Source organism: Pseudonocardia ammonioxydans, assembly GCF_900115005.1.
Lineage (GTDB): Bacteria > Actinomycetota > Actinomycetes > Mycobacteriales > Pseudonocardiaceae > Pseudonocardia > Pseudonocardia ammonioxydans.
In genome coordinates this window covers 1-57671 of sequence record NZ_FOUY01000004.1, presented here as the reverse complement: position 1 = coordinate 57671, position 57671 = coordinate 1, and the positions used below count along the sequence as shown (strand labels likewise).

The 57671-nt window shown below is 73.9% G+C and carries 50 protein-coding genes and 1 pseudogene (1 of these 51 running past the window's edge); 28 read left to right on the top strand and 23 right to left on the bottom strand.

Features of this window, described 5'->3' with window-relative positions:
* From BM093_RS05735 to BM093_RS05725, 3 genes are all read right to left on the bottom strand, one after another.
* Nucleotides 1–137 carry the start of a vitamin K epoxide reductase family protein gene (locus BM093_RS05735; protein ID WP_093338293.1) on the bottom strand. It extends 508 nt beyond the left edge of the window, so only the first 137 of its 645 coding nucleotides appear in the window; its start codon is at nucleotides 135–137; its stop codon lies off the left edge, out of view.
* Nucleotides 134–787, bottom strand: a complete 654-nt coding sequence (locus BM093_RS05730; RefSeq protein ID WP_093338289.1) for a DsbA family protein — start codon at nucleotides 785–787, stop codon at nucleotides 134–136. The genes BM093_RS05735 and BM093_RS05730 overlap by 4 nt, the downstream gene beginning before the upstream one ends.
* Before the next feature lie 74 nt (nucleotides 788–861).
* A complete protein-coding gene (locus BM093_RS05725) occupies nucleotides 862–1182 on the bottom strand; it encodes a hypothetical protein (RefSeq protein ID WP_093338287.1) in 321 nt (106 codons plus the stop codon).
* A gap of 209 nt (nucleotides 1183–1391) precedes the next feature.
* Here BM093_RS05725 and BM093_RS05720 point away from each other — a divergent pair, with 209 nt between their 5' ends.
* Together BM093_RS05720 and BM093_RS05715 are read left to right on the top strand one after the other, a co-directional pair.
* Nucleotides 1392–1877: a cupin domain-containing protein gene (locus BM093_RS05720; RefSeq protein WP_093338284.1), complete on the top strand. Its 486-nt coding sequence runs from the start codon at nucleotides 1392–1394 to the stop codon at nucleotides 1875–1877.
* A 71-nt stretch (nucleotides 1878–1948) separates the two neighbouring features.
* Nucleotides 1949–2950, top strand: a complete 1002-nt coding sequence (locus BM093_RS05715; RefSeq protein WP_093338281.1) for a methyltransferase — start codon at nucleotides 1949–1951, stop codon at nucleotides 2948–2950.
* Nucleotides 2951–3143: 193 nt separating this feature from the next.
* On the opposite strand, the gene BM093_RS05710 is transcribed toward BM093_RS05715, so the two are convergent.
* The 4 genes from BM093_RS05710 to BM093_RS05695 all read right to left on the bottom strand — a co-directional run bounded on the left by BM093_RS05710 (nucleotide 3144) and on the right by BM093_RS05695 (nucleotide 7005).
* Entirely contained in the window at nucleotides 3144–3797 is a 654-nt protein-coding gene (locus BM093_RS05710; protein WP_093338676.1) for a response regulator transcription factor, read from the bottom strand.
* A 17-nt stretch (nucleotides 3798–3814) separates the two neighbouring features.
* Nucleotides 3815–5071 carry a sensor histidine kinase gene (locus BM093_RS05705; protein ID WP_093338278.1) on the bottom strand — a complete coding sequence of 419 codons (1257 nt, stop codon included), beginning with the start codon at nucleotides 5069–5071 and terminating at the stop codon, nucleotides 3815–3817.
* Nucleotides 5068–6402 carry a heparan-alpha-glucosaminide N-acetyltransferase domain-containing protein gene (locus BM093_RS05700; RefSeq protein WP_093338275.1) on the bottom strand — a complete coding sequence of 445 codons (1335 nt, stop codon included), beginning with the start codon at nucleotides 6400–6402 and terminating at the stop codon, nucleotides 5068–5070. Before BM093_RS05700 ends, BM093_RS05705 begins: the two co-directional genes overlap by 4 nt.
* Nucleotides 6403–6555: 153 nt before the next feature.
* Nucleotides 6556–7005 (bottom strand): RDD family protein, encoded by a 450-nt coding sequence (locus tag BM093_RS05695; protein WP_093338272.1) that lies wholly within the window; start codon nucleotides 7003–7005, stop codon nucleotides 6556–6558.
* Between the two features lie 102 nt (nucleotides 7006–7107).
* On the opposite strand from BM093_RS05695, the gene BM093_RS05690 reads away from it, so the two are divergent.
* Entirely contained in the window at nucleotides 7108–7590 is a 483-nt protein-coding gene (locus BM093_RS05690; protein ID WP_093338269.1) for a DinB family protein, read from the top strand.
* Between the two features lie 1824 nt (nucleotides 7591–9414).
* Here the strand turns inward: BM093_RS05690 and BM093_RS05685 are convergent.
* Entirely contained in the window at nucleotides 9415–11094 is a 1680-nt protein-coding gene (locus tag BM093_RS05685) for an APC family permease (RefSeq protein WP_093338267.1), read from the bottom strand.
* Between the two features lie 151 nt (nucleotides 11095–11245).
* Between BM093_RS05685 and BM093_RS05680 the strand changes: the two genes are divergently transcribed.
* The gene (locus BM093_RS05680) at nucleotides 11246–11899 is read left to right on the top strand and encodes a GOLPH3/VPS74 family protein (protein WP_177238287.1); all 654 of its coding nucleotides are present in this window, start codon (nucleotides 11246–11248) and stop codon (nucleotides 11897–11899) included.
* A gap of 150 nt (nucleotides 11900–12049) precedes the next feature.
* On the opposite strand, the gene BM093_RS05675 is transcribed toward BM093_RS05680, so the two are convergent.
* The gene (locus tag BM093_RS05675; protein WP_093338262.1) at nucleotides 12050–13912 is read right to left on the bottom strand and encodes a primary-amine oxidase; all 1863 of its coding nucleotides are present in this window, start codon (nucleotides 13910–13912) and stop codon (nucleotides 12050–12052) included.
* A 255-nt stretch (nucleotides 13913–14167) separates the two neighbouring features.
* Here BM093_RS05675 and BM093_RS05670 point away from each other — a divergent pair, with 255 nt between their 5' ends.
* Nucleotides 14168–14953, top strand: a complete 786-nt coding sequence (locus tag BM093_RS05670) for a tetratricopeptide repeat protein (RefSeq protein ID WP_093338259.1) — start codon at nucleotides 14168–14170, stop codon at nucleotides 14951–14953.
* Between the two features lie 16 nt (nucleotides 14954–14969).
* Here BM093_RS05670 and BM093_RS05665 read toward each other — a convergent pair whose 3' ends face one another.
* Nucleotides 14970–15593 carry a TetR/AcrR family transcriptional regulator gene (locus BM093_RS05665; RefSeq protein WP_093338257.1) on the bottom strand — a complete coding sequence of 208 codons (624 nt, stop codon included), beginning with the start codon at nucleotides 15591–15593 and terminating at the stop codon, nucleotides 14970–14972.
* A gap of 133 nt (nucleotides 15594–15726) precedes the next feature.
* Here BM093_RS05665 and BM093_RS05660 point away from each other — a divergent pair, with 133 nt between their 5' ends.
* From BM093_RS05660 to BM093_RS05605, 12 genes are all read left to right on the top strand, one after another.
* Complete coding sequence (locus BM093_RS05660; RefSeq protein ID WP_093338254.1) at nucleotides 15727–16887, top strand: acyl-CoA dehydrogenase family protein; 1161 nt, start codon at nucleotides 15727–15729, stop codon at nucleotides 16885–16887.
* A 76-nt stretch (nucleotides 16888–16963) separates the two neighbouring features.
* A complete protein-coding gene (locus BM093_RS05655) occupies nucleotides 16964–17701 on the top strand; it encodes an SDR family NAD(P)-dependent oxidoreductase (protein WP_093338251.1) in 738 nt (245 codons plus the stop codon).
* A 4-nt stretch (nucleotides 17702–17705) separates the two neighbouring features.
* On the top strand, nucleotides 17706–18890 hold the full coding sequence (locus BM093_RS05650; RefSeq protein WP_093338247.1) for an acyl-CoA dehydrogenase family protein: 1185 nt from the start codon (nucleotides 17706–17708) through the stop codon (nucleotides 18888–18890).
* Nucleotides 18891–18932: 42 nt separating this feature from the next.
* On the top strand, nucleotides 18933–20582 hold the full coding sequence (locus BM093_RS05645; protein ID WP_093338243.1) for a class I adenylate-forming enzyme family protein: 1650 nt from the start codon (nucleotides 18933–18935) through the stop codon (nucleotides 20580–20582).
* Nucleotides 20579–21400 carry an enoyl-CoA hydratase/isomerase family protein gene (locus tag BM093_RS05640; RefSeq protein WP_245773328.1) on the top strand — a complete coding sequence of 274 codons (822 nt, stop codon included), beginning with the start codon at nucleotides 20579–20581 and terminating at the stop codon, nucleotides 21398–21400. The genes BM093_RS05645 and BM093_RS05640 overlap by 4 nt, the downstream gene beginning before the upstream one ends.
* A 118-nt stretch (nucleotides 21401–21518) precedes the next feature.
* Entirely contained in the window at nucleotides 21519–23336 is a 1818-nt protein-coding gene (locus BM093_RS05635) for a C69 family dipeptidase (protein WP_093338240.1), read from the top strand.
* A gap of 92 nt (nucleotides 23337–23428) precedes the next feature.
* A complete protein-coding gene (locus BM093_RS05630) occupies nucleotides 23429–26308 on the top strand; it encodes an FAD-binding and (Fe-S)-binding domain-containing protein (protein WP_245773327.1) in 2880 nt (959 codons plus the stop codon).
* 184 nt (nucleotides 26309–26492) lie between these two features.
* Complete coding sequence (locus BM093_RS05625; RefSeq protein ID WP_143105269.1) at nucleotides 26493–26891, top strand: hypothetical protein; 399 nt, start codon at nucleotides 26493–26495, stop codon at nucleotides 26889–26891.
* A gap of 92 nt (nucleotides 26892–26983) precedes the next feature.
* Nucleotides 26984–28525 (top strand): CoA-acylating methylmalonate-semialdehyde dehydrogenase, encoded by a 1542-nt coding sequence (locus BM093_RS05620; protein WP_093338235.1) that lies wholly within the window; start codon nucleotides 26984–26986, stop codon nucleotides 28523–28525.
* A gap of 75 nt (nucleotides 28526–28600) precedes the next feature.
* A complete protein-coding gene (locus BM093_RS05615) occupies nucleotides 28601–29290 on the top strand; it encodes a response regulator transcription factor (protein ID WP_093338232.1) in 690 nt (229 codons plus the stop codon).
* Nucleotides 29287–30549 carry a sensor histidine kinase gene (locus BM093_RS05610; protein ID WP_093338229.1) on the top strand — a complete coding sequence of 421 codons (1263 nt, stop codon included), beginning with the start codon at nucleotides 29287–29289 and terminating at the stop codon, nucleotides 30547–30549. Before BM093_RS05615 ends, BM093_RS05610 begins: the two co-directional genes overlap by 4 nt.
* An 84-nt stretch (nucleotides 30550–30633) precedes the next feature.
* Complete coding sequence (locus BM093_RS05605) at nucleotides 30634–31053, top strand: hypothetical protein (RefSeq protein ID WP_093338226.1); 420 nt, start codon at nucleotides 30634–30636, stop codon at nucleotides 31051–31053.
* Here BM093_RS05605 and BM093_RS05600 read toward each other — a convergent pair.
* A complete protein-coding gene (locus BM093_RS05600) occupies nucleotides 31028–33082 on the bottom strand; it encodes a beta-galactosidase (protein ID WP_093338223.1) in 2055 nt (684 codons plus the stop codon). The two genes, BM093_RS05605 and BM093_RS05600, sit on opposite strands and share 26 nt — an antisense overlap.
* Before the next feature lie 183 nt (nucleotides 33083–33265).
* Between BM093_RS05600 and BM093_RS05595 the strand changes: the two genes are divergently transcribed.
* The gene (locus BM093_RS05595; protein ID WP_143105268.1) at nucleotides 33266–34054 is read left to right on the top strand and encodes a hypothetical protein; all 789 of its coding nucleotides are present in this window, start codon (nucleotides 33266–33268) and stop codon (nucleotides 34052–34054) included.
* Nucleotides 34055–34246: 192 nt separating this feature from the next.
* Here BM093_RS05595 and BM093_RS37070 read toward each other — a convergent pair whose 3' ends face one another.
* The gene (locus BM093_RS37070) at nucleotides 34247–35434 is read right to left on the bottom strand and encodes an MEDS domain-containing protein (RefSeq protein WP_245773326.1); all 1188 of its coding nucleotides are present in this window, start codon (nucleotides 35432–35434) and stop codon (nucleotides 34247–34249) included.
* A 197-nt stretch (nucleotides 35435–35631) separates the two neighbouring features.
* Between BM093_RS37070 and ku the strand changes: the two genes are divergently transcribed.
* The gene (gene ku / locus BM093_RS05585; RefSeq protein WP_093338217.1) at nucleotides 35632–36639 is read left to right on the top strand and encodes a non-homologous end joining protein Ku; all 1008 of its coding nucleotides are present in this window, start codon (nucleotides 35632–35634) and stop codon (nucleotides 36637–36639) included.
* A 38-nt stretch (nucleotides 36640–36677) separates the two neighbouring features.
* On the top strand, nucleotides 36678–39230 hold the full coding sequence (ligD, locus tag BM093_RS37065) for a non-homologous end-joining DNA ligase (RefSeq protein WP_245773325.1): 2553 nt from the start codon (nucleotides 36678–36680) through the stop codon (nucleotides 39228–39230).
* A 10-nt stretch (nucleotides 39231–39240) separates the two neighbouring features.
* Here ligD and BM093_RS36545 read toward each other — a convergent pair whose 3' ends face one another.
* Entirely contained in the window at nucleotides 39241–39561 is a 321-nt protein-coding gene (locus tag BM093_RS36545; RefSeq protein ID WP_218162676.1) for a hypothetical protein, read from the bottom strand.
* Between BM093_RS36545 and BM093_RS38320 the strand changes: the two are divergent.
* Nucleotides 39560–40426 (top strand): annotated as a pseudogene (locus BM093_RS38320) (TetR/AcrR family transcriptional regulator); the annotation flags it as partial. The gene BM093_RS36545 and the pseudogene BM093_RS38320 overlap by 2 nt on opposite strands.
* Nucleotides 40427–40588: 162 nt before the next feature.
* Here BM093_RS38320 and BM093_RS05560 read toward each other — a convergent pair.
* The 7 genes from BM093_RS05560 to BM093_RS05530 form a co-directional block, all read right to left on the bottom strand.
* Complete coding sequence (locus BM093_RS05560) at nucleotides 40589–42001, bottom strand: MFS transporter (protein ID WP_218162675.1); 1413 nt, start codon at nucleotides 41999–42001, stop codon at nucleotides 40589–40591.
* Between the two features lie 99 nt (nucleotides 42002–42100).
* Nucleotides 42101–43054, bottom strand: coding sequence for a 2Fe-2S iron-sulfur cluster-binding protein (locus BM093_RS05555; RefSeq protein ID WP_093338214.1), 954 nt, complete (start codon nucleotides 43052–43054; stop codon nucleotides 42101–42103).
* Between the two features lie 16 nt (nucleotides 43055–43070).
* Nucleotides 43071–43817: an SDR family NAD(P)-dependent oxidoreductase gene (locus tag BM093_RS05550; RefSeq protein ID WP_093338211.1), complete on the bottom strand. Its 747-nt coding sequence runs from the start codon at nucleotides 43815–43817 to the stop codon at nucleotides 43071–43073.
* Nucleotides 43814–44350, bottom strand: coding sequence for an aromatic-ring-hydroxylating dioxygenase subunit beta (locus tag BM093_RS05545; protein ID WP_093338208.1), 537 nt, complete (start codon nucleotides 44348–44350; stop codon nucleotides 43814–43816). Before BM093_RS05545 ends, BM093_RS05550 begins: the two co-directional genes overlap by 4 nt.
* On the bottom strand, nucleotides 44343–45620 hold the full coding sequence (locus tag BM093_RS05540; protein ID WP_093338205.1) for an aromatic ring-hydroxylating oxygenase subunit alpha: 1278 nt from the start codon (nucleotides 45618–45620) through the stop codon (nucleotides 44343–44345). Before BM093_RS05540 ends, BM093_RS05545 begins: the two co-directional genes overlap by 8 nt.
* The gene (locus BM093_RS05535; RefSeq protein ID WP_093338203.1) at nucleotides 45617–46015 is read right to left on the bottom strand and encodes a hypothetical protein; all 399 of its coding nucleotides are present in this window, start codon (nucleotides 46013–46015) and stop codon (nucleotides 45617–45619) included. The genes BM093_RS05540 and BM093_RS05535 overlap by 4 nt, the downstream gene beginning before the upstream one ends.
* 31 nt (nucleotides 46016–46046) lie before the next feature.
* Nucleotides 46047–47225 carry an acyl-CoA dehydrogenase family protein gene (locus BM093_RS05530; protein ID WP_093338200.1) on the bottom strand — a complete coding sequence of 393 codons (1179 nt, stop codon included), beginning with the start codon at nucleotides 47223–47225 and terminating at the stop codon, nucleotides 46047–46049.
* A 163-nt stretch (nucleotides 47226–47388) separates the two neighbouring features.
* Between BM093_RS05530 and BM093_RS05525 the strand changes: the two genes are divergently transcribed.
* The 4 genes from BM093_RS05525 (at nucleotide 47389) to BM093_RS05510 (ending at nucleotide 51066) form a co-directional block, all read left to right on the top strand.
* A complete protein-coding gene (locus BM093_RS05525) occupies nucleotides 47389–48927 on the top strand; it encodes a PAS domain-containing sensor histidine kinase (RefSeq protein ID WP_093338198.1) in 1539 nt (512 codons plus the stop codon).
* Between the two features lie 99 nt (nucleotides 48928–49026).
* Nucleotides 49027–49524: a flavin reductase gene (locus BM093_RS05520; RefSeq protein WP_245773323.1), complete on the top strand. Its 498-nt coding sequence runs from the start codon at nucleotides 49027–49029 to the stop codon at nucleotides 49522–49524.
* Between the two features lie 43 nt (nucleotides 49525–49567).
* Entirely contained in the window at nucleotides 49568–49816 is a 249-nt protein-coding gene (locus tag BM093_RS05515) for a hypothetical protein (protein WP_093338654.1), read from the top strand.
* Entirely contained in the window at nucleotides 49813–51066 is a 1254-nt protein-coding gene (locus tag BM093_RS05510) for an amidase family protein (protein WP_245773322.1), read from the top strand. Before BM093_RS05515 ends, BM093_RS05510 begins: the two co-directional genes overlap by 4 nt.
* A gap of 10 nt (nucleotides 51067–51076) precedes the next feature.
* On the opposite strand, the gene BM093_RS05505 is transcribed toward BM093_RS05510, so the two are convergent.
* The 3 genes from BM093_RS05505 to BM093_RS37840 all read right to left on the bottom strand — a co-directional run bounded on the left by BM093_RS05505 (nucleotide 51077) and on the right by BM093_RS37840 (nucleotide 53449).
* Entirely contained in the window at nucleotides 51077–51706 is a 630-nt protein-coding gene (locus BM093_RS05505; protein ID WP_093338193.1) for a response regulator transcription factor, read from the bottom strand.
* A 2-nt stretch (nucleotides 51707–51708) separates the two neighbouring features.
* Nucleotides 51709–52281, bottom strand: a complete 573-nt coding sequence (locus BM093_RS05500) for a nuclear transport factor 2 family protein (RefSeq protein ID WP_093338190.1) — start codon at nucleotides 52279–52281, stop codon at nucleotides 51709–51711.
* Nucleotides 52282–52510: 229 nt separating this feature from the next.
* A complete protein-coding gene (locus BM093_RS37840) occupies nucleotides 52511–53449 on the bottom strand; it encodes an AraC family transcriptional regulator (protein ID WP_093338188.1) in 939 nt (312 codons plus the stop codon).
* A 146-nt stretch (nucleotides 53450–53595) separates the two neighbouring features.
* On the opposite strand from BM093_RS37840, the gene BM093_RS05490 reads away from it, so the two are divergent.
* The 3 genes from BM093_RS05490 (at nucleotide 53596) to BM093_RS05480 (ending at nucleotide 57604) form a co-directional block, all read left to right on the top strand.
* Nucleotides 53596–54834, top strand: coding sequence for a cytochrome P450 (locus BM093_RS05490; RefSeq protein WP_093338652.1), 1239 nt, complete (start codon nucleotides 53596–53598; stop codon nucleotides 54832–54834).
* A 1-nt stretch (nucleotide 54835) separates the two neighbouring features.
* Nucleotides 54836–55861, top strand: coding sequence for a 2Fe-2S iron-sulfur cluster-binding protein (locus BM093_RS05485; protein WP_093338185.1), 1026 nt, complete (start codon nucleotides 54836–54838; stop codon nucleotides 55859–55861).
* Nucleotides 55862–56203: 342 nt separating this feature from the next.
* Nucleotides 56204–57604, top strand: coding sequence for an HNH endonuclease (locus tag BM093_RS05480; RefSeq protein WP_177238285.1), 1401 nt, complete (start codon nucleotides 56204–56206; stop codon nucleotides 57602–57604).
* Nucleotides 57605–57671 lie beyond the last annotated feature (67 nt).

Below are 57671 nucleotides of genomic sequence, written 5' to 3'. Positions count from 1 at the left end.
GCGGCCAGCAGGCCGAGCGCGCCGCCGAGGGTGAGCAGCCAGGGCAGGAACCGGGGCACCGGGCCGGGGACGCCGGCGGTGGGGGCGGGTTCGTCGGGCACGCGGGCGAACTCCTCGGTCGGGGCGGCGGCCGTCATCGGCCCACCGCCGCGTCCAGGGCGTCGGTGATGTCCTGCACCGAGCTGACCTGCACCTGCTCGCCGTTCACGAAGATCGTCGGGGTGCCCTGCACCCCGGCGGCCGCACCGGCCTCCTTGTCGGCGTTCACCGCGTCCAGTGTGGCCGGGTCGGCGACGGCCGCGTCGTAGCCGGCCATGTCGAGGCCGATCTCCTCGGCGTAGCCCCGGAAGATGCCGGTCGGGTCGGGCTGCTCGGCCCAGGCCTGCTGATTCTGGAACAACTGCTCGTACATGGGGACGAACTGCCCCTGCTGGTGCGCGGCCTCGGCCGCGACGGCGGCCGCCTCGGCGTTCGGGTGCATCGGCAGCGGGAAGTCGCGGATGACGAACTCCACCTGGTCGCCGTACTGCTGCGCGAGCTGCCCCATGATCGGCTGTAGCTGCGCGCAGCCGGGGCACTGGAAGTCGAGGAACTCGACCAGGGTCGCCGAGGCGTTCGGGGCCTCGTTGAGGCGGGGCGCGTCGGCGGGGGCGAGGGCGTCGGCCCGGGCGCCGCCCGCGGCGCCGTCGCTCGGCGGCGCGTCCGGGCGGGTGGCGAACAACAGGCCTGCCACGAGCAGCGCGAACGCGCCCACCACGAGCAGGGAGATCTTGACGTTGCGGGTCATCGGGAGGGTCCTCCACGGAGGTCGGCACGGGGCCGGTCACGGGTACGGGACGGGGTCGGCGACTTCCCTCCCGGTCAGTTCCGGTCCACGCAGAGCTGCTCGACCGGCGACGGCGCGAGCAGCGTCCGTTCCGGTGGGGGCCTCGGGGCCGTGTCGGCGTGCCCGGCGGGGACCACGGCGACCGGCGTCATCGGTACGGCGGCCGGGGCCGGGGCCTCGGTGCCCTCCCGGCGTGGGACCTGCTCCGAGTCGCCGGCGTGCAGCGTGCTCGGCGGCTCGTACGGGCACTCGGCCGAGCCGAGTGAGGTCACGTGGTGCCCGGGGGCGGCCGCGGCGGGCCCGGCACAGACGACCAGGGCCAGCAGCAGGAGCAGCAGCGAGGAGAGGACGCGCACGGACCTCACCTCGTTTCTCCCCGGGTTCCTTCCCCGGGTGACGAGACCACTCGCCGTTCCCGGGCGGACGTGCTCCGACCGCGCCGCCGACGATACCGAGGCCGCCGCCGTGGCCCCGCGCTCCCCCGGTCGGGTCGGGCCCGCCCCGCCGGGACCGACCGGTCGTCGTGGCATGACGCCCGGTCGTCGGGGCACTACCGTCGGTAGGTGTGAGCTTTCCCGAACCGTCCGCCGTCCTGCGCCCGGCCGCCGGCACCGAGCGGGTCGTCACCTCCCCGACCGGGTCGTGGACCCGGTTCGCCGCACCCGGGGACGACGTCGGTGGCGGCTTCGGGCTGTTCGAGTCGTGGATCCCGGAGGACTCCCCCGGCGCGCTGCCGCACTACCACTCCGGGTTCACCGAGAGCTTCTACGTGATCGACGGCCGTCTGCGGATCATGACCGGGACGGAGTGGACCGAGGCCGGGCCCGGTGACCTCGTGCACGTGCCGCCGCACGGGGTGCACGCCTTCCGCACCGGCCCCGGTTCCGACGCCCGGTTCCTCATCCTGTTCGTCCCGGGCGCCCCGCGGGAGCGCTACTTCCGCGGTCTCGCCGAGTTCGCGGCCCGGGCGCACCCGCCGACCCCGGACGAGGTCGACGCGTTCGCCCTGACCTGCGACCAGGTCAACCTGCGCGAGCACCCGGGGTTCTGACCGGATCCGAGCGCCGGCCGGTGTGAGCGGGGACACTGCTCCCGACCGTCCCCGCGTCGTGAGGAGCCCTGATGGACACCGCCACCGGCCGCCTGATCGGGATGGTCCAGGCCCACTGGATCACCGACGCGCTGTGCGCGACCGCCGAGCTGGGCGTCATGGACGTGCTCGCCCACGGGCCCGCCCACACCGACGTGCTCGCCGAGCAGACCGGCGCGCACCGGCCGACACTGGAGCGGCTGCTGCGCGCGCTGGCCACGCTCGGACTCTGCACCCGCGAACCCGGCGGCTGGGTGAGCACCGAGCTGGGCGACGCGCTGCGCCGGGACGCGCCCGGCGGCGCGCACGCCCGCGCCCTGCTCACCTCCCGGCTGTGGCGGCCGCTGTGGGACGACCTGACCGAGTCGGTCCGCACCGGCGAGCAGGCCTGCCGCCGGGTCAACGGACGCCCGATCTTCGACCACCTCGCCCGCCGGCCGGAGCTGGGCGCGCTCTACGACGTCACCCAACGCGGCCTGGTCCACGAGGCCGGCGCCGCGTTCGTCGCGGCCTACGACGTCCCGGACGGCAGCACGGTCGTCGACGTCGGCGGTGGGACGGGGGCGCTGCTGCGGCACGTGCTCGACGCCCGCCCGGCGTGCCGCGGGATCCTGCTCGACCTGCCGCACGTCGCGCAACGGGCGCACGACGAGCTCGTCGCGGCCGGGGTCGGGCACCGCTGCGACGTGATGCTGGGCGACTTCTTCGAGGCCGTCCCCGGCGGCGCGGACGTCTACCTGCTCTCGTTCGTCCTGCACGACTGGACCGACGACGAGTGCCGCGCGCTGCTGCAGACGGTCCGCGTCGCGACGCCCCCGGAGGCCCGTGTACTCGTGCTGGAGCAGGTGCTGCCCGACGGCACCCCCGGCGAACCCGGCCCGGCGCTCTACGACCTGCACATGCTGGTTGGCACCGGCGGGCGGGAACGCACCGCCGCCGAGTACACGGCGCTGCTCGCCGAGACCGGCTTCCGGGTCGAGGCGATCGTGCCCACCTCCGGCCCGCGCAGCGTGATCGACGCCCGCCCCCACTGACCCACTCACCCGCCGCACCCGCCGCACCCGCCGCACCCGCCGCCGAGTGTCACGCAGATGTCCGCCCCGGAACCCCTGCGTGACACTCGCGGTCCTCGGCCCGGGGCCGCGCCGCGCTGCCGACACCGGGTGTCACGCAGATGCTCGTCCCGGCGCACCTGCGTGACACTCGCCGTCCCGAGGCGGCGCCGGGTCAGCTCACCAGGCCGGCGCGGAAGGCCAGTGCAACCAGCTGGACGCGGTCGCGGCAGCGCGTCTTGGCCAGCAGGTGCCCGATGTGGGTCTTCACCGTGGCCTCGGAGACGAACAGCTCGCCCATGATCTCGGAGTTGGAGCGCCCGTCACCGACGAGCATCAGCACCTCGCGCTCTCGCGGGGTCAGCTCGGCGAGCACGGCCTGCGCCTCCGGGGCCGCGGCGACCGGCTCCGGCGCGGACAGCAGCGGTGCCGTGGCGCGCAGCAGCCGCCGGGTCGACACCGGATCGACCACCGATTCACCACTGTGGACCGTCCGCACGGCGTCGATCAGGCCCTCCGGCTTCACGTCCTTGAGCAGGAACCCACTGGCCCCGGCCCCGATCGCCGCGGTGACGGACTCGTCGAGGTCGAAGGTCGTCAGCACGAGCACCTTCACGCCGGGGTGCGCGGCGACGGCCCGCCGGGTGGCCTCGATGCCGTCCAGGCGCGGCATCCGGACGTCCATCAGCACGACGTCGATCGCGGTGCGCTCGAGCTCGGCGAGCGCCTGCTCGCCGTCCCCGGCCTGCGCGACGACCGTGAGGTCGTCACACGAGTCGAGCACCATCGCGAAGCCGGCACGGACGAGTTCCTGGTCGTCGACCAGCATCAGGCGGACGGGGTCGGTCACGGCTCTCCTCGGTGTGTCGCCAGTGGCAGCCGCAGCCGGACGGACCACCCGCCGTCCGGGTGCGGCCCGGTCTCGACCGAGCCGCCGTGCAGGGCGGCCCGCTCACGCATGCCGGTCAGGCCGTGCCCGCCGCGGGGCGGTCGCGGCACCGGGCCGCGGGCGCCCTCGTCACGGACCCGGACGATCAGCTCGTCGTCGGTCCATTCGAGACGGACGTGGGCCGGCGTGCCCGGCCCGGCATGCTTGATCACGTTGGTCAGCGCCTCCTGCACCACCCGGTAGGCGGTCAGGCCGGGCCCGGTGCCGGCCGGGCGGGGCGTACCGGTGACCACGAGGTCGACCGGCAGGCCGCCGGCCCGGACCTGCTCGACCAGTGCGGGGACGTCGTCGGTACCCGGCTGCGGGCGGCCCGCCGTGTCCGATGTGGCGTCCTTGTCAGCCACACCGTCCACACCGGAGTCGCGCAGCATCTCCAGCAGCCCGCGGACGTCGGCCAGTGCCTCACGTCCGGTGTCGGCGATCCCGGCGAGCACGTCGACCGCCTTGGCCGGGTCGCGCCGGGCGGCGAACTGCCCGCCGTCGGCCTGCGCGATGATCCCGGACAGCGAGTGCGCGACGACGTCGTGCACCTCGCGGGAGATCCGGGAGCGCTCGGCGAGCAGCTCGATCCGCACCTCCTGGCGTCGGCTCTCCTCCAGCAGCCGGGCCCGTTCGCGCAGGCCCTCGGTGTGCCGGAACGACGCGCGGCGCAGGGACCCGGCCAGCCACACGCCCGCGGCGACGCCCAGCGGGAAACCGAGCAGCCACAGGCTCACCCCCAGCGGTGGGTCTCCCGCGGGCCGGGTCAGCAGCCGCAGCAGTGACGGCATGGTCGCGCCGGCGACGAGCAGCAGGAACGCCACCGCGCCCGCCCAACGGGGGCCGTACGCGATCGCCGAGTACCCCATGACGAGTGCGGGCAGCAGCAGCGCCGCCACCAGTCCCGGGACCGCCAGTTGCGCCACCCCGGCGACGACGGCGGTGCCGACGGCGGCGGGGATCGGGTGCGTCCGGCGGAACACCACGGGCGCCGCCGCCAGCACCGCGACGACCAGCGCCGCCCCCTGCTCCGCCCGGGCGACCTTCCCCTCGAGCGTCCAGCTGATCGCGATCCACAGCAGGAGCGCGGCGAGCACGGCGTCGACGACGACCGGGTTGCGCCGGCACAGCGTGACGAACCGCTCGACCAGCGTCGGCTTCTCGGCGGCGCTCACCGCGCGCCCGCCGCGCGGGTCGAGACGGCGTGCACCGCGCCCTCGAGCGGGCCCCGGCCGACGAGCCCCCGCCAGCCGGTCGCCACGAGGATCGCGACGATGCAGAACACCGCCGTGATCGTCCACGGCTCCGTCGGCAGTGCGTCACCGATGAGCGCCAGCGCCACGATGTGTCCGGCGTAGAGGGTCAGGGCGAGCGCGCCGGTGGCCGCGAGCGGCCCGAGCAGCAGCGGGACGGCGCGGGCGACGAGCAGGCACAGGGCGAGCACGGCGACCGCGACGCCGGAGGCACCGACGACGTCGAACGGGCTCCCGCTGTGCGGGGTGGCGGCGAGCAGCCAGGCCGGCGTCGTGGTGGCGACGGTGCCGTACGAGGCGGTGCCGAGCAGGTCCAGTGCGGCCTCGGGCGGGAGGCCGAGCGCGTCGGACACCGGGGCGACGCTGCCGAGCAGCGCCTGGCGGCCACCGAGCACATCCACGGCGAGCCATGATCCCCCGTACCCGATCGTGGCCCCCACCAGACCCCCGGCCAGCAGCCGACCGGCGGCCGCACGCAGGTCGAGGCGGCCGATCGCCATGCCCAGCAACAGGAACGGCATCCAGGTCAGCACCGGGTAGGCGCCGGAGAGCAGCACCGTGTCGAGCGCGCGGACGAGCCCGGGGACCGAGAGCAGGTCGGACGGCTGCACGACGTTGCCGATGATCGTGTTCCCCGCGTCGTCGGTCGGCCCGGGGAGCACCGAGCGCAGCGCGAACGACAGCAGCGGACCGGCCACGGCCCACACCGCCGCGGTCACCGCGAGGGTCCGCGGGCCGGCGAACAGCAGCGGCAGGACCAGGAGGAACTCGACGCCGTAGACGGTGAGGATCACCATCGGCCCGGTGCTCACCGCGGCCAGGCCGAGCCCGAGCCCGATGAGGAGAAGGGCGCGGACGGCGACCCGGCGACGCAGCCGTGCGCGCCCGCTCGCGTCGCCCGAGCGCAGGACCGGTGCCGCCGACAGGGCCAGCGACACCCCACCGAGCACTCCGAACAGGACGGCGGCGCGCCCGTTCACCAGCTGCCACAACCCGGCGCCCGCGTCGGCGGCGGCGACGTGCGCGACGATCATGCCGAGCACCGCGAGACCGCGGGCGGCGTCGACCCCGACCAGCCGGCCCCGGCCGGCGCCGGACCCGCCGGTGCGGTGCCGGCCGGTCGCCCACGTCGTGCGGGACGCCACCGCACGCGAGCCGGGCGGCGCCTCACGGGTCCTGGTCACGGCCGGGAACAGCCCGGGCGTCGTGAGGGGAGCACGGCCGGCGGTACCGGCCGGGTCGGTCGTCGTCATGGTGTCGACGATCTCCGCCGGGCGCCTCGTCGCGCGTCGGAGCGGGGGCGGATCCCCGGCGTCCGACCACGGTCGGACGCCGGTCGGTCAGGGGGTGGCTCAGGACAGCAGTCGTTCGGGCAGCGGGCAGGTCGGGTCAGCGGGCAGGTCGGGTCAGCGGTCGAGTTCGACGACCGTGCCGGCGGCCAGGTCCCCGAGCCGCTGCACCCGCCGTCCGGTCGACAGCATCGTCACGATGCCGATCAGACCGAGGAACACCAGGTCGACCGGGAGCAGGAGCCCCCGCACGACGTGCCGCCAGAAGCCGGCGGGCTCGCGGTCGTCGGCACGGCGCACGCGCAGGCCGAGCAGCCGCATCCCGATCGTCCGGCCGGTGAGGGCGGGCAGGAGCACCAGCAGCACGAGGAACACCGCGCTGTGCCCGCCGCCCTGCCCGGTCGCGCCGGCCATCCACATCGGATCCGGCAGCAACCACCCCACGAGCTGGACGACGACGGCCACCCCGACCACGTCGAGCACGCCCTGGCCCAGCCGGTGGACGATCGGTGCGAGTTCCGCCCCGCCGTGCATCGAGCTGTCGGCGGCGGTCTCCGGGGCAGTCACGTGCGCTCTCCACGGGGTAGCGGGTCGGCGGTCCACTGTGGCACCCCGGCGGCGTCCGCGTCGTCACTCACCCGCGTGGTCGACGGACGTACGCTCGGCCACATGAGCGGACTGTTCGACGTCCAGGACGCTGACGAGCGCACGCAGCTGACCGCGTTCGTCGAGGAGTACCGCACCCGGCTCGACCGCAGCCTCGACGGCCTGACCGAGGAGCAGGCGCGGCGACGGCTGGTCCCGTCGGCGACGACGCTGCTCGGCCTGGTCAAGCACGCGATCCTGGTCGAGTCCGCGTGGTTCGGCGAAGCGGTGACCGGCGCGAGCCGGGCCGAGCTCGGGTCCCCGGAGACGGTCGACGAGTCCTTCGCCCTCACCGCCGACGACACCGTTGCCGTGGTCCGCGCGCGGTACCGCGAGGTGTGCGACCGGTCGCGGGCCACCATGGCCGGTCTGGACCTGGACCGGATCGTGACCGGACGCGGGCGTCCGATCACCGTGCGCTGGCTGCACCTGCAGGTGGCGCGGGAGCTCGCGCACCACTGCGGCCACGCCGACATCCTGCGCGAACAGATCCTCGCCGCCGGCTGACCGCGGACCACGGGGAACATCCGGGCACCGCTGCTCGATCGCGCACCCTCCTGCACCCCTCGTGGCCGGCCGCTGCTCCTCGGGACCCGCCCGCGACACCGACCGCCGTTCCCGTTCAGTCCGGTGTCGGGCCGACACCGCCGGGAGCCGCGCCTGTTCCACCCGGTGCGGGGCCGGCACCGCCTGGGTCGGACGCACCCCCACCGGGAGCCGGTGCACCCCCGCCGGGGCCAGTGCCGTCGACGCCGGGAGCCGCGCCATCCCCACCAGGAGCGGGGCCGCTCCCACCGGGGGCGGGGCCGCCCCCACCGGGCGCGGGGCCGCCCCCACCGGGCGCGGGGCTGCTTCCACCCGGGGCAGAGCCGTTCCCGCCGGGCGCGGCGCCGTCCCCGCCGGGGGTAGAGCCGTCCCCACCGGGAGCAGGACCACCCCCACCCGGCGCGGGGCCGCTCCCACCCGGGGCAGGGCCATCCCCAGCGGGCGCGGTGCCATCCCCACCGGGAGCAGGACCGCCCCCACCGGGAGCGGTGCCGCTCCCACCCGGGGCAGGGCCGCCCCCGCCGGGCGCGGTGCCGTTCCCGCCCGGAGTCGTGCCGTCCCCGCCGGAGCCGGGGGCACCGGCGTCCGGCGCAGGCTCGGCGCTCCCGGGGCCGGGCGCCCCACCTCCCGGCACCGGGGCCGTCCCGGCGGTGCCGGGCCCGGCACCGGCCGGTCCCGGACCGTCACCAGAGCCGGCTCCTGCGCTCCCGGGAACCGCCGCGCCGGCGCGGCCCGGGTCCACGCCGGGCGCCGGCGCGGGTCTCGTGTCCGGTGTGGACGAGTTCGGACCGGACACCGCCCTGGAGGAGCTCTCCCCCGCCTCGGCGCCGGCGTTCTCCTCGGAGGGATCGGATCGGCCGGGATGTGATCCGCGGGCGTCGTCCGCCCCACCGGAGGCCGGCGCACCACCTGGCCCCGGCAGGCCGGCGCCCGGGACGGATCCCGCACCGGGCCCGGGGCCGCGTGGGTCCGTGACCGCTGCCGGGTCCCCGAGTTCGGGCCAGCCACCGTCGTGCCGGGACGCCGCGACCGTCGCGGCACCGGCCGCTGCGGCACCCGCGACGGCCAACACGGCCCCCACGACGCCGAGCACCGCCATCCGCGACGTCGACCGCACCGCCGACCCGCGGACCGGCTCGGCGTGCAGTGTGGACGTCGGCCCGGCGTCCCCGCCGCCCCACGCAAGGGTGTCCGGGGTGGACTCTGTCGCTGACTCTGTCGCTGTCGACTGTGTATCGACAGTGGATGCCGCACCGATGGCGGTGGCCTGCGGCCCGGTGTGCAGTGGTGGCGCGGGATACAGCGGCGGGCGCGGCGGCGGCCCGCCGGCCGAGGCGCGCCGGTGACCACCCGATCCCTGGGGGGCCGCGGTCGGGCCGATCACGGCCGTCGCAGCGGTCGAGATGATCGTTCCGGTGGTACCCGTCGCGCTGTCCGCGGAGGAAGCCACCACGGACGGTCCGGTTCCGCTGTCCTCGACCGGCGGTGGCGCGGCACCGGTGGTCTCCGCGGCACCGGCCCCCTCGTTCCGCGTACCGGCGGCTGCGTCACCGTCCGGGACGTCGAGCTGCTCCCCTGCGGTCCCGGACCCACCGGCACCGTCCCCCTCGCGGAACCCGCCCGTCACGACACTGCGCCCCCTCCACACTCGGCGAGCCCGCGATCGTTCACCGCTCGACGGGCACGGAGCCAGGGCCGGCCGCGGATTCCACCCGCGTGGACCCGGGTTCCGCACTGTCGAGTGACCCCGGAACGGGTGATGCCCGTGGACTCAGGGGTGCCGTCCTAGTCGCGCAGGTCGGGCCGCCGGAACTCGGTGGTCTCCTCGTCCTCGCCACGGCCGGGCATCGTGAACACCGTCGTCGCCCGCTCGTCGAGCGGATCCGACACCGGCGCCGCGGCACCGTCGAGCGGGTCCGCGGTTCCGGCACCGGCCCAGTCGGACGGCCCCGTCTCACCGGCCCGGCGCCGGTAGACCGCGGGGGCACCGGCGTCGGGCGCGACACCGTCCGGCGCGGGCTCACCGCCGCCGATCCCGGCGTAGATCTCGGGCCGGTCGCGCCGCAGCCGCAGCGCCCAGCCGGCGCCGCCGACGGCCGCGAGCAGCACGACGGCGGGCAGGATCCAGCGCACCGGCGAGGACGGGTCGGTCCCGAGCAGTGCGTCGAAGTTGCCGACCAGCACCACCAGGATCGCAGCGAGCAGCACCGCCGCCAGCGCCGGCGCGATCAGCCGCGCCCACACCGACGCCGGAGCGGACCGGTTGCGCCGGAAGAAGCCGATCACGGCGACGGACGTGCCGGTCATCAGCAGCACGACACCGATCGCGGACAGCCCGGAGAACCAGCTGAACAGCGCGAGCATGGGGTCGGCCGCGCTCACCGCGAACCCGATCACGACGACGAGCGCCAGTGCGGACTGGGCCAGCGACCCGGCCAGCGGGCCGCCGGAGCGCGCCCCCACGGTGGCCAGCACACCGGGCAGCACCCGCTCGCGGCCGAGCGCGAACAGGTAGCGGGCGACGCTGTTGTGGAAGCTCAGCAACGCGGCGAACACGCTGGTGAGCATCAGCAGCGTGGCGACGTCGGCGACGACTGGACCGAACGTCTCGGCCAGCGGCGCGAAGACCAGGCCCGGCCCCTCCTCCGCGGCCCGCGCCTGCAGCTGCGACGGCCCGGTCGAGGCGACCATCGCCCAGGCCGACAACGCGTAGAACAGGCCGGTGAAGGAGACCGCGATGAACGTCGCGCGGGCGACCGTGCTGCGCGGGTTGCGCGCCTCCTCCGAGTAGATCGCGCCGGACTCGAACCCGGTGAACGACGCGACGGTGAACGCGACCACCGCCCCGATCCCGCTCGCGAACAGGGTGCTCGGCAGCAGGGGGTCGAGCGTCACCGCACCCTCGGCGGGCCGGGTGAACCCGGCGACGTCGAACCCGATGACGACCAGGACCTCGACGACGAGCAGCACCGCGAGCACCCGGGCGTTGAGGTCCACCCGCAGCAGGCCGAGCCAGCCGACGGCGAGCAGCGCCAGCAGTGCCCAGGTCCACCACGGCAGCCGCAGCCCGGCGATCTCGGCGACGAAGTCGGACATCGCCGAGCCGAACAGGCCGTAGAGCGCGATCTGGATGGCGTTGTAGCCGACCAGCGCGACGAACGACCCGGCGACGCCGGCCGGGCGGCCGAGTCCCCTGGCCAGATACGAGTAGAAGGCACCGGCGTTGGCGACGTGACGGCTCATCGCGGCATAGCCGACCGCGAAGAGCACCAGCACCGCGGCGACGCCGAGGAACGCCAGCGGGACACCCTGGTTACCACTCACCGCGTAGGCGGTGGTGACCCCGCCGGCGAGCACGGTGAGCGGGGCGGACGCGGCGACGGTGAAGAACACCAGATGCACCACGCCGAGGCGGCGCCGCCGCAGACCGGGCACCTGCCGGTCGGTGGTCGCGAGTGCCGGCATGCGCGACTCCAGATCTCGAGAAAGTCGTTAGTCGAGGCAAGATGCTAACGTCACGTCACAAGTTCCGAGCATTCGGAGTAATTCTTATCCGTTATGCGCTTAATCAATTACTCAGAGTCAGCACTGGGACTCGATGCCTGGGGGTAGTCGCGTGGAGCAGGGCGCACTCGCGAACGGCTTGTTCCTGATCGCCTACGACGAGGCGGCCGGCCGATCCGGCCTGGCACCCGACCTGCTCGCGTGCGGCCTGGTCGGCGCCCAGATCGCCGATCTCGCGGTTTCGGGGGCGCTGCGCATCGACCCGGAGCACCGGGTCGTGGCCACCCGGTCGGGCACACCCGGGCCCGGCTGCGGTGAGGCCGCGACGCTCGTCCTCGACAGCGTCGCGCACGAGTCCCGGGCACACCCGGTCCGCGCGTGGATCGACGCGCTCGGCGGGCCGCTGCTGGAGGCGGTCCGGAACGATCTCGTACAGCGCGGAGTCCTGGCGGTGACGACCGAGCGGGGACTGCTCGGCCGTCGCCGGACGAAGCTGGCCGTCACGGACTCCGCCGCCGCGCACGCCCCGGGACTCACGCTCCGCAGCATGATCCGGCACCCCGCCACGTTCACCCTGCACGGCGCGGTCACCCTCGTGGTGCTCTCCGCGCTCGGGGTGGAGCGGCTGCTCGAGCCCGAGATCGACCGGGCGACCGCGCGCGAGCTGGCACGCGACGCCGTCGACCACCTCCCCGAGTCGATCGCCCGGCTCCGCGCGGGACTGGCCGAGACCGCCGCGGCCACGAGCGTCGCCGTCCGGCGCTGACCTGCCGCCACGGCCCGCAGCACGGCGCCCGTGCCGCCGAGAGCGCCGCACCGCCCGGCACCGCGACCCCGACGCCGCCCCCAGGGGCACCCTCGGGGCACCCGGCGCCACCAGGGTGCCCCTCGGGGCACGACGCAGTGCGGTGCGGACTCAGTGCCCGGGTGGCACGTCCAGGGTCGGGTTCCGGTCGAAGAACCCCGAGGGCGCGAGTCGGAACCCGCAGGACGCGGTGGGCATCACGGGCCAGTCCTCGGGGCGCGGGAAGTGGGTCACCCCGAAGGTGTGCCACAGGGTGATCTCGGTGCCGTCCAGATCGCGGTCCTCCGCGACCCACTCGGGTAGCCCGGCGTGCCCCGCGTGCTGGTTGACCAGCTCCCCCGCCGGGTAGCGCCGGGCGGGGTCGTAGGCGGTGACCCACAGGTGCCGGGTCGCGAACGCGGCCCGGGCGGTGATCGAGGCGGAGTCGTCGGCGAGCAGCGTCGGGCCGTCCTCGGGCTCCAGGACGTACGCGGTCGGCTCACCCAGCCGGTTGCGCCGTTGCGCCGACGACACCCGCCACACCCGGCCGTCCTTCATGGACGCCATCCGCCCACCATCACGTTCGGACCCGATCCGGGTGACGGAGCGTTCGAAGGCGTTGCCGTACGGGTTCTCCGCCGAGACCGGCAGCCGGCGCACGTCGAGCTCGTCGACCCGCCCCTCGGCGCCGTCGACGGTGAGGTCGAGCCGGGCGCAGAACAGGTGCTGGTGGTACGGAGCGCCGAGCCCGGGCGCGACCTGGCTCGCCCAGCGGGAGCCGCGTTCGTCGTAGGCGCCGGTGAACACGACGCCGGTCGAGCGCACGTCGAGCTCGACCGCACCGTCCTGGTGCAGGTGCCAGTAGAAGCCGTAGTCGTAGTTCCCGATCGTCGCGAAGAACGAGACCACCAGGCGACGGCGGCGGCGCACGGCCTGCTTGCCGGTGAAGACGTCGGTGTGCTTCCAGAGGACGCCGTCGTCCTCCTCGTGCAGGCAGATCGCGTTGCGGATGGTGCGCGGCCGGGCGTCCGGGTCGGCGACGACGGCGTCGAAGTAGTGGATCTCGCCGACGCAGTCGCAGCCGAGCTCGAGCGAGTTGGCCTGCTGGCCGAGCAGGTACTCGCCGGCGTCGAAGTAGTTCTGCCAGAACCGCACCGGCCCGGGGTCGGCGTAGGGCACGACCATCTCCGCGACCGACACCCGGTGCGCGACCGGACGATCCATGATGGACAGCTGGTGCAGGACGAGCCCCTCCCGCGGGTCGAACCCGACCCGGAACCGCCAGCCCTCCCACTCGACGACGTCGTCGCCGGACACGGTGAAGCTCGGCCCCTCGGGCTGGGTGACGTGCAGCGGCGTGCGGCTCTGCCGGTACGGCCCCTCGCCGAAGTTGCCCTCCTCCTCGGGCACCGGCACGACGCCGGTGTCGATCAGCTCGACGACCGTGCGCTCCAGCAGGTCCACATAGGCCACGACACCGTCGACCGGGTGCGCCCACGGGCTGTCGTCCGGGCGGTGCTGCAGGAACGACAACACCCGCAACATCCGGCGGCCCTTCTCCCCCGGCAGATCGAACGAGCCGGCCGAGAGCGGGCAGGCGGCGACGAGCGAGACGTCGTCGATCCCGCGCCGCGCCATCGCCTCCCGCCATCCGGGGTCGGCCTTGACGATGGCGTCGACGCCCTCCATCTCCTCACCGGTGATCGGCGGCTGACCGTCGGCGGCCGGGTCGTGCTCGATCCGCTCGTCGATCGCGGCCCGGCTGAGCGAGGCGAGCACGGTCCGCGAGGTGCCGGTCGCCGGGTCCAGCAGGACCGCACGGACCCTGCGGTCCACCGAGTCACCGTCGCGGTGCGCCGCGACCTCGGCGCGCCGCGGCTCCTCGAGTGCCAGCACGGGCACGCGCACGCCGGGGCCGAGCAGGTCGTGCTCGGCCAGCAGGGCGCGCGCGGCGTCGATCTCGTCGGCGGTCAGCCGGGACAGCGGGTGGGTCATCGGGCCTCTCCTGACGTACCGGTGGGGCGCCGACGATGCCACGGTGTGCCCGCACCGCCCGCGCACCCCGGCCGATCTCGACAGGCTGTCCCCATTCGGCGACACTGCGTAACGAGTTAGGGTGGCCTACGCCTCGAAAGCCGATCAGGGTCTCCCCCAATGGACCCGGTCCGAGTACGTTGAGTGGCAGTTCACTGGGCTGACCGGGTGATTACAGAGCGTGTGGACACCCGCGTGACGAGACACGGAGTGACCATGAGTGACAGCGTCTTCGCCGGCTCGCCGTTCCTCCGGGAGAGCGCGGCAGTCGATCACCGCGCCGCCGGGGCGCGGGCGGGTCTGCGTGCCCGTCACGACCGTGCCGCGACCGACGTCCGGGCGGCCGGCCGCTCGGACGACGACGACGCGCTGCTCGACGCGACCCGGCGCCTCGAACGCGTGCTGGCCGCCGCCCGCCGCGACCTCGGTCCGGCCGACCCCGACACGCTCGTCGTCGAGGGCAGCCTGGCCGTGGCCTATCTCCTCGGCGACGACGAGACCCGCGGCCTCGGCCTGGCCGCCCGCAACCACGCCGCCCGTGAGCGGGCGTTCGGCCCCGACCACCCGGTCACCCTGGCCGCCGCCGACGCCCTCGCCGCCGCCCACCGGATCACCGGACGGCCGGAGGAGGCCGTCACCCGGCACGAGGACGTGCTCCCGCGGCGCCGCCGGGTGCTCGGCGACGTGCACCCCTGCACCGTCGCCTCCCGGGCCGCGCTCGCGATGGCCCGGGCCGAGACCGGCGACCTGAACGGTGCCGCCCGCCTGCTGACGTCCACCTTGGACAGTGCCGACCGGCACCTCGGCGCGACGCACCCGGTCACGGCGGACGTGCGGGAGCTGGTCGCCGAGTGCCTGGACGCGCAGCGCCGTGAGGAGCTGGCCGCCCAGGCCGAGGCGCAGGCCGACGAGACGACCCTGCTGCCCCGGATCCCGGGCCGGCGCGAGGCCGCCCGGACGTTCTTCGACCGCCCGTCCGGGCCCCTGCCGCTCGTCTCCTGAACCCCGCCCCGGGCGGTCAACCGGGTGCGACCAGCTTCATCAGCGTGTCGGTGAGCTCGTCGAGCGCGCGCTCCCGCGCCCGGCCCCGCAGGGCCCCGCACCACTCCGGTGCCTGGCTCATCGAGGCGTGCATGCACTGCAACGTCGCGTCCGCGCTCAGCACCGCGAAGTCCCCGGCCGCCAGACCCTCCTCCAGCACGGCGCGGAACACCCGGTCGTGCCGCCGGCGCAGCTCCTTGATCCTCGTGCGCTGCGCGTCGGGCCAGGTACTGGGGACCAGGAACAGCCGTAGCGCGGCCGGGTACTCCCGCACCGCGATCGCCACGTGCTCGCGGACAAGGGCCCGCAGCCGCTGCCCCGGCGTGCCCTCCTGCCCGGCCGGGAGCCGCTCGAGCCGCGAGCTCCAGTCGTCACCGAGGGTCTCGATCGCCGCGGTGATCAGTTCGTCCTTGCCGGGGAAGTAGTAGTACAGCGACCCCTTGGTGACGTCGAGGCGCTCCGCGACGTCCTCCAGGCTCACCGCCTCGTACCCGCGCTCGCCGACCAGCTCGGCCGCGGTCGTGAGGATCTGCCGGATCCGCTTGTCCCGCTTGCGTTGAACCCGCCCCACCGGCTCGGTCCCCGCGTCTGTCCAGGTCACCGGAGCACCTCCTCCGCACAGTGTCGCACCACCGTGGCCGACGTCGACCCCACGGTGAAGTATTGACTACGAAGTCAAACTTTGCCAACGTGGTCAGCATCGACACGGCGACCGGGACAGGAAGGAGGGCGACGTGGACCTCGCCCCCAGCGACGCCCAGCGCGAGTACCGCGACCGGGCGAGCAGGTTCGCCGCGACGGAGCTGCTGCCCGGCTACCGGCAGCGGGAGGCGGCGGGCCGGATCGAGCCCGACCTCCGCCGTGAGATGGGCCGGCTGGGCCTGATCGCCCCGCAGCTGCCCGCGGACCTCGGTGGCGGCGGGACCGACCGCCTCACCACCGGGCTGGTCGTCGAGGAGATCGGCCGCGGCGACATCAACGTCGGCTACCTCGTCGTCGTCGGCGCGCTGACCGGGCAGATCCTGGCCGCGAACGCGGTCCCCGAGCTCGCCCGGCACTGGGTGCCGCGGATCTGCTCCGGCGAGGAGATCGTCGGGATCGGGCTCACCGAACCGCACGCCGGGTCCGACGCCGGCGTGCCGCGCCTGACCGCGACCCGCGACGGCTCCTCCGAGGACGCCGACTGGGTCCTCGACGGGGTCAAGTCGCTCTCGTTCGCCGCCGACGCCTCGGCGGTCGTCGTTTTCGCCCGCACCGGCGGGTCCACCGAGCGCGGCCGCGGCATCAGCGCCTTCCTCGTCCCGCTCGACCGCCCTGGCGTCACCATCGAGTCCTATCCGGACATGGGGACCCGCGCGGTCGGCCGGGGGGCGGCCCACCTCGACGGGGTCCGGATCCCGGCCGACCACCTGCTCGGCCCGGAGGGACAGGGATTCGGCCAGGTCATGGCCGGGTTCGACTTCTCCCGCGCGCTGATCGGGCTGCAGTGCATCGGGTGTGCACAGCAGACCGTCGACGAGACGTGGGACCACGTGTCCACACGGGAGGCCTTCGACCGGCCGCTCTCGGTCAACCAGGGCGTCTCGTTCCCGCTCGCGGAGGCCGACACGCTGCTCGCCGCCGCCCGCGCGCTCTGCCACCGGGCGCTGTGGCTCGCCGACGCCGGTGAGCCGCACACGAGCGAGGCGGCGATGTGCAAGTGGTTCGCCCCGAAGACCGCCTACGACCAGATCAACCAGTGCCTGCTGCTGCACGGCCAGTACGGCTACCGTGCCGAGCTCCCGATCGAGCAGCGCCTGCGCGACGTGCTCGGCCTGCAGATCGGCGACGGAACCGCCCAGATCATGAAGCTCGTCATCGCCCGCCGCCGGCTGGGCCGCGAGCTCGCCCCGTGAGAGCAGGGCCCGAGCAGGCCCTGCGCCGGCCATGAGCACCGCCGACCCCCGACCGAAGGAGAACCCCGTGGGCAGGATGGACGACAGGACCGTGATCGTGACCGGCGCCGGGCGCGGCATCGGCCGGGCGATCGCCGAGCGGCTGGCCGCGGAGGGCGCCTCGGTCGCGGTCACCGACGTCGACGGCTCGACCGCGTCGAGCACCGCGGCCGAGATCGGCGGCACGGCCGTCGGGATCGAGGCCGACGTCACCGACCCGGCATCGGTGCGGGCCATGGTGGACCGGGTCCGCGAGACGTTCGGCCGGATCGACGTGCTGGTGAACAACGCCGGCTGGGACAAGGTCGGCCCGTTCGTCGACTCCGACCCGGCCGACTGGGACCGGATCATCCAGATCAACCTCTACGGCGTCCTGCACACCTCGCAGGCCGTGGTGCCGGTGATGATCGAGCAGGGCGGGGGCACCGTGGTGAACCTCGCCTCGGACGCCGGCCGGGTCGGATCGTCGGGCGAGGCCGTCTACTCCGCCGCCAAGGGCGGGATCATCTCGTTCACCAAGACCCTGGCCCGCGAGGTCGCCCGCAACGGGATCAACGCCAACTGCGTGTGCCCCGGCCCCACCGACACCGCGCTGTTCGCCTCGGTCGTCGAGGGCAACGACAAGCTGCGCGACGCGCTGGTCAAGGCCATCCCGTTCCGCCGGCTCGCGCAGCCGGAGGACCTGGCGTCCACCGTCGCGTTCTTCGCCTCGCCCGACGCCTCCTACCTCACCGGGCAGACCGTCAGCGTCAGCGGCGGCCTGTCGATGGTCTGATCCCGTGACCACCGACGACACCGACTACTACCTGATCGACGCCGACCTGTCGGCCGGGGTGCGCGCGCTGCGCGACCGCGTCCGCGGGTTCGTCGACACCGAGGTCCTGCCGGTGATCGACGACTACTGGGACCGGGCGGACTTCCCGTTCGCTCTGATCCCGGGGCTGGCCGAGCTGGGCGTCGCGGGGTACTCGGCGAAGGGCCCCGGCTGCCCGGAGCTGAGCCCGCTCGAGACCGGCATCGTGATCCGCGAGCTGGCCCGCGGCGACGGCAGCGTCACCACGTTCATGGGTGTCCAGTCCGGACTGGCGATGGGCACGATCGCGCTGCTCGGCGACGACGAGCAGAAGCAACGCTGGCTGCCCTCGATGGCGGCACTCGAGCGGATCGGCGCGTTCGCGCTCACCGAGCCCGAGCACGGGTCCGACGCGGTGCGGCTCGAGACCACCGCCCGCCGCGACGGCGGGGACTGGGTGCTCGACGGTGCCAAGCGCTGGATCGGCAACGCGAGCTTCGCCGACGTCGTCGTGGTGTGGGCCCGCGACACCGCCGACGGGCGGGTGGGCGCGTTCGTCGTCGAGAAGGACCCCGAGCACGGCCACCCGGAGGGCTACTCCGCCGAGCTGATCACCGGCAAGATCGGCAAGCGGGCGGTGTGGCAGCCCGACGTCACGCTCGACGGGGTGCGGGTGCCCGCGGCGAACCGGCTGCCCGGCGCGCGCTCGTTCCACGACGCCTCCCGGGTGCTGGCCACCACCCGCGGCGGTGCCGCGTGGGAGTCGCTCGGGCACGCGATGGCCGCGTTCGAGACCGCGCTGGCCTACACCGCACGCCGGGAACAGTTCGGCCGCCCGATCGCCGGATACCAGCTCGTCCAGCGCACGCTGGCCGGGATGCTCGCCGAGGTCGTCACCATGCAGCTGTGGTGCGTCCGCATGGCGGAGCTCCAGGAGCGCGGCGAGTGGACCGGCCCGATGGCGTCGCTGGCGAAGATGCACCACGCCCGCCGGGCCCGGCAGGTCTGCCTGGACGCGCGGGACCTGCTCGGCGGCAACGGTCTGCTGATCGAGCACCAGGTGGCGCGCCACCTCACCGACATGGAGGTGGTGCACACCTACGAGGGCACCGACCATGTCCAGTCCCTGATCGTCGGCCGGGACCTCACCGGCCTGTCGGCGTTTTCCTGAGCCGTTTCACCCCAGCCGAGCTGCCTCGACGAGGAGGAGCCGATGTACACCTACGACCCCACACCGTTCCGGGAGTGGTTCGAGCGGGACTTCACCTACCTGGCCGGGTTCCGGCGCACGGTGCGCCGCTTCGGCCGCCGGACCGCGCTGATCGACCCGGTCACCGGCACCCACGAGACCTACGCCGAGCTGGCGGACCGGGTCGACGCGCTGGCCCGCGGGCTCGCGGGGGCGGGCGTCGGCGCCGGTGACGTGGTCACCTACCAGCTGTTCAACTCCCCCGACTTCGCCCGGCTCTACCTGGCCACCCAGGCCGTCGGTGCGGTCGGCTCACCGATCAACTTCCGGCTGGCCGCCGGGGAGATCGCGCACGTGCTCGACGACAGCGTCCCGCGGGTGTTCGTCTACGACACCGAGCTGACCGGGGCCGTGCGCGACGCGCTGGAGCTCGCGACGCACCGGCCGTCGCTGCTGGTGGCCTGCGGTGACGGCGATCCGCTGCCCGGCGCGGTCCGGATCGCCGAGCTGGAGCAGGCCGGTGACCCGCTGCCGGCGCCGGGCCGGACCACCTACGACGAGACGACCCGGCTCTACACCTCCGGCACCACCGGCATGCCCAAGGGCGTCCCGCTGAACAGCCTGGTCGAGGTGTTCAGCGCGCACGACGTGATCATGCACTTCCCGCTCGGGCCGGAGGACCGGACGCTGAACATGACGCCGTGGTTCCACCGCGGCGGGCTCTACTCCGCCGGCCCGAACCCCGTGTTCTACGTCGGTGCGGGCCTGGTCCCGCTGCGGGCGTTCGACCCGCACCGGGTGCTGGACCTGGTCGGCGAGCACGGCCTGACCTACCTGATCGGCGCACCGACCAACCTCGAGATGCTGGCCCGCGCCCAGGCCGACCGGCCGCGGGACCTGTCGTCGCTGCGCGGCATCGTGACCATGGGTGCCCCGCTGGAACGCGAGGCCTGCCTGCGCTACCAGGAGATCCTCACCCCGCGGATCTTCAACGGCTACGGCACCACCGAGACGTTCTGGAACACGTTCCTGCGCCCCGACGACCTGCCCGCCCACGCCGGGACGACCGGCCGGGCCTGCACCGACGACGACGTCCGGGTGGTGCGCATCGACGACACCGGGCACGCCGATCCGGAGGCGATGGTGGACCGGGACGGCCACGAGGTCGGCGAGGTCGTGGTCCGCTCACCCAAGGGCGGCTACGCCTACGTCGGCGACGTGTACCCCGGCAAGTTCGCCGGCGGCTGGGTCCGGCTCGGTGACCTCGCGACCTGGGACGCCGACGAGTTCGTCACGATCGTCGGCCGCAAGGACGACATGCTCGTCACCGGCGGGGAGAACGTGCACCCGGTGCAGGTCGAGGAAGCGCTCAACCAGCACCCGGGCGTCGCGGACTCGCTCGTCGTCGGCGTCCCGGACGAGCGGTGGGGGCGGCGCGTGGTGGCCTACGTCGTGCCTGCCGACCCGGCCCTGACCGCCGCCGACTGCGACGCGCACTGCCGCGCGCACCCGATGCTCGCTGACTTCAAGCGGCCCCGCGGCTACCGGTTCGTCGACTCCCTGCCCCTCACCGCCACCGGTAAGAAGATCCACTACAAGGCGGCCGCCCAGGCGGAGGACGACGACGCCCGCGGCCTGTTCGAACCCGCGACCTCCGAAGGAGCCCAGCGATGACCAGCACCACGACGACCCTGAACCCGGACGACTACTCCCAGCTGCTGTTCGAGCGCCGCGACGACGGCGTCCTGCTGATCACGATCAACAACCCGGACAAGTACAACGCCACCGACGAGCAGCTGCACGGCGAGCTGGCCCGGGTGTGGAACGACGTGTCGCGGGACGAGCAGACCCGGGTCGCGGTGATCACCGGCGCCGGGAAGGCGTTCTCGGCGGGTGGCGACCTCGGCATGGTCGAGCGGCTGGCCGGCGACCACGAGCGCGTCTCGCACATGCTCACCGAGATGTCGGACCTGGTCTACAACATCATCAACTGCGAGAAGCCGGTCGTCTCCGCGATCAACGGCGTGGCCGTCGGGGCCGGTGTGGTGGTCGCGCTGCTGGCCGACATCGCGATCTGCGCCGAGGACGCGAAGCTCGGCGACGGGCACGTCAAGCTCGGGGTCTCCGCGGGCGACCACGCCGCGATCATCTGGCCGCTGCTGGCCGGGATGGCCAAGGCCCGCTACTACCTGCTCACCGGTGAGATGGTCACCGGCGCCGAGGCCGAGCGCCTCGGCATGGTCGCCAAGGCGCTGCCCCGCGACCAGGTCCTCGACGAGTCGCTGCGGGTGGCGCAGGTGCTGGCCACCGGCTCACAGCAGGCCATCCGGCTCACCAAGCGCTCGCTGAACAACTGGCTGCGCAGCGCCGGACCGACCTTCGACGCCTCCGCGGCCTACGAGATGCTCTGCTTCATGGGGCCCGACGTCGTCGAGGGCGCCGCCGCCCTGCGCGAGAAGCGGGCACCGAAGTTCCCCTCCGCACAGAGCTGATCCCTGATCGCCGGTGGTGGAGCGCCGCGCACGGCAGGCAGGCGTGCGCAGCGCTCCACGAGGCGTGATCACCGCCCGGGCGCTACGGTCCGGCCCCGGGCGACGGGACGGGGGCGGTATGCGGCGGAGGACGGCGACGGCCGGGGTGCTGGGTCTGTTGCTGGCACTGGTCTCGGTGGCCCCGGCACAGGCCGCCGAGGCGCCGCGGCCGCCCGGCCCCACGCCGCCCGACAAGAGTTTCGCCGTCTACATCGGAGCGAACCACACCGCCGACGGCCACCCGTTCCTCGGCGGGTTCGGGCACGAGCCGTCCAGCCACTGGGTCGACGTCGTCCCCCGCAGGCAGCACCCGCCCGGGGCGACGATGCCGGTCGGCGCGACCGCGGAGGCGGAGCTCCCGGGCGAGCTGACCCGGATCCCGCAGGCGCCCGAGACGGCCCGCTACCTCACCTCGCACTACTCCGAGTTCGTCGGGTTCCCGGCCCCGCTGACCAACGGCGGCCTCAACGAGCACGGCGTCGCCGCCCGCGACGTCTGGTCGGACTCGCGGCCCGAGCTGGTCGAACAGACCCCGGCCCCGCAGCGCGGCCCGACCTACAGCGACCTGTCCCGGATCGCGATGGAACGCGCCCACACCGCCCGGGAGGCGGTCGAGATCGTCGGCGGCCTCATCGACCGGTACGGCTACACCACCTACGGCGGCAACTCGCACCTGTTCGCCGACGCGCACGAGGGCTGGGTCCTGGTCGAGATGGCCGGCGGCCAGGGCCTGTGGGCCGCCGAACGTCTCGGGCCCGACGACGTCCGCGTGTCCTACCCCGGCTACATCGGCGAGTTCCCCACCACCCCGGACGCCGACCACCTCTCCTCGCCGAACCTGGTGAGCTACGCGGCCGAGCGCGGCTGGTGGCGGCCCGGCACCCCGTTCGACGTGCAGCAGGTCTACGGCACGCCGTTCCCCGGCCGTCCGGTGCCGGTGGGTGGCGTCGCCGACCCGGCGGACCCCTCGCCCTACCGGCACCCGCCGTCGCTGGAGGAGGAGTTCCGCCGGCTGGCGCCGGTCACCCTGCAGGACGTGCAGCGGATCGTGCGCGACCCGCGCTGGTCCGACGACCGCAGCGGCTACGGGCAGGTCGCCGAGCTGGCCGACGACGTCCCCGACCCGGGCCTGCGCACTCTGTGGCTGGCCGTGACCGCGGCCGCCACGGCGCCGTACGTCCCGTTCCACATCGGCACCACCGAGGTGCCCGTGGAGTACCGCCAGCACCGCTACCTCACCCACGACTCCGCGGCCGAGTACCTGGACCCGCAGTTCGCCGAGCAGGAGGCCACCGAGTACGCGACGCAGACGTTCAAGCGCCTGATGTACGCCACGTGCGCGCGGCCCGAGCAGTACCTGGGCACGGTGACCGCGGCGTTCGAGGGGTTCGAGGCCGCGGCGGTGCAGGAACTGCCGGACGTGCAGCGCCGGGCCGCCGAGCGCTACGCCGCGGGCGACCCGGCCGGAGCGGAGCGGGAGCTCACCGCGGCGACGGCCCGCTGGGCCACCGACGGGCTCGCGCTCGGCAACCACCTGCTCGACGACGTGCTCGCCCGCAGCCGGGCCGACGGCGGCCTGCGCGAGCCGGAGGTGGCGGTCCCGCCCGGGGAGACCGTGGGCGCGCAGAGCCGGAGCATGACGCTGCGCAGCGAGGAGTCCGCCCGCGACCGGGTCAACTGTGACCTCGGCGGTGGCTGGGCCGACGGCGGCACCCTGGCGCGCAAGGGCGACTACGGCGACCCGGCCGACGTGCCCGACCACCGCGGCGGCACCGGCGGGCTCCCGGCCTGGGCGGTGGTCGCGGCCGCGGCCGGTGGCCTGGTCGTCGGCGGTGCGGTCGTCGGGGGTGCGGTCGGGTGGACCGCCCGGCGGCGGGGTGGCAAGTCCGGCAGCTGAATCGGGCGCCTCAACCTGACACACCCGGTCGGCAGCGCCCGGGGTGCCCGGCATGGTGGGATCGGGTCGAACCACATGCGAGGAGCCCGGTCGTGAGCAGCACCCTGAACATCAGCACCGTGAGCAGCAGTGCCGGCGACGGCCGGCCGGTCCCCGACCTGGGTGCGACGCTGGCGGCGGCGGTGCGCCCGGAGGCGGTGCGGACCCGGGCGATCGACCGGTTGGGGATGGCGCACGACGCGTCGCACTTCGCCCGGACGCCGCAGGCGGTGGTGACCGCGGCCGGTGGTGCGGACGTCGCCCGGCTGTTCGCGGCCTCGGCCGCGGCCGGTGTGCCGCTGACGTTCCGGTCCGGGGGCACGAGCCTGTCCGGGCAGGCGGTGACCGACGGGATCCTGGTCGATGTCCGGCGTCACTTCCGCGGCATCGAGATCCTCGACGACGGCGCGCGGGTGCGGGTCGGGCCGGGTGCGACGGTGCGGGCGGTGAACGCCCGCTTGGCCCGGCACGGCCGGATGCTGGGCCCGGACCCGGCCAGCGAGGTCGCCTGCACCCTCGGCGGGGTGGTGGCCAACAACTCCTCCGGCATGGCCTGCGGCACCGCCGCGAACAGCTACGCCCTGCTCGACTCCCTCGAGCTCGTCCTGCCCTCGGGCACCACACTCGACACCGGCCGCCCGGGCGCCGACGACGAGCTGCGGGCCCGCGAACCCGCACTGTGGGCCGGGCTGGCCCGCATCCGGGACCGGCTGCGCACCGACCCGGCCCTGCGCGCGAGCATCGAACGGCAGTTCTCGCTGAAGAACACGATGGGTTACGGGCTCAACTCGTTCCTCGACCACGACCGCCCCGCCGACATCCTCGCCCGCCTGCTGGTCGGTTCCGAGGGCACGCTGGCGTTCATCACCTCGATCACGATGCGCACCGTGCCGGTCCTGGCCCACACCCGTACCGGCCTGCTGATCTTCGACAGCCTCGCCGCGGCCAACCGCGCGCTGCCCGAGCTCGTCGACTCCGACCCGGCCACGATCGAGCTGCTCGACGCCACCTCGCTGCGGGTCGGGCAGGCCGACGCCGACGCCGACCCGCGGCTGCGCGCCCTGAGCGTCGACGCCCACGCCGCGCTGCTGGTGGAGTACCGCGGCCACACCGCCGCCGAGGCCGACGAACGGGCCGGGGCCGCGTCCGGGCTGCTGGCCCGCCTACCCCTGCAGGGCCCGCGCGAGCTCTCCGCGGACCCGGTGGCCAAGGCCGGGCTGTGGAAGCTGCGCAAGGGCCTCTACGCCAAGGTCGCCGAGGCCCGCCCGTCGGGCACCGCGGCACTGCTGGAGGACATCGCGGTCCCGGTGCCGGACCTGCTGGCCACCTGCGAGGGCCTGATCGGCCTGTTCGACCGGCACGGCTACGACCACGCCGTGATCTTCGGCCACGCCAAGGACGGCAACGTCCACTTCATGCTCACCGAGCACCTCGGCGACACCGGCGGCGACACCAGCGGCCGGGACCGCTTCGGCCGGTTCACCGACGACATGGTCGACCTCGTCCTGCGCCACGGCGGCACGCTCAAGGCCGAGCACGGCACCGGCCGGATGATGACCCCGTTCGTGCGCCGCCAGTACGGCGACGACCTCTACCAGGTCATGACCGAGATCAAACACCTGTGCGACCCGCACGGGCTGCTCTCGCCCGGGGTGATCCTCGACGACGACCCGGGCGCGCACCTGTCCGACCTCAAGTCCGCCCCCACCGTCGAGTCCGAGGTGGACCGCTGCGTCGAGTGCGGGTTCTGCGAACCGGTCTGCCCCAGCCGCGACCTGACCACCACCCCACGCCAGCGCATCGTGCTGCGCCGCGAACTGGAGAAAGCCCGCGCCGCGGGCGACCACGCCCTGGTCGCCGAGCTCGAGGCCGACTACACCTACGACGGCGTCGACACCTGCGCCGTCGACGGCATGTGCGGCACCGCCTGCCCGGTCACGATCAACACCGGCGACCTGATCCGGCGGCTGCGCGCCGAACACCCGCAACCGGCCGCCGCGAAGGGCTGGACCTTCGCCGCGAAGCACTGGAACGCCACCACCCGCCTGGCCGGCACCGCCCTGACCGTGGCCCGCAAGGTCCCCGGTGCCGCGCCCGCCTCCACGGCGCTGCGCAGGATCGTCGGCGCCGAACAGGTACCGCAGTGGTCGCCCGACCTGCCCCCCGGCGGCACCCACCGCGTCCCCGCCGGGCTGGTCTCCGAACGCGGCGCGGACGCCGAGCTGGTGCTGTTCTCCTCCTGCACCGGCACCATGTTCGGCACCACCGGCGAACCCGGCCCGGGCGCGGCGCAGGCGTTCGTGCGGCTCTGCCACCGCGCCGGCGTCCGCGCCACCGCCCCCACCGACCTGCCCGCACTGTGCTGCGGCACACCCTGGAAATCCAAGGGTTACGCCGACGGCGCCACCACCATGGCCCACCAGGTACTGCCCGCGCTCTGGACCGCCACCCGGCACGGCACGATCCCGGTCGTCACCGACGCCTCCTCCTGCACCGAGGGCCTACGCGTGATGATCGCCGCCGGCCCCGCGCAGTACCACGACATCGAGGTCCTCGACGCCGTGTCCTACACCGCCGACCACCTCCTGCCCGAGATCACCGTCCACCAGCGACTCGACCGGCTCGTGCTCCACCCCACCTGCTCGGCCACCCAACTCGGCCTCACCGAACCCCTGCACCGCCTCGCCGCCGCCGTCGCCACCGACGTCGTCGTCCCCGACTCCTGGAACTGCTGCGGCTTCGCCGGCGACCGCGGCCTGCTCCACCCCGAACTCACCGCCTCGGCCACCGCACTCCAGGCCTGGGAGATCGCCGGCATCGACGCCGACGCCCACGCCTCCTGCAACCGCACCTGCGAGATCGGCATGACCCGCGCCACCGGCCGCGACTACGTCCACGTGCTGGAACTGCTCGAGCGCGCCACCCGCGCCTGACCGTCACCGACCCGGCGTCACGAGCCACCCGATGCGGTGACGCAATCCGGCAGACTTCACGCTCCGACGCGATTCACAGGGTGCTTTTTCGATTCAGCACTTGTTTCGACCGCCGTCCTCCGGGAAAGAATGTCCCGGACGCGCACTTCCGAGGGGGTGGTGCGCCGCGGAAGGAGCCGGGGACGTGACCGTTGTGAGCACCGGGACGCCGACGAGCACCGTGATGGCCGTCGTCCGCGTCGAGGCCCCGGCCGGGGTCGACGCACCCACGGTGGAGGCCGAACTGACCCGGGCCCTGCACGAGCACCAGAAGCGGCCGATGAGCGTCGAGCTGTCGCTGGCCGACGGCACCGGACCGTGGCCGCGCCGGGGCCCGGCCCGCTACGCGTTCGTCGCCGTGCTCACCCTCGCCGGGCGCACCGTGCCGGAGCGGCTGGCCCGCAAGGTCGAGAAGACCGCCCGGAAGGCGATCGAGCGCCGGTTCGGCCGGCCCGCCGGCGCCCAGGTGCGCACCGACATGACCGACGCCGAGGCGGGCGCCTACTGGTACAGCCTGCGCGGCACCCCGCACCGCCAGGCCTGACCGCCGCGGCCGGGCTCCGGTGCGACGAAGACCGCACCGTGCCGCGGGCCACGACCCTCCTCCCGGCGCGGACGAGCTGGTAGGACGGCGACATGACCAGCACGCTCCGCACCCCGGCCGCCGCGGGCGACGGCACCGTCCCGACCCTGCACCACTGGGCGGGCGGTGCGCCCCTCGAGGGCACCTCGGGACGCTTCTCCGACGTCACCGACCCGGCCACCGGCGCCGTCACCGCACGCCTGCCACTGGCCGCCGACGACGAGGCCGCCACGGTCGTCGCCGCCGCGCAGGCCGCCTTCCCCGGCTGGCGCGACACCAGCCTGAGCCGGCGCACCCAGGTCCTGTTCGCGTTCCGGGAGCTGCTCAACGCCCGCGCCGGCGAGCTCGCGGAACTCATCACCGCCGAGCACGGCAAGGTGACATCCGACGCCGCCGGCGAGGTCGCCCGCGGCCAGGAGGTCGTCGAGTTCGCCTGCGGCATGCCGCACCTGCTCAAGGGCTCGGCCACCGAGAACGCCTCCACCGGCGTCGACGTCCACTCCGTGCGCCAGCCCCTCGGCGTCACCGGCATCATCAGCCCGTTCAACTTCCCGGCGATGGTGCCGATGTGGTTCTTCCCGATCGCGATCGCCGCCGGCAACACCGTCGTGCTCAAGCCCTCGGAGAAGGTCCCCTCCGCCGCCCTGTGGATCGCCGAGCTCTGGCGCGAGGCCGGCCTGCCCGACGGCGTGTTCAACGTCCTGCACGGCGACCGGACCGCCGTCGACCACCTGCTGACCAGTCCCGACGTGGCCTCGATCAGCTTCGTCGGCTCCACCCCGATCGCCCGGTACGTCTACGAGACCGCCACCGCGCACGGCAAGCGCGTGCAGGCACTCGGCGGCGCGAAGAACCACATGGTCGTCCTGCCCGACGCCGACCTCGACCTCGCCGCCGACCAGGCGGTCAACGCCGGCTTCGGCTCCGCCGGCGAACGCTGCATGGCCGTCTCGGCGCTGGTGGCCGTCGGCGACATCGCCGACACCCTCGTCGACAAGATCGCCGAACGCGCCCGCGGGCTGCGCACCGGCGACGGCCGCCGCTCCTGCGACATGGGCCCCCTGGTCACCGCGGCCGCCCGGGACCGCGTCACCGGCTACATCGACGCCGGCGAGGCCGAGGGCGCCACCGTCGTCGTCGACGGCCGCACCGCCACCTACGACGCCGCCCCCGCCCCGGACACCGACGGCGGCTTCTTCGTCGGCCCCACCCTGCTCGACCACGTCCGCACCGACCAGACCGTCTACACCGACGAGATCTTCGGCCCGGTCCTCTCGGTGCTCCGCGTCGACACCTACGAGCAGGCCGTCGAGCTGGTCAACGCCAACCCCTACGGCAACGGCACCGCGCTGTTCACCAACGACGGCGGCGCCGCCCGCCGGTTCCAGAACGAGGTCGAGGTCGGCATGATCGGCATCAACGTGCCCGTCCCCGTGCCCATGGCCTACTACAGCTTCGGCGGCTGGAAGAACTCGCTGTTCGGCGACACCCACGCCCACGGCACCGAGGGCGTCCACTTCTTCACCCGCGCCAAGGTCGTCACCACCCGCTGGCTCGACCCCAGCCACGGCGGCCTCGATCTCAGTCGCCTGTGAGTGGAAACCGCGGCCCGGACCGCGGTTTCCACTCACGGGGCCGGAGGCCCATACTGCCGCCGGGGGGCCACACCGATGAACGCACGGATCCTGCTGGTCGAGGACGACCACACGATCGGTGACGTCCTGCTGGGCAGCCTCACCGGCCACGGCTACACCGCGACCTGGGAACGCAGCGGTGACGCCGCGCTCGCCGCGGCCGGGCACACCGCGTTCGACCTGGTGCTGCTCGACCTGGGCCTGCCCGACCTCGACGGGGTCGAGGTCTGCCGTCGGCTGCGGGTGCTGCGCCCAGACGCGGTCGTCGTCATCCTCACCGCCCGGACCGCGGAGATGGACGTCGTGCTGGGCCTCGAGGCGGGCGCCGACGACTACCTCACCAAGCCGGTGCGGCTCGCCGAGCTGCTCGCCCGGGTCCGCGCGCACCTGCGCCGGGCCGGCGGCGAGCGCCCGGACGACGTGTTCGAGATCGGCGACCTGCGCGTGGACACCGGCGCGCGGCGCGCGTCGGTGTCCGGCCACGAGGTGGAGCTGCGCGCCCGGGAGTTCGAGCTGCTCGCCCGGCTGGCCCGCGAACCCGGCACGGCGCTGAGCCGCGAGGTGCTGATGGCCGACGTGTGGGACGAGCACTGGTTCGGCTCGACGAAGACCCTCGACGTGCACGTGGCCGCCGTCCGCAGGCGCCTGGCCGGGCACCCGGCCGGCCGGGTCCCGGTGATCACGACCCTGCGCGGGCACGGCTACCGGCTCGAGCTGCCGCCGTGAGGGTCCGGATCATCCGGCTCGCGTTGGTCGCCGCGTCGGTCGCGCTGGTGCTGTTCGGCGGGCCGCTCGCCGTCGCTCTGGGCCAGTACGCGTTCACCGAGGAGCGCACCGCGATGCAGCGGATCGCCGACTTCGCCGCCCGCTCGGTCTACGAGGACCTCGACCACGACCACGTGCCCCGGCGGCTGCCTGCCGGGCGGGACCGCACGACCACGGTCGCCGTCTACGACGAGGACGCCGAGCTGCTCGCCGGGGACGGCCCCCCGATCGGCGACACCGAGGTCGAGCGGGTGCTGCAACGCGGACTCGGCCACGCGCCCTCGGGTGAGCTCGTCGTCGTGGCCCCGGTCCGGGACGGGACCGACGTCATCGGCGTGATCCGGGTGGCGAGCTCGCCCACCACCGTGCTCGCCGGGCTCCTGCCGCTGTGGCTGGGGATGCTGGCGCTGGCCGGGCTGGTGCTGCTCGCGGTGTGGTTCCTCGCCCGGCGGCTGGCCGAGCGGCTGTCGCGCCCGCTTCAGGAGCTGGCCCACGACGCCGGCCGGCTCGGCGAGGGCGACTTCGGGGTGCGGCCGGCACCGACCGGGATGCACGAGGTCGACCGGGTCGGGGCCGCGCTCGGCGGCACGGCGGAACGGCTGGACGACCTGCTGGCCCGCGAGCGGGCCTTCTCGGCGGAGGCCTCGCACCAGCTGCGGACCCCGCTCGCCGGGCTGCGGCTGCGGCTGGAGTTCGCACTGGACACCCCCGGCGGACCGGGCCGGACGACCGTCACCGACGGGCTCGCCTCGATCGACCGGCTGGAACGCACGATCGACGAGCTGCTCCTGCTCGCCCGCGAGCGGCGGCGCGGCGCGGTCCCGGTCGACGTCGGCCGGCTGCTCGCCGAGGCCGAGGCCGAGTGGACCGAACGCCTCGCCCGCGACGACCGCCGCTTCCACACCTCCCGCCAGCCGGACCTGCCCGACCCGCCGGCCTCGGCCGCGGCCGTGCGCCAGATCGTCGGGGTGCTGCTGGACAACGCGTGGCAGCACGGCGCGGGGACGGTGACGCTCGCGGCCCGCGAGGCCGGGCCGGACGCCGTCGCGCTCGACGTCACCGACGAGGGCGGCGGTCTCGCCCCCGAGGACCTCGCCGGGTCCCGGGACGGGCTCGGCGTCGCACTGGCCCGCCGGCTCGCCGAGGCCGAGGGCGGGCGTTTGACCGCCGGCCGGGCGCCATCGGTGGTGACGCTGCTGCTGCCGCTGGACCCGGCGTGAGCGTTTACCGAACGCTTACCTTCGTCTGGGTCCGCGCTGGGCCGCGCTCCCCTACCGTTCCCGGTGAGGGAACGGAGGCGCACCATGACCGCTGCGGCACACGACACCACGTCCGAGCTGGCCCGCGACCTGGTCTTCCTCGCCGTCGCCGGTGACGACGAGCTGGCCGCGCTCGGCTTCGGCTACGCCACCGTCCGGGTGACCGCCGGGGACGCACCGGACCCGCTGCCCACCGGCACGCTCGAGCTGCACTGGTCCACACCGGAGCCCACGACCTGGGGCCGGCGTCGCCAGCGGGTCTGCCTGTCCGTGACCGGGCACCGCCCGGCCGATCTCGTCACGGCCGCGCTCGGGCGGGCGGGCGCCGTCCTGCGCTCGCTCCCGCTCCCCTGCGTGCCGATCGTGGCGATCACCCCGTCGGACCCGCTGGTACAGCTCCGGGTGGGCGGACGGGTGATCACGACCGGCTTCGAGGTGCTCACCCGCGCCGACCCGCGCGGCTGACACCGTCCTCGGCGAGGACGGTCACCCCGCGTCCGGGCAGGACCTCCGACGGCAGCCCGGCGAGTGCGTCGACCGCGCCGAGCGAGGCCAGGTCGACCGGCGCGTCACCGCGGTTGACCAGGAACCGGTACCCGTCCCGGCGGACCAGCTCGACCCGACCGGCCAGCTCGCCGGGAAGTTCGGGCACGACCCCGGCCGCGTCGAGCAGCCGGCGCAGCAGCGGGCCGCGTCCCGCGATCCGGGTGGACACATAGGACGCCGATCCGGTCCCGACCGGGCGGCGGGTGACGGCCGGGAGTCCGGTCAGGTCGGCGGCAGCGGCGGCGGACCCCTCGCCGGTGTAGCGGACGAGCACCTCCACCGACGGGTCGACCAGGTCGACCGGCTCGGTCCACACGTCGGCGACGGAGCCGTCGTCGAGGGTGACGGTGCCGCCCGGCTCCAGCGGCGCGAACTCCTCCACCCGGACCCCGAGCAGCTCCCGCAACGCACCGGGATGGCCGCCGAGGACGGCGTGCGCGTGCTCGTCGACGATCCCGGACCACCAGGTCGTGATCAGGTGGCCGCCCGCGTCGACGAACGCGGCCAGCTCCGCGGCCCGGTCCGGGCCGACGACGTGCAGCATCGGGGCGACGACGACCTCGTAGCCGGCAAGATCGGCCCCGGCCGGGATCACGTCGGCCCGGACCCCCACGTCGAGGAACGCGCGGTACCAGCCGAGCGCCTCGTCGCGGTAGCGCACCTGGTCGCTCGGGGTGAACGGCTGCTCGGCGGCCCACCAGGACGGCCAGTCGAACAGCACCGCGGCGCGCGCCGGGACCCGCCGTGAGCCCGCGACCGCGGCCAGGTCGTGCAGCCGCTGCCCGAGCGCGACCACGTCACGGAACGTCCGCGAGTCCGGGCCGGCGTGCGGCACCATCGCCGAGTGGAACTTCTCCGCGCCCGCCGCGGACTGGCGCCACTGGAAGTAGCAGATCGCGTCGGCGCCGTGGGCGAGGTGGGTGAGGGCGTCGCGGTGCGTCTCCCCCGCCCGCTTCGGCCGGTTGACGGCCTGCCAGTTCACCGCCGACGTCGAGTGCTCCATCAGCCACCAGGGCTCGCCCCCGGCGAGGTTCCCGGTGAGGTTCGCCGAGAACGACAGTTCGTCGCGGGCCTGCGGGCCGGGCACGACGTAGTGGTCGGTGGCGACGATGTCGATCTCCGCGGCCCAGGAGGCGTAGTCCATCCCCTTCGTCTCGTTCATGACCATGAAGTTCGTGGTCACCGGGACGTCCGGGGTCAGCTCGCGCAGCACCGCGACCTCGGCACGCAGGTGCTCGCGCAGGGCGTCGGAGCAGAACCGGTCGAAGTCGAGCCGCTGCCCGGGGTTCGGGTGCGTCCCCGGCGGGACCCGCCGCGGCGTGCGGATCTCGTCCCAGTCGCCGTGGTACTGGGACCAGAACGACGTGCCCCAGGCCCGGTTCAGCGCATCGAGGTCACCGCCGTAGCGCTCGCGCAGCCAGTCGCGGAACGCGGCCTCGGCGCCGGGCGAGTGGTCCTCGGCGTTGTGGCAGCCGAGCTCGTTGGACACGTGCCAGGCCGCCAGCGCGGGGTGCTCGCCGTAGCGGCCGGCCATCGTCCGGACCAGCTCCAGCGCGTGGCGGCGGAAGACCGGGGAGGTCGGACGCCAGTGCTGCCGCCCGCCCGGACCGAGCGTCCGGCCGTCGGCGTCGACCGGGAGGATCTCCGGGTGCCGGTGGTGCAGCCACGGCGGCGGGGAGGCCGTCGCGGTGGCGAGGTCGACGGCGATCCCGCCGTCGTGCAGCAGGTCCAGCACCTCGTCGAGCCAGCCGAACTCCCACCGGTCCGGGGCGGGCTGCAGCCGTGCCCAGGAGAAGACCCCGACGGTCGCGACCGTCACGCCCGCCTCGCGCATCAGCGCGATGTCGGCGGCCCGGACCTCGGGCTCCCACTGCTCGGGGTTGTAGTCGGCCCCGAACTCGATCCGGGGGTGCGCAGCGCCGGGCGTGCGGCGGAGCCAGCGGGCCATCGGCGATCCTCTCGTTCGGTTGTGTTCGATGATGCGCGAACGTGTGCGCCGGGTCGAGCGACGCCCAGGTGGGGTCACGTCCGGCGCCGATGTCCCGCGATGCCCGGAACCCGCCGGATGTCCGGACGTTCGCCCAGGTAGGGGGCCCGAGGTGACGCGGATCAACTGACGTACGGTGCGGCCATGGCTACCGAGACGACCCGAGAGACGGACACCACCCCGGACGGGACGGAGGCGGCCGGCGACGGTCGCACGGACACGGGTTCGACCACGACGGCCACCGCTGGTACAGCCACCACCGAGACAGCCACCACCGGGACAGCCGGCACCGAGACGGGGACCGCGACCACCGGGTCGACAGCCGCCACCGACAGCACCGACTCCGCTGACTCCACCGGGTCGACCGACCCGGCCACCACCGCCCCCGCCACCACGGACTCGGCTGCCACCGACGCGTCGGGCACCGGCACGACCGCCGACCGGGACACCGCCGGCACGGTCGCGAGCGAGCAGGGCACCGGCGACCGTGCGGCCGCGGCCGGACAGGCCGCCCGCCCCTCGACCGGCGCGCTGGCCGGCGGCGGCGCCGTCGTCAGCGCCGGGCTCGGCCTGGCCTCGCTCACCGGCACCTCGCTCACCGACATGCTGCGCGACCGCCAGCAGCTGATCGGCCAGATCGAGGCCGCCACCGGGATGCCCGGTGACCAGATCCAGTCCTTCTACGGCGCCCCGTGGCACACCGCGGCCATGGTCAACGGCGTGGTCGCGCTGATCGCCGTCGTCGTCGGCGCCGTGCTGATGCTCGGTGCGGCGCGCAAGCCCGGTGCACCCGCGTGGGCCCGGCCGGTCGCCCTCGGCGGCGTCGTGCTCGGGGTGCTCGGGCTGCTCGTCTCCGGCGGGATGTACCTCGACCTGTTCGCGGCGCAGCCGGCGCTGCCCGCCATGCCGGCGTTCCCGGGCATGGGCGGCTGACACCGTCCGCAGCTCCCGGTCCGCCCCGGCACGCATCGGGGCGGCCCGGGTCGGCTGGTGTGTCAACCGGCCCGGGCCTCGGCCGGGAGCGCTCCCGGGCGCGCCCGCACCGGCCTGCCGCCTCCGTAGGGCCCGGCCGGGTACGACGATCCCACCGGCCCACCGGCGGCCCGCAGCGCGCCGGAGACCGGCTCACCGGTCCGTGCGGCCCCCGAGCCGGCCCCGGGTCCGGGCGACGGCGTCGAGCACGAGGCGCCGGGCCGGTCCGTCCGCCGCACCGGCGAGCTCGGCGACCAGCTCGCGCGCCACCTCGCGCAGCTTGACGTTGGTGTCCTGGGAGACCGAGACCAGCAGCGCGAACGCCTCGTCGTCGTCGACACCCAGCATCGCGACCAGCACGCCCTTGGCCTGCTCGATCGCCGGCAGGCTCGCGAGCTGCCGTTCCCGGTGGTGCAGCCGCCGCGCCAGCCCGGGACCGTCCATCATGGACCCGTTTCCGGCGGCGGTGGCCGAGGCCGGTGGTGCGCCGCCGTCCGCGGTGATCACCTCGACGTGTGTCAGGGCACCACGCGCCCACCCGGTCACCGGTGCGCCCGGGTCCAGGCGCAACCGCGTCGGGCCCGGCCGGCCGGCGTGACCGACGTAGGCGTCGAGGTCGGCCAGCACCTGCGGCTCGCGCACCTCCAGCCGGCCGGCGTCGACGGTCACCGGACCCTGCGGCGCCCACGGCCACGCCCGCGCCAGCACCGTGGACCACCGCTCCCGCTCCTCGGCACCGACCGTCCCGGCGAGCATCACGGTCGCCGGATCGGTACCCGCGAACAGCCGGAACCCGCCGATGCCGGGCCCGGTCCACGGGTGCAGGCACGCCAGCTCGTCGGCCCCGGCCCCGGCGGCGTCCCGGTCGAACGCACACAGTGCCGAGACCGGCAGCACGGCCATCTTCCGGTCGATGAGGAGCTCGAACTCGGCGAACGCGGCCCGCTGCCGCGGAGTCCGGCTCACCGCACCGGCGTCGACGACGGCGCGGAACCCGCTGTAGCCCGCCTCCAGCGCGTGCTCGGTGGCCCGGACCCGGGTGTCGACCGAGGCCACGGCGTCCACGGTCATGCCGTCGTCGAGGAACTCGTAGAACTCCCACACCGGGGTCACCGTGACGCGTGCGGCGCGTTCGGGCTCCAGGCCCCAGGCCGCCAGGTCCGCCCGCAGCGCGGCACGGTCACCGTCGCCGACGTACTCGACCCACTGCCCCAGCGCCAGCCCGTCGGACAGGTACCCGTGCGCCTGCACGCCGAGATCGGCGCGATCGTCGTAGACCCACCCGAGGTGGCCGAAGGGGACCAGCCCCCGCGCAGAGCTGGCGACACCGTGCCGGCGCATCATCACTCCTCGTCGACGCCGCTGGACCGATCGTCCCCTGTTGTACCCCGTGGCGGGCTCCGGCGCGGCCCCGCACGGCCCGGCCGGCGTCGAGGACCGTGCCGCACGACCGGACGGCACCGCGGCCCCCGCGGGGCATGACGCACCGCGGATCGGGGTAGCCGACGCCGGTACGGACGACGACGAGGAGGCGGACCGTGGCCAGGGCGATCTGGACGGGAGCGATCACGTTCGGGCTGGTGTCGATCCCGGTGGGGCTGTTCACCGCGACACAGGACCACACGGTGCACTTCCACCAGTTCCAGCGGGGGACCTCGGACCGGGTGCGCAACCAGCGGGTGAACGAGCGCACCGGCGAGCAGGTGGACCGCGACGAGATCGTGAAGGGCGCCGACGTCGGCGGGGGCGAGCACGTCGTCGTCGACCCCGCGGAGCTCGACGAGATCGCCCCGGGTCGCTCGCAGAGCCTGGAGATCTCCGACTTCGTCGACCTGGCCGAGATCGACCCGCTGTACTTCGGGCGCACCTACTGGCTGGCACCGACCGGCGACGGCGACGCCGGCCCGTACGCGTTGCTGCTGGCCGCGATGACCGGGACGAACCGGGCCGGGATCGGGACGTTCGTGATGCGCGGCAAGGAGTACCTGGCCGCGATCCGGCCGGACCGCGACGTCCTCGCCCTGGAGACCCTGCACTTCGCCGACGAGGTCCGCGATCCGCGCGCCGAGCTAGAACACCTGCCCGAGCCGCGCCGCGGTACCCGCGACGACCGCGAGCTCGACATGGCGACCCGGCTGATCGAGTCGATGAGCGTGCCGTGGGAGCCCGAGCAGTACCACGACTCGTACCGCGACCGGGTCGAGCAACTGATCGAGGACAAGCGCCGCGGCCGGGAGGTCGTGGCCGAGGCCGCACCGCCCGAGCCGACGGAGATGTCGGACCTGCTGGAGGCGTTGCAGCGCAGCGTCGACGCCGCCCGCGACGGCGGGCGGAAGAACGACGGCCGCTCCCGGAGCGCACGCTCGTCGGCCGCCGGTCGCCACCACAACGCGAACGGTGCCCACACCGCGGACGACGGAGCCGGCACCGACCCGGGTTCGGCGACCAAGGCCGAGCTGCAGCGGATGGCCCGCGACCTCGACGTCCGCGGGCGCTCCTCGATGAACCGCGACGAGCTGGCCGACGCGGTGCGCCGGGCGTCCTGAGGGGCGGGACGGCCGGCCTGCCCGGCCCGGTGTCGCCGATGCTCGCCGTGGCCGGCCGGCCACCGGCCGGTGCGGGGTGGGCCTTCGAGTTCAAGTGGGACGGCATCCGCGCGGTCGTCGCGGTGGACGGTGACGACGTGCGGATCACCTCCCGCAACGGCAACGACGTCACGACGTCCTATCCGGACCTCGCGGGCGGGCTGCACGGTGACCGGCCGCTGCTGCTCGACGGCGAGATCATCGCCTCGGACGCCGCCGGCCGGCCCGATTTCGGGTTGCTCCAGCAACGCATGCACGTCACCGCGCCGGGCGAGCGGCTGCTCGAGCAGGTCCCGGTCTCCTTCCTCGTGTTCGACCTGCTCGTCGACGGCGACGACGATCTGACCGGCCGCTCCTACGACACCCGCCGCGAGCGCCTGGCGGCGTCCGGTGTGGACCGGTGGCCGCGGGTCTCGGTCCCGGCGGCGTTCACGGACGTCCCCGCCCCGCAGCTGCTGCAGGTGGCCGGGGAGAACGGTCTCGAGGGGATCGTGGCCAAACGCCGCGACGCCCGTTACGAACCGGGCCGGCGCTCCGCGGCCTGGACCAAGACGGCTCTGCTGCGCACCCAGGAGGTGCTGGTCGGTGGGTGGAGCCCCGGCTCGGGCCGGCGCAGCTCGACGGTGGGCTCGCTGCTGCTCGGGGCCTACGACGAGCAGGGCGGGCTGCGCTTTCTGGGGCACGTCGGCACCGGGTTCACCGACACGATGCTGCGCGACATGCTCGAGCGGCTGGAGCCGCTGCGCCGCCCGGACAGCCCGTTCGACGAGACCGTCCCGCGCGAGCACGCGCGGCGGGCCCGCTGGGTCGATCCCCGGCTGGTCGGCGAGGTCGAGTACCGCAGGCTGACCACGGAGGGGCGGCTGCGGCACGCGGCCTGGCGCGGGCTGCGGCCCGACCGGGCCCCCGACGAGGTCCGGCTCGGTGCCGGGGCCGAGGCACCGGCACCGGCACCGGACGAGCGGCTGGCGCGGTACCACGCCACCCGCGACCTCACGGCCACCCCGGAGCCGGCCGGTGGCTCCGCCGGTCCCGGTCCGCCGGTGTTCGTGGTGCAGCGGCACCGGGCGAGCCGGCTGCACTACGACCTGCGTCTCGAGGTGGACGGCGCCCTGGCGAGCTGGGCCGTGCCGCGGGGGCCGACGCTCGACCCCGACGTGCGCCGGACGGCCGTGCGGGTCGAGGACCACCCGATGGACTACGCCGGGTTCGAGGGCGTGATCCCGTCCGGCCGGTACGGCGGCGGCTCGGTGATCGTCTGGGACCGCGGGACGTGGACACCCGCCGACGGCACCGACCCGGCCGAGGCGCTCGGGCGCGGTGAGCTGCACTTCGACGTGCACGGCGAGAAGCTGGCCGGCCGGTTCGCGCTGGTCCGCCGCGGCTCCGGGTCCCGCGGCGGCACGGGCACGGAGCAGTGGTTGCTGGTCCACAAGCACGACGACTACGCCGCGCCGGGGTGGGACGCGGAGGACCATCCGCGCTCGGTGCTCAGCGACCGCACCACCGACGAGGTCGCCGCGGCGCCGGCGGCGATGTGGCAGGGGCAGGCTCCGGCCCGGCACGCCGAGGTCCCGCTCGGGCCGCGGGCGGACTCGGCGGGCGCCCCCGTCGCCGAGGAGGAGCTGGCCGCGCTGGACGCCCTGGGGGCCAAGGGGACCTGGACCGTCGGCGGTCACGACGTGGCACTGACCAACCTGGACAAGGTGCTGTTCCCGGGCACCGCCGACGAGCCGCCCACGACGAAGCGCGACCTCGTGCGCTACCAGGCGAGGATGGCGCCGTACCTGCTGCCGTACCTCGCCGGACGCCCGGTCAACCTGCACCGCTACCCGGACGGCGTGGACCGTCCCGGGTTCTGGCAGAAGGAGGTGCCCGGCCACGCCCCCGACTGGGTCCGGCGCTGGCACGACGTCGACGCCGACCCGGAGGAGACCCAGTGCTACGCGGTGCTCGACCACGTCGCGGCCCTGGTCTGGGCGGCCAACTACGGCGCGGTCGAGCTGCACCCCTGGACCTCCCGGCTCCCGCAGGTGCACGAGCCGACCTGGGCCCTGATCGACATCGACCCCGGCGCCCGGACCGGGTTCGACGACGTGCTGGTCCTGGCCCGGCTCTACCGCACCGCCCTGCAGCACCTGGAGCTCGAGGCGGCGCCCAAGGTCACCGGGCAGCGGGGGGTGCAGATCTGGGTGCCGATCGCAGCCGGCTACACCTTCGACGAGACCCGGGCGTGGGTGGAGCGGCTGTCCCGCGCCGTCGGGCGCATCACGCCCGAGCTGGTGTCGTGGGAGTGGCACACCGACAAGCGCCGCGGCCTGGCCCGGCTCGACTACACGCAGAACGCGATCAACAAGACCCTGGTCGCGCCGTTCAGCCCCCGGCCCGCACCGCACGCGCCGGTCTCGGTGCCGGTGACCTGGGACGACCTCGACGACCCGGACCTGCGCCCGGACCGCTGGACCGTGCGCACCGCGCCCGGGCACGTCGCGGAGGCGGGCGATCCTCTCGCCGGTCTGGTCGGGCTCGCGCAGCAGCTGCCCGCCCTGTGAGGCGCACCACTCACAGCCCCGCAGCGGCCCACAACGCCGCCAGCGCGTCGTTCACCAGGTCGGCCTGCTGGGTCTGCGGGTAGTAACCCGGCACGACCTGCAACCGGCCCCCGGTCCGGCGCGCGACCGCGCGAGCGGTGACGGTGAGCGGCTCCCCCGCGTGGCGGCGGTAGTCCTCCGGCGCTCCCGCCCAGTCGCCGACGACGACCAGGATCGGCCAGGGTGCGGCGGCGAGGGCGGCCACCGGCACGTCCGCGTCCCAGCAGGGCCGCTCGGTCATCGCGGACGCGGCCGCGCGCAGCCGCCACGGCGTCGGATCGGGAACGGGCATGCCGACCGCCTCGGTCGCGAGGCGCAGGAAGTCCCCGGCGGACAGGTCGGCGGGCAGCGATGCCGTCGAGGCCGGTTGCGGCGCAGCACCTCGGCGACGACGGGGTCGTCCTCGGCCACGCGCAGGCAGCCGGGCTGGATCAGGCACAGCGACCGCACCAGGTCGGGACGGGCCGCGGCGGCCGGCATCGCCCCGACCGCGCGTAGGAGTGCCCGACCAGGTGCGCGCCCGTGCCGAGCGCCTCGACGACGTCCGCGGCGTCCTGCTCGTAGTCGGTCCCGTGGGTGCCGGCGCAGTCCGGGCTGCGCCCGTGCCCGCGCCGGTCGAGCAGCCGCAGCCGGTGCCGCTCCGCCAGCGGCCGTTGGTTGCCGAACCCGTAGAGCGGGTCGTCGCCCCAGCTCAGCACGCCGTGCACGAACACGGCCGGCGGGTCGGCCGCGTCCTGTCCCCACTGGTCGCGCCGACCGTCGCGCTGCTGGACGCCCACGGGCTGGAGGGCGTCACCATGCGCCGGGTCGCCACGGAGCTCGGTGTGACGGTCGGCGCGCTGTACTGGCACGTCGCCGGCCGGGACCAGCTGCTCGAACTCGCCCTCGACGCCGTCCTGGGCGACCTCGTGGGCGACAGCGGCACCGGGTCGCCGGCACCGGACTGGCGCGACGACCTCGCGGCCCGTGCACACCGGCTGCGCTCGGTGCTGCTGGCACACCCCTGGGCCGTCGGGCTGCTCGGGCGGCTGCCCAACACCGGTCCGCACGCCGTCGCGGCCGCGGACGCGCTGCTCGCGGTGGCCGGACGCGCGGGCTTCCCCTCCCCGGACGACGTGCTCGCGGCCCTGCACGACCACGTCGTCGGCGCGGTCGTCGGCCAGCAGGGCCGGCACCACGCCGCGGAGCGCTACGCCCGGCCCGGCGCGGTGCCGGAGCGGGGCGGCGGCAGGGACATCGACGCCGCCTGCGACCGGCGCTTCGAGTTCGGCCTGGGCTGCCTGCTCGACGGCCTCGCCGCACGGCTCCAGCGGAGCCGGTCAGGCCGGTCCGGCGGAGGCGTAGCGCTGCTGGAGCCGGGTCCCCGTCCGGTCGGGACGCAGGAACATCAGCGCCACCACACTGGCCACGAGCAGCACCGCACCGGTCAGGGCGAAGCCGTGGTGCAGACCTGCTGCCATGGACGCGATCGCGTCCGGATTCCGCTGCTCTCCGGCTTCGGGCGCGCGGTATCCGGCGGCGTCCATCAGCAGGCCGATGACGAACGGCGAACAGATCGCCCCGATGGAGGCGACCCCACCCAGGACCGCCATCACCAGACCACGCTGGGCCGGCGCGACCGTGTAGGCCAGCGCGCTGGGCAGCATCGGGTAGATGATGGCGCACCCGGCAGCGACGGTGAGCAGGACGACGGCGAGCGCGCCACCCGTGGCGGGCAACAGCAGGAACGCGGCACCGGCGATCACGGATGCGGCACCGAACGGGACCGCGATCGCGGCGCGCACGCTCGCCCCGCGACGCATCAGGGACCGGCCCAGCACCCCCAGCCCGAGCAGCAGTCCTGCCCCGAACAGCCACGGCAGTGTGGAGACGATGCCGACCTCGGCAAGCGTCAGCCCGATGACCCCGGTCAGGTACTGCGGTGACCAGGTCGTGAGGAAGCCCTGGGTCCAGAAGTTGCCGAACCCGCCGAGCACCGCGGCGGCGAACGACCCGCTCAGCAGCAGGGCACGCACCGGCACCACACGCTGACCGTCGAAACCGGACGCGGCTGCCTCGTCCTCCGGGGCCGTCGCAGCGGGCTCCTCCGGGCGGGCCCGGCGAACCGAGAACGGCCCGTCCGACCCGACCAGCAACCAGACCAGCGCCCAGACGATCCCGACGATGCCGAGCACCCCGAACGCCCATCGCCAGCCGAAGGCGACGATCACCCAGGCCAGCGCCGGCGCGGCGATGACCGGCCCGAGAGCCGAGCCGGCGGCGACCAGGTTGCTGGGCAACGCCCGGTCCTGCGGGGCGAACCAGCCGTGCACCGAGGCGAGCGACATCGCCGTCGCCGGGCCCTCCGCGCCACCGAGCAGGATGCGGGTGACCAGCAGCACCGCTGCACCGCCACCGAGCAGCATCGGGAACTGCATCACCGCCCAGAACACGCCCATCGCGAGCAGGATCCAGCTGACGGAGACCCGGCGGGACAGCAGCCCGACGCCGAACGAGACCACGGAGTAGAGGAAGAAGAACGCGCTGCCGATGAAGCCGAACTCGACGGCGGAGATGCCGAGCTCCGGCATGGCCTCCCCGGCGACGAGGCCCAGGACCGCCTTGTCGGCGAAGGCGATGATCTGGAAGACCACCAGCATGGCGGTGACCGTCCAGGCACGACGGTTCATCCGTCCGCCCTGGACCGCGTCGGTCAAGGTCCCGGACCCCGGCCGGCTGAGCGAGGTGGACATCGTTTCTCCAATCGGACGAGGCCGACCGGCGTCGCTGCCGGTGAGCCGTGGTGGGACGTCGTTGTCGGCCACAGCGGCCGAGGAGAGTGGAACGGGCCGTCAGTAGAGTTCGATCGTCAGTCGGGCGGTCTTCGCACGGGAGACGCACAGCGCCATCCGGTCGTTCGCCGCCCGGTCGGCCACGGACAGGCAGTTGTCGCGGTGGTCGGGCACCCCGTCGAGAACACCCGACACGCACGAGCCACAGATCCCCTCCTCGCACGAGGAGAAGACGTCGATCCCGTTGTCGCTCAGCACGGAGAGGATCGACCGGTCGGCCGGGACCTCGAACTCCTCACCGCTGTCGAGCTCGACGGTGAACGCGGTGCCCCCCTCGGTGTCGATCTCGGCGGCGACGAAGCTCTCGGTGTGGACGTGGTCGGCGCCGACCACGTCGCCCAGCACCGCACCGACCTGGTCCATGAAGGGGGCCGGCCCGCAGGTGTAGACGTGGCTGCGGGCGCTCAGCCCGGTGCCCGACGCCCCGAGCACCGCCGGCTGCTCCTCCGGCGACAGCCCGAGGTGCAGGTGCACCCGGTCGCCGAACTCCTCCTCGAGCAGATCCGCGAACGCGGCTTCGGCCCGCGACCGCGCGAAGTAGAGCAGGGAGAACTCGGCTCCATCGCGGTGCAGGGCATAGGCCATGCTGAGCAGCGGCGTGATCCCGATCCCGCCCGCGACGAGCAGGTGCCGGTCCGCGTCCGGCGCGACGGCGAGCAGGTTGCGTGGTGACCCGATCTCCAGGGCGTCGCCCACCGCGGCCTCGTGCAGCGCCACCGAACCACCCCGCGAGCCGGGCTCACGTTTGACGGCGATCAGCAACGACGCCGGGTCCTCCGGCGGGCTGCACAGCGAGTACTGGCGCAGCACCCCGGTCGGGCCGACGACGTCGACGTGTGCACCCGGCTCGTAGGGACCGAGCGGGGCCCCGTCCTCGGCGACCAGCCGGAGGCTGCGGATGCCGGTCGCCTCCTCGGTGACCTCGCTGATCCGGACCGCGATCGTGGACGGCATCGGATGCTCCTTCTCGTCAACGCAGGTAGAGGCCGCCGTTGGCGTCCCAGCACGAACCGGTCACCGAGACGGCGTCCGGTGAGGCGAGCAGCGCGACCATCCGCGCCACGAACGCCGGGTCGCCGAGCCGGCCGACCGGGATGCTCGCCCGCAGCGCGTCCACGCCGTCCTCGCCGAGCACGGCACGGACGGTCTCGCCCTCCTGCGGGCCGGGCGAGACGGCGTTGACCGTGACCCCGCGCGAGGCGAGGTCGCGGGCGAACACCTTCGTCGCGGTGAGCACCGCGCCCTTGGACGCGGCGTAGTGCGCGCCGGTGGCGGTACCCCCGTTCTGTCCCGCCAGCGACGCCATGTTCACGATCCGGCCGTAGCCCTGCTCGGCCAGGTGCGAGCCGAAGGTCTGGCAGAACCGGAACGTGCCCCCGAAGTTCACGGCCGTGACCTCGTCGAGCTCGTCCGGGCCGATCTCCATCACCGGTGTCGCCCGGGTGCGCGCGGCATTGTTGACCAGCACGTGCACCGCGCCGAAGGCGTCCAGGACCCCCTGCAGCAGGTCGGCCGGTGCCGCACGCTCGGCGACGTCCGACCGGACGCCGCAGGCGGTTGCCCTCGAGGGGTCGAGCTCCGCGGCGAGCGCGTCGGCACCGGCGCCGTCGATGTCGGCCACGACGACCCGGTACCCGTCGGCGTGCAGCCGGCGGACGATCGCCTCCCCCAGCCCACGCGCTCCCCCGGTGACGACCGCGACCTGTGCGGAGCTCACAGCAGGAACCCCGCGGCCGGGACCGCGGACTCGCTGTCCACCAGCCGGACCACCTTCTGCACGACGGTGTCACCGGCCGGGCCGTCGGCCGCGAGCCGGATCCGGTGGGTCAGGTCCGCCGCCCAGATGTCGTGCCGACCCCGCTTGTAGGCGATCAGCACCTGCGCCGACCGGATCACGACCTCGGTGTCGCTCACGGTCTCCGGGACGAACCGGGAGACCGTGCGGACCGTGCGGGCCGCGTCCACCGCGGCGATCGCGTACCCCTCGGTCATCCGGGTCACGCGCATCCGCCGCATCCGGGCGTCGTCGTAGATCATGTTGAGGACGTCGTCGAACTCGTCGATCTCCGGATCGATCGGCACCACGTAGGTGCCGTCTGCGGCGTACAGGCCCTCCCAGGCCAGGTACGCCCGCCGGTCGAGCAGCTCGGCCTCGCGCCAGACCAGGTCCACGGCCCGAGCGACCCTCGGATCCGTGGTGGGGATCGGGGCGATCCCGGGCGCCGTTTCGCCGGTCACGGTCTCAGTCATCGCCCATCATCGCCTTCCACCGGCCGTACGCGGCCCGCATGCCGGTCTCGTCGGTCACGTGCCCGGTCGGCCAGCCCTCGGGGCTCGGCTTCTCCCGGGCGAGACCCCGGTTCACCATGATCGGCATCTCCGGCGCGGCGCCGGCGCCGCGCTGCACGCGGTCCCAGCCCTCGGCGTCGTCCGGGGTGCCGAACCCGAACGGACCCTGGAAGTGCTCGTGGATCCGCAGCCGGGCGCGGTTGACGGCGTCGAGTTCGGGCGGGCCGTCCGGGCCGATCGCGATGTGCTCGATCTGGGTCTCGCCGACCGAGATCGGCCGCAGCACCCGGAAGAACGCCGCCGACATCGACACGTTGGGAAAGAGGTTGAGGTTGAACCCGGTGCCGTGCATCGCCCGCACGACCTTGCGCACCCCGGGCGGGTCGATGCTGCGGGACAGTTCGGCGACGAGCTCGTCGAAGCGGGCCTGCAGGGGCTCGGAGCCGTCGTCGGCGTCGAGGTCGGAGTGTTCGGGCACCATCTGCATGACGCTGTGCCCGTGACCGAGGTCGTGCGTGGTGCACTCCGGGTCGGTCATGAACGACATCATGTCCGCGGTCTCGGCGTCGACCGACGCCATCCAGGAACGGTGCACGATCGGGAAGTGGTAGCCGTCGGTGGTGTTCTCCAGCTGGATCTTCCAGTTCCCCCGGAAGGTGAACCGGTGCCGGCCGAGCACCTTGATCGGGTAGCCACCCCCCTGCTTCATGAAGCGGTCGATCCACAGCCGGGCGTCACCGAGGAAGTCCTCGAGCGGCTCCGCACCCTCGTCCAGCGTGGCGAAGATCATTCCGCCGTAGGACTCGGTGCGCAGCCGGCGCAGCGACAGGTCGCGCTTCTCCAGCACGCCCTCGTACCCGTCCGGGTACGGGACCCCGCGCAACGAGCCGTCCAGCCCGTAGGACCACGCGTGGTACGGGCAGGTGAACCCGTTGACCTGCCCGCTGGGCTTCTCGCAGACGCTCGCCCCGCGGTGCCGGCAGCGGTTCAGCAGCGTGCGCACCGTGCCCTTGCGGTCCCGGGTCACGATGACCGGCTGGCGGCCGACGTGGGTGGACTTGAACGAGCCCGGCTTCGGCAACTCGCTGTCGTGGGCGACCCAGATCCAGGAGCGTTCGAAGATCCGGGTCATCTCGAGTTCGAACAGCTCGGGGTCGGTGTAGAGCCGCCCGGCCACCCGGTCGGTGCGGACCAGGTCGGCGGGCGCGGTGCCGACGACGTCCTGGGTCATCGCGCGGTCTCCTTCTCGCTCGGCATCGCCACGTCCTCGCGCACGGTGAGCGCCCGGCCCATCCGGGCCTCGATCCTGGCGAAGCGCCACAGCCGCACCTCGCCGTCGTCCACCGGGGTGGTGCGGAACAGGTTGCAGGCCGCCTTGACGGTCTCCTGGGTGTCGACGTCAGCCAGCAGGTAGCAGGTCCACGGCCAGCCCTCGGACGGCCCGACCATGTGTGAGTCGTCGTCCATGTCGCCGATGAACTCCACACCGGGCAGTGACTTGATGCCATCCATCATGGACACGAACGCCTGCCAGACGTGGCCGTGCGTGATGCCGTCGGTCGGCAGGTCGAAGAAGTTCTGGTTGATGCCGATGCAGAACAGCACCCGGAGGGGCTGAGCGGTCATGCGGATCTCCTCGTGGTGGTCGGTGCGCCGGTCAGCGGAAGCCGGGGCTGGTCGGTGGGAGTCCCATCAGGACGGCCCCGGCCGCGTCGTAGATCGCCGGTCCGAGGAAGGCGTGCTGCTTCGGGACCAGGGCGTCGCCGGAGAGACGCTGGAGCGGGTGTGTGGTGGCGATCGGAGCGGTCCCGGAGATCTCGACGAGCGTGCCCACCACGTCCGAGGACGTCTTCGCGAGATGGGCCGAGGCCAGGCGCAACTCTGCGTTCTGCTCATCGGTGGCCGGGTCACCGGCCAGCACCCTCGTCCAGACCTGCTCGCTGACCTCGTAGAACCACGCCCGGGCCGAGCGCAGCGTCGCCTCGGCGCGGGCGACCTCCGTGCGGTAGTACGACCGGTCGGCGAGCTTCGGCGCCCCGGTGACGCCGGTGTACCCGCCACCGATCTCCCGCGCGTGGTCGAGCGCGGTCCGGGCGACCCCCGCGCCGACCACCGCGAGCACCTGGGCCGCGTAGGCGATCGTCGGGTACCGGTAGAGCGGCTCGTCGACGGTCGGCTCGCCACCGCGCACGAACGTCCACTCGCGAGGGACCTCGACCCCGTCGACGACCAGGTCGAACGACCCCGTCCCACGCATGCCGACGACGTCCCATTCCGGAACGATCTCGACCTGATCGGGCCGCAGCACCGCGGTCCGCGGTTTGCCGCCCGACTCCTCGTCACCGGGCAGGCCGACGCCGAGCAGGTCGGCACCCATGCACCCGCTAGCGAACTTCCAGCGACCGGCGACCCGGTAGCCGCGGGCGGTCTCCGCGGCGCGCTGCGGCGGGAACAGTGCCCCGGCGAACGCGATGTCGGGGCCCGCGGCGTAGATCCGCTCCTGGGTCTCCAGGGGCAGCGCCGCGAGGTAGATCAGCGCGGAGCCGAAGCTGGCGACCCACCCGGTCGAGCCGTCGACCTCGGAGATCCGCTCGATCCGGCGCAGGAACTCGGCGGGCGGCAGCGGCTCCCCGCCGAACCGGGCCGGCGTGGCGGCACGATAGATCCCGGTCCGCTTGAGCCGGCCGACGAAGTCCTTCGGCACGTGGCGCAGCTCGCGGAACTCGTCACGTCGCCCGGCCAGCTCGGTGAGCACGTCGTCGAGGGCGGCCTCGGCGTCGCCGGACTCCCCTGCCTCCGGGAGGGGCCGGGAAACCGGTTCCTCGATGCGGAGCATCTGGTTCCTCCTCGTCCTCGTGGCCGATGTACGGGAGCGAGGCTAGGAACGGGGGCGCGCATTCCGGAATCAGAACCATCCCTGCCCGGATAGGGGTGTTCCGGTCGACGGGTAGGGGTTTCCTTCAGCCCGCAGCGGCAGCAGGCCGTCCTACGCTGGACCGATGTCGGTGGACCCGCACGCACCCGAGATCGTCGCCGGGGATCTCGTCGCCCTGATGAACGCCTCCCGGACGTGCGTGCTGGTGCACGACGCGGCGTCCAAGGACATCCTGTGGGCGAATCCGGCCGCCTGCGAGCTGTTCGGATGGAGCGTCGACGAGCTCCGCCCGCTCAAGGCCAACCACATGAGCAGCACCGCGCCGCAGTACCACCGGGTGCTCGGCCGGGCCTGGCTGCAGGAGGCGGTCGACCAGGGCACGAGCCGGATCGAGTGGCACTACCGCACCCGCTCCGGGCGGGTGGTCCCGACCGATGCGCTCGCCGTCCGGGTGGAGCTGGCCCAGGGCCCCGCGGTGATGGTCCAGCTCCGCGACATCGAGCGGGAGCAGGCCACCGAACAGGCGCTGCGCCGCACCACGTCGTCGATCGACGCGCTGGCCCGCTACACGTCGACGATCGCGCTCACCCTCGACGCGGACGGGATCGTGCGGTTCGCCACCGACACCGCGCTGGCCCTGCTCGGGATCACACCGGACGAGCCCAGCGAGCATTTGGCCCGGCTCGGCAGGCTGCTCCTCGGCGGGCGGGCCGTGACCTGGGACGCGTTGCTCGCCCACGCCGACCCGACGGTCGAGGTCGGGCTGGAGGTGACCCGTGCGGGCGACGAGTCCGTCTGGCTGGAAGGGACCCTGGAACGGCTGGCCGACCAGGGCGACGACGGCCTGCTCATGATCCTGCACGACGTGTCCGGGCGGGTACACCGGCAGGTGCGGCGCGAGCGCGAGCTGCAGCGCGAGAACTACCTCGCGCGCTACACCGCGATGGGCGACATGGCGATGGCGATCGCACACGAGCTCGGCCAGCCCCTCGCCGCGGCCGGCAACTTCCTGGCCGGCTCCACCCGGCACTCGGGAGCGCTCGAGGCCTCCGGGACGCTCTCGCACGAGGCTGCGGAGCAGCTGCGGTACGGGATCGGCAGCGCCGTCCGCCAGATCGAGCGGGCCAGCGAGATCGTCTCCGCGGTACGGGCGTTCGTCGGCCACCTCGAGCAGACCCAGCAGATCCTCGACCTGCGCGAGGTCGTCCGCGAGTGCTCGTACTTCATCCGGTTGCGGGCCGCCGAGCCCGGCGTCGAGGTGGTCGAGCACTCGTCCCCGGAGCCGGTACCCGCCCGGTGCGAGCGAGTGCTCACCGGCCAGGTCCTGCTGAACCTGTGCTTCAACGCGGTCGACGAGATGGCCCGCTGCCCGGCCGGCGACCGCCGGCTCGACATCGCCGTCGGCGTGCGCGGCGGCGAGGCCGTCGTCACCGTGGACGACCGCGGCCGGGGGCTGCCTCACGACCCGTTCGCCGAAGCCTTCACCTCGAAGGAGCAGGGCAGCGGGATCGGGCTGGCGCTGAGCTACCGCATCATCACCCGCCAGCACGGACGGATCTGGGCCGAACCCCGCGAGGGCGGAGGTTCCCGGTTCGGTTTCGCCCTCCCGCTCGCCGACACAGGCCCCAAGGACAGTGGACCCAGCGGTTCCGGGATCGCGTAGGGGAAAGCCTCAGCGGAAACGGAGGATTCCTCGATTCCACGCGCCTGCGGCGCAGACGTACGTTCTCCGCACCCACCGATCACCGCCAGGAGTGCAATCGTGTCCGAACAGACCAGTTCCCGGTCCGATTTCCGGTCCGCCATGACCAACCTGTCGGCCGCGGTCACCGTCGTCACGACCGACGGGCGGCGTGGCCGGGCCGGGATGACGGTGAGTGCCGCATGCTCGGTCACCGACTCCCCGCCGACCGTGCTCGTCTGTGTCAACCGGTCCAGCCGTTCGCACGACGTGCTGGTGGGCAACGGCCGGCTCTGCCTCAACGTCCTCGGCCGTGAGCACGAGGCCCTCGCGATGCACTTCGCCGGGGCCACGCGAGTGCCGACCGCCGAGCGGTTCACCGACGAGCGGTGGGATCTGGGCACCTACGGCGTCCCGGTCCTGCGGGGTGCGGCGGCCGCCGTGATCGGAACCGTGCGGCACCGGCGCGAAGCCGGGTCGCACACCGTGCTGTTCGTCGACGTCGAGCAGGTCCGCACCGACGACGACGGCGGGGCGCTGGTGTACTTCCGGCGCCGCTTCCACGAGATCAGCGCCTGAGGAGGGGACGATCGTGGGCCAGGATCCCGACGAGGGTCACCGCATGACCTTGACCTGCTACAACGACACCCACGGCTACGGGTGGCGGCACGTGGACCTGTTCGTGCACGACGGCGCCGGACGCGAGGTGAACTGGGTGCACTGGCAGGTCCCCGGGGACGGCCCCGAGGCAGCCGACCGGGTCACCGCGACGGTCGAGCCGACGCTGCACCGCACCTCCGAATGGCGTCACGGCATCAGTGCGAGCGGGATGGACTACTGGGTCGCCGACGCCGCGTGGAGCGACCGGTGAGCGCCGCGTACCGACCCTGGCCGCTGCGCGAGCTGGTCACCGGGCTCACCACCGCCGCGACCACTCCGGCGGAGGCGCTCGACCGGGCCCGGCGCCGGATCACCGCCACCGATTCCGAGCTGCAGGCCTGGGTCGTGCCTCCCGGCCCGGAGCTCATGCCGGGCCCGGCGACCGGCCCGCTCGGTGGTGTGCCGATCGGGGTCAAGGACATCATCGACGTCACCGGTAGCGCGACCCGGTGCGGCTCCGCGCTGCGTGCCGGTGCGCCACCGGCCGACGCCGACGCGGCGATCGTCACGGCCTGGCGGGAGGCCGGTGCGATTCCCGTCGGCAAGACCGTGACCACCGAGTTCGCCTACTTCTCCCCCGGCCCGACGGACAACCCCGCGGCCCCCGGCCACACTCCGGGCGGGTCGTCGAGCGGGTCCGCCGCGGCCGTCGCAGCGGGACACGTACCGCTGGCACTCGGGTCGCAGACGGCCGGTTCGGTGACCCGCCCCGCGTCGTTCTGTGGTGTGGCCGCGCTGGTGCTCGGCCACGGCCGGCTCCCGGTCGACGGCGTGACCGGGCTGAGCCCGAGCCTGGACAACCACGGCGTGTTCGCCGCCTCCGCCGACGACCTCGCCCTCGCGTTCGCCGCGCTCACCGGGGAGCCGGAGGCCCCCCGGTCGTCGGCGCCGCGGCTGCTGTTCTGGGACGCGGGCTCCGCCCCACTGGAATCGCGGATGCAGGAGGTCCTGCACGCCGTCCGCGACCGGCTGACCGCGGCCGGCGCCGCAGTGGAGGCGCTGCCCGCCCCGGAGCGAGTGGACGAGCTCACCGCCGCCCACCCGGTGATCATGGCGGCGGAGGCCGCCGTCGAGCGGTCGGCCGAGCTCGCCCGGTCCGGGGAGCTGAGCGTGCAGCTGGCCGAGCTGCTGCACCACGGCGCCGGCGTCACGGACACCGAGCTCCGCGCCGCCCGCTCGGTCGCCGAACAGGGGTACCGGTGGCTCGCGGGACTGCTGACGGAGTTCGACGCCGTCGTCGGGCCGGCCGCGCTCGGCGCGCCGCCGGCCGGGCTGCACGCCACCGGCGACCCGCTGCTCAGCCGGCCGTGGCAGGCGGCGGGGATGCCGGCGCTCACCGTCCGTGGGCCGAACAGCCCCGACGGTCTTCCCCGCGGCATCCAACTCGTCGGCCTCCCACGGGCGGAAAGCACCCTGCTCGCGACCGGCCGCTGGGTCGAGGCGGTACTGCGCGATACCTGAGCGACGTCGATCAGACCTCGACCCGGTGCAACAGAACGTCACGCACCAGCGCGCCGAGGCTCTCCGAGCCCGTCTTGGCCTTGATCCGGGCACGGTGCACGTCGATCGTCTTCACACTGGTGCCGAGCCGGCTCGCGACGGCCTGGCTGGCCATACCGTCGATGACCAACCGCAGCACCTCGCGTTCGCGCTGGGTCAGGCCCTCGAGCCGGCCTTGCACATCGCTGCGAGCAGCGTGCGCGGTGAAGCGTTCCCGCGCGTCGACCTGCTGCTTCTGGACGACCTCCAGAATGCGCTGTGCCTCGTAGGGCTTCTCCAGGAAGTCGACCGCGCCCTGGCTCAACGCCCGGACCGACATCGGGATGTCACCGTGGGCCGAACAGAAGATGACCGGGGCCGGGTAGTCACGGGCCGCCAGCTCCTCCTGGAGCTGGAATCCGCTCATCCCGGGCATGCGGACGTCGACGATGACCACCGCCGGCTCGGCCGGGTCGAACTCGGCGAGGAAGGTCGGCGCATCCGGATAGTCGAGCGCCTGGATGTCGACGCTGGCGAGCAGGAACTTCAGGGAGTGCCGCAGGTCCTCGTCGTCATCGACGATGTGCACGACGGGTGCGGGATTCGGCTCGACGGCGGTCATGGTCAGGGCCGCATGAGGACCGAGGCGGACGGGAAGTCGCTCGCCCAGCCCGCCTGCAGCGGTGCCACGAACACGTTCTCGGTACGGGTCCGTGAGATCTTCCAGGTGCCGTCGACCTTGCGGAAGGAGTTGTTGAGCCGGCTCGACCGCAGCAGGGCCGTGCCGTCGGAGAACAGCCACGGCTGCATGTGGATCCACTGCCCGCTGGCCGTGTCCCCGGTGCCCTCGTCGACGTGGATCTGTTCCGAGGTGAGGTAGTGCGCGTTCAGGATCAGCGCCGGATCACGCTTCTGTCCCCAGAACGACACGAAGTGCGCCCGCACCGCGTCGGCTCCCTCCGCACGCCCGAACTGTCCGTCGTAGTACTCGCCGACACCTTCCCAGATCGCGTCGTCGGTGTAGAGGTCCATGACCAGGTCGATCCGCTCCGCGTCGTCGGCGACACCGTGCTCCGGGAGCGGGGTGTCACAGAGGAACATGTAGCGGGCCTGTAACCGGCGGATCGCGGCCTCGGCCTCCAGCGTCTCGACCCGGCGGGTCAGGGCCGCCAGCGCGGCGGTGGTCTCGTCGGTCATGTCCGTCTCCTCCCGGGGCCGTCCGATCGAGACAACACCGAACGGGCAGGGCGCTTCCATCCGGACTACACGCAGCCGGCGTAAAGGAATCCCGTACGTCGATGCGGCCTTCGCGGTCGCGGGACACGGTCGGTCGGGGACACAGTCGGGCAGGGACACGGTCGGTCGGGGACACAGTCGGGCAGGGACACGGTCGGGCGGGAGATCCGTCCGGCCGCGGAGCGGAAACTCAGCGGCGCGCGTCCGACGGCGAGCAGCCGTAGCGCCTGCGGTAGGCCGCGGCGAACCGGCTCGCGCTCGAGAACCCCCAGCGCGCGGCCACGTCGGAGACCGACAGCCCGTCGTTCTCGAGGTCGGCACGGGCGCGCTGCAGCCGGACGCCGACGAGGTGCTCGGTCGGCGAGCACCCCACCCACTCCCGGAAGCCTTCCTGCAGACGACGCACGCTGGTCCCGGCCAGCGCCGCCATGTCCGCGGCGGCCCACGCCCGGGCCGGGTCGTCCCGGATCGCGTCGACCACCCGCCCGATCGCCCGCGGGCGTGCCACCGGCCGCGCACCGGGGTCCGGGCAGCTCGCGAGCAGGAAGCCGGTCGTGACCGCGCTCGCGAGCTGCTCGCGCACCACGGGCTGGTCCTCGAACAGCCGGGGGCCACGCAGGTGCCCGGTCAGCCCGCTGACCAGCCGGGACCAGTCCCGGGCCGCACCGGAGTCCAGCGTGAGCTGCTCGGGCAGGTTCGCACCGGCGCTCACCGGTTCGGCGGCGAGGGTCCGCTCGGCCTCCCGGTCCAGCCAGTCGCGGTCGAACTTGACGCCCAGCACCGTGCACGTGGCGTCCCAGTGGCTGATCAGGGACGGGGTGTCGGCCCGGAAGACGGTCGCCTGCCCGGTCACCGAGGTCACCGGACCGTGCCGGCCCCGGCTCTCCAGGTGGCCGGTGAGCGGGAGGTTCACCTCGTACGCGCCGGGATAGTCGCACTCGACCTGCACGTCGGCGCCCCAGCCGACGTATCCGATCAGCACCGGGCCGAGGTCGAGGGTCTGCAGCGTCAGCCGAGGGTCACCACGGCCGTCGCCGGACACCGTCAGCTCGTGCGGGAAGTACGCGTCCGCCACCGACTGCGAGACATGGTCCCAGTCACGGGGCGTCGCACCACGCCGTGCGGGCATGCCCGGGATTCTAACCGACCGGCTCGCATCCGCCGATCTCCCGCGCATTCCGTACCGCCGCCGCGCAGAGCGTGTCGTCCCGGCCGCGTCCGCGACCTACGTTTCCGCCGATCCTCCCGGACGACGTAGTGAAGGAGATCGCGTCGATGACGACGACGAGCGAGAAGCCCGCCACGCCGGACCTGGCGTGGCTGGACGACATCACGATGACTGAGCTGGAGCGGAACCCCTACAAGGTGTACGAGCGGCTGCGTGCCGAGGCACCGCTGGCCTACGTGCCGGTCCTCGGGTCCTACGTCGCGTCGAACGCCGAGATCTGCCGCGAGATCGCGACCAGCCCGGACTTCGAGGGCGTCATCACCCCGGCCGGTGGCCGCACGTTCGGGCACCCGGCGATCATCGGCGTCAACGGTGACATCCACGCCGACCTGCGGGGCATGGTCGAGCCCGCGTTGCAGCCGGTGGAGGTGGACAGCTACGTCGAGGACCTGGTCCGCCCGATCGCCCGCCGCTACCTGGAGCAGTTCGAGAACGACGGTCACGCCGATCTCGTCTCCCAGTACTGCGAGCCGGTCAGCGTCCGGTCCCTGGGTGACCTGCTGGGGCTGCACGACGTCGATTCGGACACGCTGCGCGACTGGTTCGCCAAGCTCAACCGGTCCTTCACCAACGCGGCGATGACCGAGGACGGCGAGTTCGCCAACCCGGAGGGCTTCGTCGAGGGCGACCAGGCCAAGGCCGAGATCCAGGCCGCGGTCGACCCGCTGATCGACAAGTGGATCGCCGAGCCCGACGAGACCAGCGCGATCTCACGCTGGCTGCACGACGGCATGCCACCCGGGCAGACCCGCGACCGCGAGTACATCTACCCGACCATCTACGTCTACCTGCTCGGCGCCATGCAGGAGCCCGGGCACGGCATGGGGTCCACGCTGGTCGGGTTGTTCGGCGAGCCCGACCAGATGGAGCAGGTCGTCGACGACCCGGCACTGATCCCGCGGGCGCTGTCCGAGGGGATGCGCTGGACGTCGCCGATCTGGTCGGGCACCGCCCGGATCAGCACCGGGCCGGTCACCGTGGCCGGGATCGACCTGCCCGCGAACACGCCGGTGATCCTCTCCTACGGCTCGGCCAACCACGACACCGGTCTCTACGACGCACCCACCCGGTTCGACTTCCACCGCCCGCCGCTGCCGCACCTGGCGTTCGGCGCCGGCACCCATGCGTGTGCCGGCATCTACTACGCCAACCACGTCATGCGGATCGGCCTGGAGGAGCTGTTCGAAAGCATCCCGAACCTCGAACGCGACACCTCGTCGGACGTCGACTTCTGGGGCTGGGGTTTCCGCGGGCCGACCAGCCTGCCCGTCACCTGGGAGGTCTGACGTGGGCTTCACCGCAACCGTCGGCGGCCGGAGTGTCGACTGTGCGGAGGACCAGCCGGTCCTCGACGCCTTCCTGCGCGCCGGGATCTGGATGCCGAACTCCTGCAACCAGGGCACGTGCGGCACCTGCAAGCTGCGGGTGGTCAGCGGTGAGGTCGACCATCGCAGCTCGCCGGCCGACACCCTGACCGACGACGAGCGGGCGGCCGGGCTCGCGCTGGCCTGCCAGGCCCGGCTCCGCTCGGACGCCGTCGTCGAGAGCACCGGAGCGGTAGGCGGACGGGCCACGCATCCGTTGCGCGACCTCACCGCCACCGTCCTCGAGGTCGCCGACATCGCCCGTGACACGCGGCGGGTCCGGCTCGGCCTGCCCGAGCCGCTCGCCTTCGACCCGGGTCAGTACATCGAGCTCACCGTGCCCGGCACGGACCTGCGGCGGCAGTACTCCCTGGCCAACACCGCCGACGAGGACAAGGTCCTGGAGCTGCACGTGCGACTCGTCTCGGGCGGGGCCGCGACCGAGGGGTGGCTCTTCGACGGCCTGGCCGTCGGCGACCGGATCGAGGTCACCGGGCCGCTCGGGGACTTCGTGCTCCCGGCGGCGGAGGAGGACGACGGCGGGCCGATGGTGCTCATCGGCGGCGGCACCGGCCTCGCCCCGCTGCTCGGCCTGGTCCGCACCGCGCTCGCCCGCCACCCGCAGCGCGAGGTGCTGCTCTACCACGGGGTCCGCGGTGCCGAGGATCTCTACGACCTCGACCTGCTGGCCGAGCTCGCCGAGGTGCATCCGGGTTTCACGTTCGTGCCGGTGTTGTCGCACGAACCCGCTCCGGACGGCACCGGGTATCGCACGGGCCTGCCGACCGACCTCTTCGTCGACGACGTCGCGTCGGCCCGGGGCTGGTCGGGCTGGTTGTGCGGGCCGCCGGCGATGGTGGAGGCGGGAGTGAAGGCGTTCAAGCGGCGTCGCCTCGCGCCGCGCATGATCCATCGGGAGAAGTTCACCCCGGCCGACGCGCTCGGGTGAGGTGAGCAGCCGGAAGCTCCGGCGGAACACGGCTTCCACCGGGGCTTCCGGCGCGGCGGCGGGCACCCGCCGGCACGGTCGATCACCGGTACCCGACCGTCGGCTCGGCGTCGCCGGTGACGCTGTTCGGCCCGGCGCTGACGCTGGGCGCCACCCTGGTCCGGACGGTGCGACGGGTGTCCTGCGGCCGATGCCGGCCCGCACGCCGAACGGTCGGTTCCGTGCGCCCGGTGACCCCAGTTCGTACTGGAGACGACGCACGCCACAGCGGTAAAATCGAACACATGAGCGAAGATGTGGTCGTGTCGGCAAAGCCCACGGCAGAGCCCCGGCAGCGGCCCCTTGGTCGTCGCCGACCCGTGCCCGCACGGCATCCCCGCCGACCTGTGCGCGGTGCTGTGCACCGACACCCCGTCAGCGATCGCCACCGTGGACCCGGGCCGTCCCGTCGGGTACGCGCTCGCCCTGGACTGCCACCTCGCCGGCACCGCACCACACCGGCTCGGCGACATCCAGCTGCTCGACGTGATCGACGGTGCCGAACGGCTGGAACGCTGGATCACTGCACTGCGCACCCGGATGATCGGAGTGTTCGCCGCGCGACACCCGCCCGGCAGCAAGGCCGCGCCACCGGGCGCCGACCCCCGCGCGATCGCCCCGGTGAGCCGGTGGCTGCCCGACCAGCTCGCGATCGTGCTCGGCGTGTCCATCGAAGAAGCCCGCGCGCTGCTGGCCGGCGCGCTGCGGTTCGTCCAGGTCCTGCCCGCCACCCTCGCCGACTGGGAGGCCGGGCGCATCGACGAACGCAAGGCCGCCACCATCGCCCAGCGCACCGGCGTGCTCTCCGACGAGCTCGCGCGCGAGGTCGAGGCGGCGATACTGCCCGGTGCCGCACAGGCACACCAGCGCCTGCTACGCGACCGGCTGCGCCGCGCGATCGCCAAGGCCGACCCCGAAGGCGCGAAACGCCGCCACGAGAAGGCCAAGGCCGACCGGCGGATGTCGATCAGCCGCGGCGAGGACGGCATGGCCTCCCTGTACCTGGGCGGCACCGCCGAACAGACCGAGGCGTCCTGGCAGAGCGTGGACCGCCTCGCCCGCGCCGTGGGGCAGGACGACCCGCGCACGCTCGCCCAGAAGCGCCTCGACCTCGCCCACCAACTGCTCCAGGGCACCCTGACGATCACCGACCTGGGCAGCGTGCGCACCGCCGTGGACAGCGTGCTCGCCGCCGCGGCCGCCAGTACTGGCACCGCCGCGGGCCCCGGGCCCGCCGATACAGGCGCGGCGGGCGCAGCGATCCCGGCAGAGATGGTGGCCGAAGCCGTCGCCCAAGCGCTGCAGCACAAGCCCGACCCGAACGAGGTGATCGGGCGCAAACCACTGATCCACGTGGTCGTCTCCCTCGACACCCTGCTCGGCGGCGACCGCCCGGCCGAGATCGTCGGCCACGGCCCGATCCCGGCACTGACCGCCCGCGCCCTGGCCGCCGGCGGAGTATGGAAACGACTCGTCACCGACCCTCTGTCGGGCGCCCTGCTCGATCACGGCCGCACCACCTACAGCCCACCCGACGGACTCGCCGACCACGTCAAGGCCCGGGACGTCATCTGCCGCGGCGCGCTGTGCAGCAGATCTATCCGCGAACTCGACCACCACATCCCCTGGGCCGGCGGCGGCGAGACCAACGAGGAGAACCTGTACGGCTTCTGCCAACACGGGCGTGTCATGGCAGGTGTGTAAGCCATGGGTGGGCCAAGATCGACCGCAGTGATCAACACAGCGGTCGGGAAGGACACCCACGTGAGCG

Excerpts from the sequence above, each read along its gene's own strand:
- BM093_RS05560 (WP_218162675.1), bottom strand. The coding sequence starts at position 42,001 with ATGTCCACCTCGCTCAGCCGGCCGGGGTCCGGGACCTTGACCGACGCG.
- BM093_RS05710 (WP_093338676.1), bottom strand. The coding sequence starts at position 3,797 with ATGCTGGTCGACGACCAGGAACTCGTCCGTGCCGGCTTCGCGATGGTG.
- BM093_RS05490 (WP_093338652.1), top strand. The coding sequence starts at position 53,596 with ATGACGACGACGAGCGAGAAGCCCGCCACGCCGGACCTGGCGTGGCTG.
- BM093_RS37840 (WP_093338188.1), bottom strand. The coding sequence starts at position 53,449 with ATGCCCGCACGGCGTGGTGCGACGCCCCGTGACTGGGACCATGTCTCG.
- BM093_RS05635 (WP_093338240.1), top strand. The coding sequence starts at position 21,519 with ATGCGGCGGAGGACGGCGACGGCCGGGGTGCTGGGTCTGTTGCTGGCA.
- BM093_RS05645 (WP_093338243.1), top strand. The coding sequence starts at position 18,933 with ATGTACACCTACGACCCCACACCGTTCCGGGAGTGGTTCGAGCGGGAC.
- BM093_RS05530 (WP_093338200.1), bottom strand. The coding sequence starts at position 47,225 with ATGCTCCGCATCGAGGAACCGGTTTCCCGGCCCCTCCCGGAGGCAGGG.
- BM093_RS05670 (WP_093338259.1), top strand. The coding sequence starts at position 14,168 with ATGAGTGACAGCGTCTTCGCCGGCTCGCCGTTCCTCCGGGAGAGCGCG.
- BM093_RS05505 (WP_093338193.1), bottom strand. The coding sequence starts at position 51,706 with ATGACCGCCGTCGAGCCGAATCCCGCACCCGTCGTGCACATCGTCGAT.
- BM093_RS05615 (WP_093338232.1), top strand. The coding sequence starts at position 28,601 with ATGAACGCACGGATCCTGCTGGTCGAGGACGACCACACGATCGGTGAC.
- BM093_RS05515 (WP_093338654.1), top strand. The coding sequence starts at position 49,568 with ATGACCTTGACCTGCTACAACGACACCCACGGCTACGGGTGGCGGCAC.
- BM093_RS05525 (WP_093338198.1), top strand. The coding sequence starts at position 47,389 with ATGTCGGTGGACCCGCACGCACCCGAGATCGTCGCCGGGGATCTCGTC.
- BM093_RS05655 (WP_093338251.1), top strand. The coding sequence starts at position 16,964 with ATGGACGACAGGACCGTGATCGTGACCGGCGCCGGGCGCGGCATCGGC.
- BM093_RS05605 (WP_093338226.1), top strand. The coding sequence starts at position 30,634 with ATGACCGCTGCGGCACACGACACCACGTCCGAGCTGGCCCGCGACCTG.
- BM093_RS05600 (WP_093338223.1), bottom strand. The coding sequence starts at position 33,082 with ATGGCCCGCTGGCTCCGCCGCACGCCCGGCGCTGCGCACCCCCGGATC.
- BM093_RS05675 (WP_093338262.1), bottom strand. The coding sequence starts at position 13,912 with ATGACCCACCCGCTGTCCCGGCTGACCGCCGACGAGATCGACGCCGCG.
- BM093_RS05730 (WP_093338289.1), bottom strand. The coding sequence starts at position 787 with ATGACCCGCAACGTCAAGATCTCCCTGCTCGTGGTGGGCGCGTTCGCG.
- BM093_RS05555 (WP_093338214.1), bottom strand. The coding sequence starts at position 43,054 with ATGCCGTCCACGATCGCGGTCCGGATCAGCGAGGTCACCGAGGAGGCG.
- BM093_RS37070 (WP_245773326.1), bottom strand. The coding sequence starts at position 35,434 with ATGCGCCGGCACGGTGTCGCCAGCTCTGCGCGGGGGCTGGTCCCCTTC.
- BM093_RS05535 (WP_093338203.1), bottom strand. The coding sequence starts at position 46,015 with ATGACCGCTCAGCCCCTCCGGGTGCTGTTCTGCATCGGCATCAACCAG.
- BM093_RS05640 (WP_245773328.1), top strand. The coding sequence starts at position 20,579 with ATGACCAGCACCACGACGACCCTGAACCCGGACGACTACTCCCAGCTG.
- BM093_RS05685 (WP_093338267.1), bottom strand. The coding sequence starts at position 11,094 with ATGCCGGCACTCGCGACCACCGACCGGCAGGTGCCCGGTCTGCGGCGG.
- BM093_RS36545 (WP_218162676.1), bottom strand. The coding sequence starts at position 39,561 with ATGCCCGTTCCCGATCCGACGCCGTGGCGGCTGCGCGCGGCCGCGTCC.
- BM093_RS05545 (WP_093338208.1), bottom strand. The coding sequence starts at position 44,350 with ATGACTGAGACCGTGACCGGCGAAACGGCGCCCGGGATCGCCCCGATC.
- BM093_RS05595 (WP_143105268.1), top strand. The coding sequence starts at position 33,266 with ATGGCTACCGAGACGACCCGAGAGACGGACACCACCCCGGACGGGACG.
- ligD (WP_245773325.1), top strand. The coding sequence starts at position 36,678 with ATGCTCGCCGTGGCCGGCCGGCCACCGGCCGGTGCGGGGTGGGCCTTC.
- BM093_RS05690 (WP_093338269.1), top strand. The coding sequence starts at position 7,108 with ATGAGCGGACTGTTCGACGTCCAGGACGCTGACGAGCGCACGCAGCTG.
- BM093_RS05540 (WP_093338205.1), bottom strand. The coding sequence starts at position 45,620 with ATGACCCAGGACGTCGTCGGCACCGCGCCCGCCGACCTGGTCCGCACC.
- BM093_RS05620 (WP_093338235.1), top strand. The coding sequence starts at position 26,984 with ATGACCAGCACGCTCCGCACCCCGGCCGCCGCGGGCGACGGCACCGTC.
- BM093_RS05715 (WP_093338281.1), top strand. The coding sequence starts at position 1,949 with ATGGACACCGCCACCGGCCGCCTGATCGGGATGGTCCAGGCCCACTGG.
- BM093_RS05500 (WP_093338190.1), bottom strand. The coding sequence starts at position 52,281 with ATGACCGACGAGACCACCGCCGCGCTGGCGGCCCTGACCCGCCGGGTC.
- BM093_RS05700 (WP_093338275.1), bottom strand. The coding sequence starts at position 6,402 with ATGACGACGACCGACCCGGCCGGTACCGCCGGCCGTGCTCCCCTCACG.